We start from the raw sequence: 57,671 nt of genomic DNA, 5'->3' as shown, positions 1-57,671 counted from the left end.
AAAATCGATGGAGGCCAGATCCTCCATGGTATATGTGTTGATCCGCACCAGACCTTCAAAATAATCCAGCAGATTGACGCGCAGTTCTTCTGCGTATTTCCGCTGATTGGCTACCACCGCGATCTGTTTCATCACGACCTCCCTTACCGTGCGTCCCGATGCCTGCCGCGCGCTCTCGACTCGCAGAAGGCCATGATCATCAAGGCGACCGAAGCCGCAAGGCAGATCCCTCCCACCAGCACCCAGGCGCTCCGGATGCTTCCATAGATGAGATAATAGCCGAAAGCCGTGGGTCCAAAGGCTTTGCCCACGCCGCGGCTGAATTCATAAAGGGACTGGAAGCGGGCCCTGTGCGTCTCCGGGGAGTGCTCCGCTATGTAGACGCCGGAACCTGTGGAAATGAGGATCTCCCCCGAGGTCCACACCGCCACCAGCGCGATGAAGGCAGGCAGACTTCTGGCCAGGGCATATCCGCCGAAACCCACCATATAGAGCAGCCCCGCCAGCGCGATGCTCAGCAGTTGATTTCTCCGCTTGGTGAGCGAGACGAGAAACGGCGTGGCCACCACGCACACGACACCGTTGGCCGCGGAGATCATGCCGAAGTAGCGGGAACCCAGCTCCTCGCCGAAAATATCTCCTACCTGCAGAGGCAGCAGGAAATCGATCTGAATATAGCAGATGGAAAGCACCGCCAGACAGATCACAAAGCAGGTCAGCAGCGGCGAGCGCAGGACCAGCCGAAACAGCCCCGCCTCCCCGGCCTTCAGCGGCCCTTCAGGCCCCGCGTCCCCGGCTTTCTCCTGCTCTTCCGGCGCCCTTGACACGGCCTGGGTTCCCGGTCCTCCCGGCGCCGAGTCGTGGATGAAAAACGCCGCCATCACCGCCGTGGCGCCGAAGCTCACGGCCTGCCCCCAGAAGATCCAGGGCGTGTGATCGTAGAACAGAAATCCCGCGATAAACGGCCCCACGGAAAACCCGATATTCGTGCTGAGGTACATGAGGGAAAAGCACTCGGACCGGTTGGACGGTTCCGACCAGTCTGTGATCATTGCGGCGACGGCCGGCATGGTCATGCTCACGCAAAAGTACACGATGATCACGCAGGGGATCACAGCCAGACTTTCGCACACCAGTCCCCCTGCGATCAGCGTGGCCACGCCCAGCAGGAGGGACCACTGATATACCCGCTTTCTTCCCAGACGGTCCGACAGCCTGCCGCTGAGCAGAGAGCCGCCGATATTGGCCCCGGCGATGAGCAGCATCACCTGGCCGATCTGCAGCTCGCTGAATCCCAGCCTGGACTTCAGCAGCATGGCCAGAAACGGATAGATGAACATGCCCATGCAGGTGATGACGCGGACCACGCAGAGCAGGTAGATCTGCCCCGGCAGTCCGGCGTATTGTTTAATCGCGTTCAATAGGTCTCACCATCTTCTCCGGTATCACCGCCGCGTCGAACTGCTCCTCCGTCAGAAGTCCCAGCTTTACCGCAGCTTCTTTCAGCGTAGTGCCTTCTTTATGCGCCGTTTTCGCCACTTTCGCCGCATTTTCGTAACCGATATGGGGATTCAGCGCCGTCACCAGCATCAGGGATTTTTTCAGATTTTCGTCGATCTTCTCCCTGTCTGGCCGGATCCCGGAAGCGCAGTGCACGTCGAAAGACCGCAGAGCGTCCGCCAGCAGTCCGGCGGATTCCAGGAAAGCGTGGATCAGCACCGGCATGTACACGTTGAGCTGGAAATTTCCCTGGGAGGCCGCGATCCCCACCGTCACGTCGTTTCCCATGACCTGGGCGCAGACCATAGTCAAAGCCTCGCACTGGGTGGGGTTCACTTTTCCCGGCATGATGGAGCTTCCCGGTTCGTTTTCCGGTATCAGGATCTCCCCGATTCCGCAGCGGGGTCCGCTGGCCAGCCAGCGCACATCGTTGGCGATCTTCATCAGGTCCGCCGCCAGCGCCTTCATGGCTCCGTGGGCGTGGACCAGCGCGTCCTTGCTGGTCAGCGCGTGGAACTTATTGGGGGAGGTAACGAAGTCCAGCCCCGTCAGCCGGCAGATCTCAGCCGCCGCCGCGGCTGCAAAATCCGGGTGAGCATTTAATCCCGTCCCCACGGCAGTCCCCCCCAGAGCCAGCTCCCGAACGCCTGCCAGAGAATCGGCAAGCATGGTCCGGCAGCGCTCCAGCATGTAGGCCCAGGCGCTGATCTCCTGCCCGAGGGTCAGCGGCGTGGCGTCCTGCAGATGCGTCCTCCCCGTCTTTATGACGTCCCGATTCTCCTCCGCCAGTCTCCTGAACGTGTCCTCCAGCTGCCGGACAGCCGGGATCAGTTTCGTCTCCACCGCGGTGAGCGCCGCGATGTGCATGGCCGTGGGAAACGTGTCGTTGGAGCTCTGAGAACGATTCACATGGTCGTTGGGATGCAGAAGTTTTTCGCCCAGTATCTCATTGCCCCGGTTGGCGATGACCTCGTTGGCGTTCATATTGGACTGCGTTCCGCTTCCCGTCTGGTAGATCACCAGCGGGAACTGATCGTCCAGTCTGCCCGCGGTGATCTCGTCGCAGGCCGCCGCGATGGCCGCCGCCCGTTTCCCGTCGATCATCCCAAGTTTTTCATTGGCCAGCGCCGCCGCTTTCTTCAGCACTCCGAAAGCGTGAACGATCTCCAGCGGCATTTTCTGCGTTCCGATCCTGAAGTTCTCAAAACTTCTCTGCGTCTGCGCGCCCCAGTACTTATCCGCCGGAACTTTCACTTCCCCCATGGTATCGTGTTCGATTCTGTATTCCATCTCGTCCTCCCTATTTCCGGTTCAGACCCAGCCGCACCGCCTCAGCCGCCACGGCCGCCGCCACAGATTCCACAACGGCGGGATTGAACGCGTCGGGCAGCACGTAGTCCGCCGTCAGCTCGTCGTCTTTGATCACAGAAGCGATCGCTCTGGCAGCCGCTTCCTTCATGGAATCCGTGATCGCGCGGGAACGCACGGAGAGCACGCCTTTGAATATCCCCGGGAACGCCAGCACGTTGTTTACCTGATTGGGGAAATCGCTGCGGCCCGTTCCCACCACCGCCGCTCCGGCCTCTCTGGCCAGATCAGGCATGATCTCCGGCGTGGGATTGGACATGGCGAAGAAGATGGGATCCTCCGCCATGGAGCGGACCATGTCCTGAGATACGATACCCGGCTTGCTGACGCCGATAAAGACGTCCGCCCCCTTCATGGCGTCGGCCAGGCTGCCGGCCAGTTTTCCTTTATTGGTGATCTGCGCCATCTCCTGCTGCGCCTCGTTGATGTACGGCGCGCCGTCGTAGACCGTGCCCTTGCTGCCGCACAGAATGATGTCCCCGAAGCCCATCTGCAGAAACAGCCGAGCGATGGAGATGCCCGCGGCACCCGCGCCGCTGATGACGATCTTCAGTTCTCCCATCTTCTTGCCCGTCAGCTTCACCGCGTTCAGCAGACCGGCCGAGGTTATGATGGCCGTGCCGTGCTGATCGTCGTGAAACACCGGAATATCGCAGCGCTTGATCAGTTCTCTTTCGATCTCAAAACAGCGCGGCGCGGAAATATCCTCCAGATTGATGCCGCCGAAGCTCTTGGATATATTCACCACAGTGTCGATGATGACGTTCGGGTCCTTGGAGTCGATGCAGATGGGAAAGGCGTCGATCCCCGCAAAGCGTTTGAACAGCGCGCACTTTCCTTCCATGACTGGCATGCCCGCAGAGGGCCCGATGTCGCCCAGTCCCAGGACCGCCGTCCCGTCGGTGATGACCGCCACCAGGTTCCCTTTTCTTGTATAATCATAGGCCAGGCTCTCATCCTTTGCGATCTCCAGACAGGGCTCCGCCACTCCCGGCGTATAAGCCACCGCCAATTCTTCTCTCGTATTGATGGGGGCCCGGGTAATAATTTCGATCTTGCCCTCCCACTCCAAATGTTTCCTGAGTGCCTCTGTCTTCTCCGCCATGTTTCTCTTCCTCCGTTTCCGTGTGGTTCCATGCCATCCTCCGCCGCCGCAAGTCCGGTTTTTCCCCCTTCGGACCTTTCTGCAGCTGAATTTTTCCGGCTTCCGTCATTTACAGCTTATATCTTACCATAATCAGCAGCGCGCTGCGCTTTTTTTTCACGGAAATATCGTCTGCGGATATTTCCGTATAGATCAAAAAGTCCGCCTTATAAACGCGGGCCCCGCAGCCCCGGCGCATATGGGTCTTCCAACTAAAACAAGACAGGCGGCAGGGGCTCTCCCCCGCCGCCCCATCTCAGGCCAGCCGGATCTTCGGCGCCTACAGCGCTTCGATCCACTCCTCTCCGACCCGGATCTGACGTCTCACCTCGTCAGGCGCCGTGCCTCCGAAAGATGTCCGGCCGTTGACGCAGCCTTCCATGGTCAGATCCGGCATGGAAGCTCTGGAAAGTCTGCCGTCCACCTCTTTCAGTTCTTCGTCCGTCAGATCTGCAAAATCTTTATTTCCGTGCTCGCAGGCCTTTACCATTTTCCCTACGATCTCGTGCGCTTCTCTGAAGGGGATCCCCATGGTAACGAAATGCTCCGCAATATCCGTGGCGTTCAGGAATCCTCTGGTCAGCGTCTGGGCGATGCGGTCCATGCGGAATTCCGTCTTTTCAAGCATTTTGGCAAAGATGCGCACGGAAGCCTTCCACGTGTCGATGGCGTCGAACAGTCCTTCCTTATCTTCCTGGAAATCCTTGTTGTAAGCCAGCGGGGTTCCTTTCATCACCGTGAGGATCTGGAACAGATGGCCGTAGACCCGGCCCACCTTGCCCCGGAGCAGTTCCGCCATATCCGGATTCTTCTTCTGAGGCATGATGGAGCTGCCCGTACAGAAGCTGTCGTCGATATCAATGTATCCGAATTCCTGAGAATTCCACCACACGAATTCCTCTGCAAAACGGCTGATGTGCATCATGGAAATGGAGGCGGCGCTGAGGAATTCGATAATGTAATCTCTGTCGCTGACGCTGTCCATGGCGTTCTCCGTGGGAGCTTTGAATCCCAGCAGTTCCGCCGTTCTGTGACGGTTGGTGGGCAGCGTGGTCCCCGCCAGCGCGCAGGCGCCCAGCGGGCAGTAATCCATTCTCTCATACGTGTCCTGCAGCCGCTCGATATCCCGCTTGAACATCTGGAAATAAGCCATCAGGTGGAATCCGATGGTGACGGGCTGCGCGTGCTGCATGTGGGTAAAACCGGAAACGATACTGTCCGCATATTTTTCCGCCTTCTCCAACAGCACTTTCTCCATGTAGGTCAGCACGTCGACGATCTGCAGGATCTCATCTTTCACATACAGTCTGGTATCCACGGCCACCTGATCGTTTCTGCTTCTCGCCGTGTGCAGCTTCTTTCCGGTCTCGCCCAGCTCGCCGATGAGCGTACCTTCCACCGCCATGTGGATATCCTCGTTTTTCACTGTAAACTCCAGCTCGCCCCTCTCGATCTGCCCCCTGATCTTCTCCAGACCGGCGATGATCCTGTCCTTCTCTTCGTCGCTGACGATACCCTGCTCCGCCAGCATGGTCACATGAGCGATGCTGCCCCGGATGTCGCAGGCGTAAAGCCTGGTGTCAAATCCGATGGACGCGTTGAACTTTTCAACGATCTCATCCATGCCTTTTTCAAAACGTCCGCTCCACAGATTAGCCATAATTTTTTCCTCCTGAATCACTTTTCCTTTTACGCTTATATATTATTATTTTTAGACTAGTATAACCTTCCATTGTCAGGGATACGCGCGCCCTAACGGCCCGCATGACTCGGCGCGGCGCGCCCCGGGGCCCTTTATCCCGGTAACCACCGGTTCGTTAAAGGACCAGGCCCCCGCACAGGCCCGCCTCGTCACAAACCCGCTTCGTCACAGTCCCGCCCCATCCCCGCCTGGAGCCGGCTTCGGCTCCCCTTTATTTCTCTTATTCCTCGATCTTCGTGACGAACCGGCACCTGCCGTCGCCTCTGGTCAGGATCTCCGGCTGCCACACCACGATATTTTCATTGTAGGCCGTCCAGAATGCGTTGTGCACTTCCTCGCAGTACATGACGCCGTACCGCAGCATGCCCTTGTCACGCCAGCGCTGGAAATGATTGCAGGTCTCCACATTGCAGATATCCTGCACCGGCGTAAAGACTTCCTTATCCTCGTGGTAGCCTTCCACCGAAGGAATATCGTAATAATCCATGAGGTTGAACAGATTCCGTTCCAGCCCCTCTTCCTCATGCATCATCCGCAGCCTCCTGCCCCGAAACATCCCGAAATCCCTGATGCCGCGGCGCACGATCTGTTCTCCCTCCGCGCCGGCTTTTTCCATGACTTCAGCCGCGATGAATCCGTACATGGTGTCGTAGAGATCTTTGACCGCCGCGGCGTACTCCTTTCCCCGATCCAGGCTCCGCCCGGAAAACGCGCCGCCGCTGGCCCCGGGTCCCTCTATGAGAAGGCGGATCTGACCCTCTGCCAGACTGATCTGCGCGCCGGTGATTCTGATCTCAGCAGAAAAGGCCGCCGCCAGCGCCGGAAAAACGGTGCGGATATACAGCTCTATGCATTCATCCTTCCCGTATTTTTTCATATTCTCCAGCCTTGGCGAATCCTCCACCACCAGCTGAAAGCGGCCCTGTTCCTCCTCTTCCCGCAGCCGGTACACGCCCCGGATGATGAAATCAAAGCAGCGCACCAGTTCCGGGACCGTCTTCTCCAGCCCGTTTTTCTCAAATAAAGCCACCAGCTCTTTTCCCCGGTCACGCCCGAAGGCGGTCAGGGCGGCGGCGAGCCAGGTCCGGCCCTCCTCCCCGCAGGTCAGCCACACTCGTCTGGACAGCGCGGCGTAAAACATGTCGAAGAACAGCTCGGTTATCTCTTCCCGGCTCTTTCCCTCATAAAATTTCTCTTTCAGCTTATCATCCATATGCAGGTACCTTTCCGTCCTCCCCATTCCGTTCATTGAATCGTTAAGACGCCAATATAATAAAGCAATTATCGTGCCAGATATTCCTCGTCCGCGGGATCTTTTCTCGTCTCACGGCCATGAACGCTCTGTTTCAACGGTTCTCTTCCATCCGCTCCACTCTGCAGACCCGGTTTCCTCCCGCAGAGGGCTCCTGTTCCCACTGCGCTCCGCCCATACCCGTCAAAATTAAAAGGATTAATTGGTTAATATTCAACCAATTAATCCTTTTATCCTTTCCAACAGTTCTTGACCTTCCGGGGTGATCCTGCTGCCGCCTCTCCCTCTTGCAGACCGGATGAATCCCCATTGATCCAGCTTGTGAAGGGCGCCGCGGATCTCCGCCTCGCTGTAAAAAAGTCCCCTCTCTTCCGCCGCCTTTTCCACGGAATTCCTCCCCGCCCGTTTTCTGAGACGATAGGCCTGATCCAGCATCTCCAAAACGAAACCGTAGAGCTCGATATTTTCCCCCTCGCGCAGCAGAAATCGCTCCGGCAGTTCCGTCCGGACCGCCCCCGCCGCCCGTATCCCGGAAACTCCTGGCGCCTGGAGAGCCCCTGCGGCCCCCGCCGCTTCCGGGACCCATTTGACCGGCGGCGCCGCTGCTCCCGGCGCTTCCGTCTCTCCAAACGATTTCCACGCTTTCGGCGCGGCGGTCCTTTCAGCGGCCGCCTCCCCTCCGTTCCTTCCCCCGGACGTCTCAGCGGCCCAGCGCCGGATCAGCTCCGGCAGATCTTCCGCCCCGATGCGGTTTTTCTCCAGACTGACCATGTACTCCACGGCGTTTCGCAGCTCCCGCACATTTCCCCTCCAGGGATATGCGCGCAGCACTTCCCGCGCCTCATCCGAAAAGGACAGGCGGCAGCCCAGGCATTCCATAAACCAGTCCGTCAGCTCTTCCACGTCCTCACGCCGCTCCCGCAGAGGCGGCACCCGGACGGGCAGCACGCTGAGACGGTAATACAGGTCTTCCCTGAACGTTCCCGCTTCCGTCATGGCGTAGAGATCCCTGTTGGTAGCAGCAATGATCCGCACGTCCACATCCACCGCCTTGTGTGAACCGATCTTTATCACTTTTCGTTCTTCAATGACCCGCAACAGTTTGGACTGCAGCACCAGCGGCAGCTCGGCGATCTCGTCCAGAAAGATGGTTCCCCGATGGGCCAGTTCAAAATAACCCGTCTTGCCTCCTTTTTTCGCTCCCGTGAACGCCCCCTCCTCGTAGCCGAACATCTCGCTTTCCAGAAGGTTTTCCGGTATCGCGGCGCAGTTGACCGCCACGAAATTATATTTGGCCCGCCTGGATCCATTGTGGATGCTCTGGGCAAAGACCTCCTTTCCGGTACCGCTCTCCCCCGTGATCAGCACGGAAGAATCAGATTTTGCCATTCGTCTGGCCGCGGTGACCGTCTCCCCCAGGGCCGCGCTGCTTCCCTTGATATCGGCGAAACGGTACCGCGCCTGATGCTTCTCCCCGCTGATCCTAGCGCGGATCCCATGCTGCTTGTCCTCCATCTCATCAAAGCTGTCCACCGTGACCACGAACCCGCTCCGCATCCCGCCCGCATCCGCCTCCGTGGCGGTGACCACCAGCGTCTGGCCGGCGGCCCTCACCACCTGTTCTCTGTCGCAGTGCTCCTTTGTGAGATAGACTCCCGGCAGCACGTCCGAGATATCGAATCCCTGAAGTTCATCCACGCGGGCCCTCAGCAGCGCCGCCGCCTTGCCGTTGCACAGCACGATGCCCCCCGCCGGATCTGTGATGAAGATCCCCTGCTTCATCACGCGGATCAGACCGTCGATCCGTCCCGCCAGATTCAGATTCTCTCCCAGGATCCCCTCGATGCCTTCATTTCTGAAATACAGACTTTTCCGGCTGCGGAATACTTCCGATCCGCGGAACGCTTCCCCCACTCCCAGCCGGTCGGCGATGCCGATCACACAGTTCAGATCCACAGACCGCTGGCCGATGTTGATGACCCGCGGGATATCCTTTGGCACAAACTGCATCTCGTCCGCCGTGATCGCCAGACCTACGCTGCGGTCATACTCTCCCTCTCCGAAATAAGGGATCAGCTCCAACCCGCGAAACCCTACGCTGTACAGATTCGTGATCACCTGTATGCAGGTCCTGTAATCCAGATTGACAAGCAGCGCCCGGGTACCTGCGGGCAGCTCCCACAGCTTCTCCACGTTTTCTCTGGTCAGCGTCAGGTTCAGGATCACCATCTCGGAACTCTCCTTCACCTTGCTTTTCACACTCTGAAACAGCGTGTAGGCGGAAACCGCCACATATTCTTCCTCGAAACACTCCAGTTCTTCCGCCTCGCTGACGGAATAGGCCCGCAGCTCCGCATAAGCGCCCAGAAAACCCGCCAGGTTTTCCATGAGATACCGCGCGTATTTTTTCTCCCCCGCCACAACAGCGATCCGCTTCATGGGTCATCCTCCCGCCCAAGTTCTTTTCGTCTCCCGTCTCCCGCCGGCGTGCATCCCTGCCAGCTGGAGGTAATGACAGTATCATACCACAAACGGCGGCTTTGCGAAACCTCGCTTTCGCCTTCCGGCAGCGGCTTTTCTCTGACCATCGAAAACCTTCATGGCAGCCGGATGCGTGACTGCCCTCCCCGGGACCTGCGTCCGGCGCGCGACTCCCCCCGCGATCCCGGCTGCCGCCCTCAACACGCCTAAAACAAAAAGATACAGAACCTAAAAAAGCTGCGGTCTTCCTCTTTCTCGATGAAAGACAGGAAAAACCGCAGCTTAACCGCTATCTGAACCGGGCCTGCGCGCCGGTCTGTACTTTCCGGGCCGCAGATCCGCATATTCACCCCGCAGGCCCGCATATTCACTCCGCGGGTCCGGCATGTCCCGCCGTTCATACACCGCGGCGGCTCAGCGGGCGGGGCCTGATCCAAGACCGGCCCTGTACGGCTTTGGTCCGCCGGCCTTTACCAGTGAAACTCCTTTGTCTCCTGAATGAACGCTTTTGCCGCGGCGATCTGGCGATCCACTTCCTCCGGCGCCGTGCCGCCGTAACTCTTTCTGTTCTCGATGCAGGCCTGCACGCTGAACCGGGACAGGTCTTCGATCTTCACCGGGAATTCCAATTCGTCCAGATCTTCTGCCGTCAGATCCTCGAAGACCTTGCCGTTCTTCTCGCAGTATTTCACCATATTTCCCACGATCTCATGCGCGTCGCGGAAGGGGATATCGCAGCAGACCAGATATTCCGCCACGTCTGTGGCCGTGATGAATCCTTTTTTCAGCTGTTCCGTCAATACGTCTTCTCTGAATTTCAGATTTTCCAGCATGCGGGCGAAAATATGCACGGTCCGGTCCAGCGTATGGATGCTGTCGAAAAGCGCTTCTTTATCTTCCTGATAATCTTTGTTCAGCGTCAGGAATGTGCCTTTCAGCAGGGTCATCAGCGTGGTCAGATTGCCGATGGCTCTGGCTCCCTTGCCCCGCACCAGCTCCGCGATGTCAGGGTTTTTCTTCTGAGGCATGATGGAACTGCCCGTGCAGAAACTGTCGTCAATGTCGATAAAACTGAATTCCTGTGAATTGAAGACCACGATCTCCTCTGCAAATCCAGAGAGATGGCTCATGCACAGCGCGGCGCCAAACAGGTATTCCGCTATAAAGTCCCGGTCGCCCACCGAATCCAGTGCGTTTTCCGTGGGAGCCGCAAACCCCAGCAGACGGGTGGTCTCCATGCGGTCGGTGGGCAGGGTGGTCCCCGCCAGCGCGCAGGCTCCCAGCGGGTTCAGATTCAGTCTGTCGTAGGAGGACAGAAACCGCTGAACGTCCCGCTTCAGGCCCTGGAAATGCGCCATGTAGTAAAATCCCACCGTGATGGGCTGCGCGTGCTGCAGATGGGTAAATCCCGGCATGATCACGTTCTTTTCCCCCTCGGCCTTTTTCACCAGTACCTCCAGCAGATCGGTGAGATACTCCACAGTGCGCCGGGTAGCGTCTTTGAGAAACAGCTTTTCGTCCACCACGTTCTGATCGTTTCTGCTCCTGGCTGTGTGGAGCTTTTTTCCCACGTCGCCGATCTCCGCGATGAGATTTTTCTCCACGGTCATCATAATATCCTCGTCCAGAATATCGAACTGGATCTCGCCCCGCTCCAGCTTGCCGCAGACGGTCTGAAGCCCTCTGACGATCTCGTCCTTTTCCTCCGGCCGGATGATCCCCTGCTTCGCCAGCATGGTCACATGAGCGATGCTGGCCTGAATGCTGTGTCTGTATAAAATATTGTCAAAACTGATAGACTCGTTGTAATCGGCCGTATAGTGGTCCATCTGTTTGTCGAACCGGCCTCCCCAAAGATTTTGTTTCATGTTCTGCACCCCCATATTCAGCTGCCGCCGTTTCAATCGTTCTCCGAAATCACGTCATATATCAGATCAGACCGCCCCGTTCCGGCGCGTCCTGCAGTATTCCTCCATTTCGCTTCCCGTGGCGAACCACACATCGCCCGCCGCCTGGATATGATCCAGCAGTTCTTCAAAGATGCCGATGCGCCCGGGATTTCCGATGGTCTGCGGATCCACCTGCAGCACGTAGCAAAGGCCGTATTCGTGATAACCGTCGAATTCATCCTTCCAGTTCTGCAGTACCCCGGTATAATTGGCGATCCGCCCCTGTCCCGCCGGGAAAGCCGGCGCATAGTTGAAGGCAAAATAGGGCAGGTCGTACATGGCCCAGTGGATAGGGATCTCCAGCAGCGTTCCGTCTCCGCCCAGATCTTTGTAATAGGGCCGATCGTCGTCGCTCAGGTTGCTGGAATACGTCAGGCCGGCAGCTCTGGCCGCCCGCAGGGTGTCCAGGGTCAGCTCCCCCTCCGGCGACCGGAATCCCCGGGGTTCGACGCCGCAGCAGCTTCTGATGGCGTCCACGCTCTTTTTCATCGCTTCGCTCTGTTCCGTGGGGGTGAGCAGAGCCATATTTTCGTGGGCATACCCCAGCGCCGCGATCTCGTGTCCCTGCTCTTTTACCAGAGCCAGCTTCTCCGGATACATCTCCGCCACCCGGCCCGGTGTAAAGAACGTGGCTTTCAGGCCTCTGGCCGCCAGCGCGTCCAGCACCCGCTCCAGACCTCTGTGCATGCCGTACTGGCCCATGGAAAGGGTCTTGGGCATATTGATGCTCTTCGGCTCCAGCTGAAGCCAAAACAACTCTGCGTTGAGATTTACCGTGATCATGGCCGCGCATTTTTTCTCCTGGGGCCACACTGTTTTTTCTCTGTACATTTCCGTATCCTCCCCTCAATAATTCTTCCGAAACCACTGCGCCACGTGCTCGCCGGTGGTCACCCAGACGTCCTCGCGGGAGGTGATATTTTTCAGCAGATGGTCCAGAATGCGGATGCGTCCCGGACTTCCGATCACTTGCGGATGGAACATGAAGGAGATACATAGCCCGAAGCGGTGACAGCCCTCAAACTCGCGCATAAAATTATCCTGCACATTTCTGTAGCAGGAGATCCTGTCCTGCCCGGCCGGCTCCGCCGGGTACATATTGTAAGCCATCTCCACGTAGTCGTCCAGCTCCCATTTGGTGGGGATCTCGATGAAATCCGTGGCCCTTCCGTCGATGACCGTGCGATAGGGCCGGTCGTCGCCTCTCATGGAACTGGAATAGGAAAATCCATGGTCGCAGAGCAGCCTGGGCGTCTCCGGGCTCCAGTCGCCGGACGGCGTGCGGAATGCAGTAGCCCTTTTGCCCAGAAGTTTTTCAAAGATATCCTGGGTCTTGTCGATGATCTCGATCTGTTCTTCCACGGTCTTCGTCACAAAACGCTCGTGGGCATAACCGTGATGTCCCACCTCGTGGCCCGCGGCCGCGATCTTTTTCACCACCTCCGGGTACCGTTCCGCAGTCAGTCCCGGCACGAAGAAGGTGGCTGTCACGCCGTACTCCTCCAACTTATCGAGGATCATATCCACAGCCCGCTTGGGGCCGTATTGTCCCACAGACAGGGACTTGATGTATTTCTCTCCGTTGGGCATGCCCCTGTTTCCGTTTTCCCAGGTGGTATCGCCGTCCAGATCAAAAGTAAACATGGCCGCGCTTTTATATCCGTTGGGCCATTTCAGCTCGTTCATTTCATTCGCCTCCAGTCAGGTCTGCGGCGGCCGGCCCGCTCCCCTCCCGGGAATACCTGCCGGCCGCCGTTTGTTTCACTATCTTGATCAGCCTAATTTTTCGATCCTGTCTCTCTCTTCCGCGGTCCACACATCGCTTTCCAGCCCGATATCGGAAGCCACAAACCGCCTTCCGTCGCTGTGTTCATACTGCTTCAGCGCCTTGAAAGCGTATTTCGCTCCCACCAGGATGATCGGCGCGTTGGCGAACACCAGCGCGATGTTGATCAGGTCCGTTATATACCAGATCCCGTCCAGCTCCAGGCCCGCCAGTACAAACAGGGTGCCGATGGGAACGAAGATGAAGACGCCGATAATACGGACCGCATTCACAAAGGTCTTTCCCTTGGAGATCCGGGTGCCCGCGATCACCGCGAAGGAGACCAGGCCCAGTATGGATGTAAAAGCAAACAGCGCGTAGCAGATACAGACGATGACCGCCAGCGTATTGTCCAGCGCCGTGCCCGGAATGAGCTCCTTCAGCGATTCCAGGAACAGATCGATCTTGGACGCCTGCAGCACATCCCAGTTAGCCGTGCTTGCGTTCCACAGCTTGGCGGCGCCTACCACGAATCCGGACAGCGTACAGATGATGATGGTGTCCAGAAAAACGCCCAGGGACTGAATGAAGCCCTGCTCGCAGGGATGATCCGCATCGGATACCGCAGCGGACATGGTGATCGTACCCTGGCCTGCCTCGTTGGACAGCAGCCCTCTCTTGATCCCCTGAGACAACGCTACGCCAAAGGCCCCGCCGAAAACGGCTTCCGGCTTGAACGCGCCCGCGAAAACAGAAATGATGAAGCCCGGGAACTGCGCGATGTTGATGAGCAGTACGCCGATGATGATAACGCCGTAGATGACGGCCATGACCGGTACCATGCGGTCCGTCACCGCCGTAACGCGCTTGATCCCTCCGAAGATGGACAGCGCCACGCCCACGATGAGCACGATGGCCAGCACGTAATATAGGGTGGACTGACGATCCGCCGGCGCTCCTGTCATGGTGGTGATCATAGTGCCGGTGGCGGTGAATACGTGGAAGGTCTGAGGCAGCAGGCTCAGCATGGCGTATACGGTGAAGGCGATGCTCAGAGCTGCTCCTACCCATTTTCTCTCGCCCATCAGCTTCTGGCCGTAGTAAGGCAGGCCGCCCACATATTCGTCTCCGTCTCTCTCTTTAAAAAGCTGGGACAGCGTGGATTCAATAAAGGAACTGGCCATGCCGAACAGCGCTGAGAGCCACATCCAGAACAGCGCTCCCGGTCCTCCGATGGAGATCGCGCCGGTGACGCCCACGATGTTTCCGGGGCCCACCCGCATAGCCGTGCTGAGCATGAAGGCGGCCAGCGGACTGACGCCCACGTCGCCCCTCTTTTTCTTTACGAGAACCTGCACACCTCTCTTGAAGAAGCGGAACTGTACGCCTCTGGTCCGGAAGGTAAAATAGACGCCCATTCCCATGAGAAGCAAAATAGCGAAGGGGAACTGACCCAAAATCGGAATGTTTGCATACCATTCAAAGTTTTGGGGGAACACCCAGAGCATATCGCTGACCGGCGCAATGTAGACAAAGATGCCGTCGACCCGCTCTAAAATTTGTGCCAATAATTCCATGATGATTCCTCACTTTCTTTCCGTGATCCTGTGGCCTGGATGATTGCAGATCGGTACCCTGCGGCGGCGGATTGCAGACCGCTTTCCTTCCGCCCGCATAATTATATAAAGCAAATACCGTGCCAAGGGCATTTCCGCCTTTTTTCGACATTTCCGCCCTGTTTTCATCCTTTCCGAAAAGAAAAAACGGCTTTATGGGGTTTTCATCGACCCACAAAGCCGCTTAGTTGTCTGTTAATTCTGTGAATGCGCAAGGCGTTTCCGCTTTGCAGAAGGGCCCGTTGGGAAACAAACGCCTGCGACGGATCCCTCGCACAGCTACCCCAGAAATCTCCGGATACCCCGGAGAAGCTCTTCGCCCTCCGCCGTGATCACGCTGCCGCTGCGGCCGCTTCCCGTGCGCACCAGACCGTATTCACCCAGGCGGGCCAGCCCTCTTCTGATCTCCGCTTCCGAGTAAAATACGCCCGTCTCCTCCGCCCGCCGCAGCAGATGCAATCTGCCCGGCCGCTGGCGTCTCCCCTTGGCCGCCAAAAGCTCCTCCAGCAAAAACCGGTACAATTCCAGACTCTTGCCCTCCCTGAGCAGAAATCTGCGCGTCAGCTCCCCTACCGATTCCTTTTCCTCCTCCGGAACCATCTGCGGAACTGTCCCCGCCGCGGCCGCCGCGGCGTCCCCCGCTCCTTTTTCCTGTGTCTGCGGGCCGTACGGCACTCCATGGGAGCTGGATACCGGCCGGTCTGAAATGCCGTCCGGATCCCCCTGCGCGGTCATTCCTTCGAAACGGGGCAGATCTTCCGGTGCGATCTCGACCTTTTCCAGGCTGCTCAGGTATTCCACCACGTTGCGCAGCTCCCGGATGTTTCCCCTCCAGTGATAGCGCTGCAGCGCTTCCCTTGCTTCGGGGGTGAACGTCATGGGACAGCCCTGCTGTTTCATAAAGTGCACCAGCAGTTCCTGCAGGTCGCCCTTCCTCTCCCGCAGCGGCGGGATCCTCAGCGGCAGCACGTTCAGACGGTAATAGAGATCCTCCCGGAACGTCCCCTCTTCCACCATTTTGTACAGGTTCCTGTTCGTCGCCGCGATAATGCGCACATCCACGCTGACTACTTTCTGGGAGCCGATCTTGATGATCTCCCGCTCCTCGATGACCCGCAGCAGTTTGGACTGCAGAAGCAGCGGAAGTTCAGCGATCTCATCTAAAAAGATCGTCCCTCTGTGCGCCAGCTCAAAGTAACCGATCTTCCCGCCTTTTCTGGCCCCGGTAAAGGATCCTTCCTCATAACCGAACATTTCGCTTTCCAGCAGATTTTCCGGTATGGCGGCGCAGTTGACCGCCACGAAATTGTAGCGCGCTCTGGCGGACTCATTGTGGATGCTCTGGGCAAAGACTTCCTTTCCCGTACCGCTCTCGCCCACGATCAGGATGGACGCGTCGGAGCGCGCCATGCGTCTGGCCGCAACGACGGCTTCCCGCAGCGCTCCGCTGCTCCCCCTGATGTCTTCAAAATGATAGCGGGCTACATGTTCCACCTTGCTGAGCTTGCTCCGCATGCCGTGCTGTTTTTCCTCGATCTCTTCAAAGTCGTCCAGCGTCACGATGTAGCCGTGGATCACGCCGTCGGTCTCGATGGCCGTCACTGCTGCGATGAGGTTTTCACCGTCCACGCAGATCAGCTCCTCCTTCTGCTCCATCAGCCACACATCGCTGCCCCGCCGCCTTCCCCTTCGAAGCTCCGGCAGGATCTCTCCGATATTGAAGCCTGTCAGCAGGCTGGAACGCCCCTGCAGCAATTTCTGAGCCTTTTCGTTGCATGTGTGGATATTCCCCACCACATCCGTCAGTACGATCCCCTGCTTCATCAATTTCAGCAGCGTATTGACCCGCTGCATCAGACTCTCGTTTTCGCCCAGCACCCGCTCGATGCCGTAATTGGAAAATATACCGGACTTTTTTGCCAGGATCCCTTCGTTGGCGGCGAAGACCTCCTGAACGCCCAGCGCCTCGGCGATGTGGTACAGACCGTTGAAATCCACTACGCTCTCACCGATGTCGATGACCCTCTGGACTCCCGGCGGCACCAGTCTCGCCTCGTTTGGCGTTATGGCAAGCCCGATGCCCCTGTCGTACTCCCGCTGCCCATAGTAAGGCACCAGTTCCAGATAGCTGAATCCCGCTCCGTAGAGATTGGTGATGGTCTGCACGCAGGCGCGGTAGTCGAAGTTCACCAGCAGCGCTCTCGTGCCCTTCGGCAGTTCATACAGTGGCCGGATCCCTTTCTTGTTCAGCGTCAGGCTCACGACGATCAGCTCAGAACCGCTGCGCATTTTTCGCTTGATGGCTTCAAAAATCGTAAAGGTGGTAATGACGACAAAATCCTCCCGGATAAAGTCCATGGCTCCGATCTCCTCCAGCGAGTAATACCGGAAGTCCGCATAACGGGACAGGTATTCCGACAGATTGCCGCAGAGAATTTCCGCGTATTCCATTTCCATTGCCACTACGGCGATCGTCTTCTTCATTCCCCATCCTCAACAATGCGCGCCGCTCTGGCAAACAGCGCCTCCATCTCCTCTGTCTTTCCTTCCAGAAACAGGTAGCCCGCCAGCGCCTCGAAGGCCGTAGCCCACTTGTATTCCACCGGGTCCGCATTTTTAGGCTTGGTAGCGCTCCTGTGATTTCTCGCCCGCTTCACCAGAGCCTGCTGTTCCGGCGGCAGTTCGTCAAAGACCGCTTTTATGATCTTTGCCTGCGCGCCGGCCCGCACGTAGCGCACCGCAGAGTGGTGCAGCCGGTCCGCGCGCACCTGGCCCGTATCGATGACCCTCTTTCTCACATAGACCTCATAGACGGAGTCTCCCAGATAGGCCAGCACCGTCGTATTCATCATCAGGGAGTTTGGCTTTTTCGTGGTGGATCCGCCGGTCATGGCCGGCCCGCCTGTCATGGCTACACCGCCGGTCACGGCCGGCCCGCCTGTCATAGCTGCGCCGCCGGTCATGGCCGGCCCGCCTGTCGTGGTTGTCCCGCTTGTCATTGCCGCACCACTGGTCATGGCTGCACCATCCGTCATGGCCGGCCCGCCTGTCCCCGATGCCGGCTGCCCGCCGCCTTCCTGTTGGCAACTTATTTCTTTTTTCATCTCTCGCTCCAATTCCAAAGCTTGTCTCTCCATCCTTCCGCCCCCGCCCCGCAGACGTTTCACTTGTCTTTTTTCCAGAGACGACAGGCAGAAGCAACTCTCCGCACCGAAGTGTATCCACGCATGGCAGCAGGTCTCCGGCGCGGCAGCGTTTCCACGCCCGAAAGCAGACCTCCGCCTGAAAGAAGTCTCCGGCGCGGCAGCATTCCCACGACCGGCAGCAGTGTCCCGCGCGGCAGCATTCCTACGCCCGAAAACAGGCCGCCGACCGGCAGCAGTCTCACCTAGAAGCGGTCGCTGTAGTTCAGCATACTCCGCAGCTTGCCGCCCTGCACCTTCGGCGGACCCGGGTGGTAAAACAAAATGGAGGCGCGGAAATCCTCTTCTCCGGTAGTCACTACGGCGTAGGACCCTTCGCCGCCTCCGCGGGGCCGCGTCAGGCTGCCTGGATTCAGCAGATAGATCCCTCCCGCATCCATAAAGCATGGCGCGTGGGTATGGCCAAACAGCGCCGCCCGGCATCCCAGTTCCTCCGCCCGGTAGAGCAGGTTCTGTGTGCCGAACTTTACATTTTCCATATGGCCGTGGGTCAGCAGCAGCTTTCCGTACTCCGTCTCCATGATCTCATATTCGTCGTCGGAATAAGCCCCGTCCATATTGCCCTTCACGGCGATGACCTGGGCGCCCAGCCGCGCCCGCAGCGCTCTGGCATCGCTGATGAGATCGCCCAGATGAACGATGCAGTCCACGGGTCCCTGTTCCTGCACCTGGCGGTACACTTCCATGGCCGGCTGCACCAGACCGTGGGTGTCGCTTAAAACCAAAATACGCAATGTGTCTCCTCCCTGTCTTTTCGTATAAATCGCGCCCATATCCTTGCAGCATAAAAAAGTTTCCTTCGGAACCTTGTTTGCGCTTATTGTTTCGTCAATATCCTTTCGCGATGTTTCCTTCGCAATGCAGATCGATCGTTGATCGAAAACATCAGAGGATCCATTTTTTCTTTTTGCCCTCTATTTACACCCCAAATAGAAAAAAACAGCGGATATAGCAGGCATTTCAATCGTTTATCTTGTCGATTTATGTCGCTTTTTTCTTTTTGAACGCAATTAGTAGTAAATAAGAAAAAATATCTTCCATATTTTTATAAAAAAGAACGTTCATTCCATTTCTTTTTCGTTTTTGAGCTCTTTTTCGCTGCAAAAAGAAAAAGTCCAGGAAACGATCCACATTTTTTCCTTTTGGGCCATCCGCAGCCGCTGGGTCTCCGCGGTCGCTGGGTCTCCACAGTCGCTGAGTCTCCCCGGTCGCTAGGCCGTCCGCGGCCTCCGGGCCATCCGCAGTAGCTGGGCCGTCCGCGGCCATTACCCCACCCATATTTCTGCTTTCAGGAGCTGTCCGGCCGCGCATCAGAATAGTTACTGGCATTGGTCCCCGTGCCGCCGTGCCTCCGTGGGCCGCCGTGCCGCCGTGTTTTTCAGTGTTTTTTGATACTGGAGTCATGAAGCTTCACAATATCATCTTCACAGAAATGAGGTTCCTTCGGAAATATGATTCGCGCTGAGGGCTCACGCGGAAATATGATTCGCGCTGAGGACTCACGCTTACTTTCCCCATATTTGCTGCATAATGCGCCGAGGACTCACGCTTACCTTCGCCACATTTCCAGCATAATAAAAAAGTTTCCTTTGGAAACATATTCGCCCTGCGGGCTCACTTTCACAAGGTGAATTTTTTTGAAACACACGGAAATATATGCGGACGATATTTCCTATGTTATTAAAAAGCGGGACGGCCCGTGACCGTCCTGCCGTTTTCATCAGTTCTTTGCCGGAAATCCCGGATCTGTGTAGTCGTCGGTGTCGGGAGGCAGCCCCTTATCCCGCAGGAATTTCTCCGCCATGTACTTTACAAAGTGGTAGAACACCGCGAAGGTGGGTACCCCCAGCACCATGCCGGGAAAGCCGAACAGTCCGCCGAACAGGAGGATAGCAAAGATGACCCAGAAGCTGGAGAGTCCCGTGGAATCTCCCAGGATCTTCGGTCCGATAATGTTCCCGTCCACCTGCTGCAGGATCAGAATAAACAAAATGAAATAGAGACACTGCATGGGACTGACCAGCAGGATCAGCACCGCCGACGGGATCGCCCCGATAAACGGGCCGAAGAAGGGAATGATATTCGTCACGCCCACGATCACGCTGATCAGCATGACATAGGGCATCCCCATGAGCCGCAGACACACAAAGCAGATAATGCCGATGATGAGCGAATCCAGCAGCTTTCCGTTGATGAAACCGCTGAACACCTTGTCCACAAACCGCACGGCTCGAAGGATCTTGCGGGCATAGCTGCCGGGAAGAAATGCAAAGCACAGTTTTCTGGACTGGGCGCAGAATTTTTCCTTGCTGTTGAGCACATAGACGCAGACGATGAGCCCCACCACCACGTCCAGCAGCGCCGTGAAAAAGCCGATGACCCCCAGAGAAACGTTGGTCACGATGGATGAGATCTGCGGGATCATTTCCGTCTCCGCCCAGGTCCCCAGCTTAGTCGTGATCTCCGTCACCACATTCATTACGGGTTTTTCCCACTCCGGATGGTCCTCGAACAGCCGGGAAAGCCACTCGCTGAAATGCTTCAGATTGTCCGGCATGCTGTCCACGATGCTGTAGATGGTGGTCAGCAGCTGGGGAAGGATCAGTTCCACAAGTGTAAAGATGACGATCAGCAGTAAAGCCAGCGTCATGACCGTGCTCACCGCCCGGGCAAACTTTTTGACGCCGGGCGGCACAGGCCCCGCCCCTTCCGGCACACTGACAAAACGCCTCTCAATGCGATTGTACACCGGGCGCAGAATATAACAGAGCACCAGCCCGTAAATGATCGGAGCGGCGATGCCCAGTATCATCCTGACGGTCTGAAACACCAGATCGAGCTTCAGCAGCAGGAAGAAAAACAAAATAGCGGCGCAGATCACACAGAGCGCCGTTATTCCCCAGTTGACGTACTTCGAATCCCATTTACCTTTCAGCATCTCATCCTCTTTTATTTATCAGCCATAACGCAGAAGCCGCTCAGACGGCGGTTCCGTGTGACCGGAACCGCCCCTTCCTGCCGCGGCGCTCCTTTTATTCCCGGATGATCTGTACGCCCTGGGGGGTATCTTTCAGCGTGATCCCCTTCGCCGCAAGCAGATCCCTGATCTCGTCCGCTCTTGCAAAATTTTTGGCCTTGCGGGCTTCCTGGCGCTCGTCGACCAGCTTCCGGATCTCGTCGTCCAGCTCTCCTGCGGAATCATCATTCCTCAGCAGCCCCAGAACGGCGGTCAGTTCGTCCAGCAGTCCCAGGCATTTCTCAGCAAACTCTTTCGAGCCTCCGTCCTTCGTGTCCGTGTTGATATCGCGGATCAGCTCAAACACTGCGCTGATCGCGTCGGCCGTATTCAGATCGTCCTCCATGCACTCGATGAATTTATCCCGGTATTTGCCCAATTCCGCAAACGCCGCCGTCTCACGTTCCGTCATTCCCTCGCTGCCTGTGCTGATCAGGTGCTCCAGATGCAGCTTGGCGTTGCGCATGCGGGCAAGACCGTTCTTCGCCTGCTCCATCAGCTCCCGGCTGAAATTGATTGGGCTTCTGTAATGCCCGGAGAGCAGGAAAAAGCGCATGACCTCGCCGTCATAGTTCTGCAGAATGTCCCGTACGGTAAAGAAATTGCCTTTGGACTTCGACATTTTCTCATTGTCGATGGTGATGTACCCGTTGTGCATCCAGTAATTTGCAAAGGGTTTTCCCGAATGGGCCTCTGTCTGTGCGATCTCGTTTTCATGATGAGGGAATGTGAGATCCTGCCCTCCCGCGTGAATGTCTATGGTCTCCCCCAGATACTTGGTGGACATCACGGAGCACTCGATGTGCCAGCCCGGCCGGCCCATGCCCCAGGGGGATTCCCATGCGATCTCATCATCTGTCTTTCTGGCTTTCCACAGCGCAAAATCCAGCGGGTCCTGTTTCTTTTCACCCACTTCGATCCTGGCTCCCGATTCCAGATCCTCGATATTCTGCCCGGAAAGTTTGCCGTACTCCGCAAATTTTCTGGTGCTGTAGTACACATCGCCCTCCGCCTCATAGGCGTAGCCCTTGTCGATGAGGTCCTGCACAAACGCGATGATCTCATTCATATTCTCCGTCACCCTGGGGTGCACGGTGGCCTTCTTTACGTTGAGCGCCTGCGCGTCCCTGAAGTATTCTTCGATGTACTTCTCGCTGATCTCTCCGGCGGAGACGCCTTCCTCCCGGGCCTTATTGATGATCTTGTCGTCCACGTCGGTAAAATTCTGAACGAATTTCACGTTCTTTCCGCGGTACTCCAGATATTTTCTCAGCGTGTCGAACACCACGAAAGGTCTGGCATTTCCGATATGGAAAAAGTTATACACCGTGGGTCCGCACACGTAGATCCTGATCTCATTTTCATCGATCGGCACAAAGTCTTCTTTTTTCCGCGTCAATGTATTGTAAATCTTCATAATCACACGCTCCTTTTCTCCAGCTCTCTTATTTTATTTTCCATCATTACGATCCGGCGGCGCAGACATTCCAGTTCCACGGCCACTGGATCCGGCAGGTCCACCTGATTCAGATCCTGTTCCGCCTGCTTCTTTCCGCCCCGCTTCACGATGGCGCCCGGTATGCCGACCACCGTACAGTTGGGAGGAACTTCTTTGAGCACCACGGAACCCGCTCCGATCTTGGAGTTGTCACCCACCTTGAATGGCCCCAGCACCTTCGCTCCGGAACTGATGACCACATTGTTCCCGATGGTCGGATGCCTCTTCCCTGTATCTTTACCCGTTCCGCCGAGAGTTACACCCTGATAGATCGTGACGTCGTCGCCGATCTCAGTGGTTTCTCCTACGACCACAGCCATGCCGTGGTCGATAAAACATCGTCTGCCGATGGCCGCGCCCGGGTGGATCTCGATGCCGGTGAGAAAACGCACCAGCTGAGACAGCATGCGCCCCAGGAGCTTCATATGATGGCGGTGCAGCCAGTTTGCCGGCCGGTGCAGGATCAGAGCCCAGATCCCCGGGTAGCACAAAAGGACCTCAAAGCCGTTTCTGGCTGCAGGGTCCCGGTTGAGCACCGCCTTTATATCTTCATTTACTTCTCTAAAAAACGCCATATCAGCCTCCGCATATGGATATGGATCCCCCTGTTTTTCTCCCCTTCGTCCGCCGCGCAGCGCCCGCCGAAAGTCCCTGAAAAACAAGCAGAGCGAGTATTCGTCGAATACTCGCTCTAAATTATATACCATTTTCTATTCTTTATAAAGTTTTTTCTGGATTTTAGAGATAATTCAGCGGGTTCACATTGGTTCCATTTACAAGCACCTCGAAATGGAGGATGTAGCCTGTAGCGTTGCCTGTATTGCCCACTGTTCCGATCTGCTCGCCCTTCTGGACCTTCTGTCCCACAGACACGCCGATGGAATTGCAGTGCGCGTACTTTGTGGTCAGCCCGTTTCCATGGCTGATGACGATCAGCTTACCATAGCTTCCGTTGCTGCTCACCTTCGTGACTGTGCCGCTGTCAGCCGCGTAGATCGGCGCGCCCTTGGAGGAACGAAGGTCCACTCCCACATGGCGTCTTCCGCCTCTGCTGGCTCCGTACATACCGCCGTTCTGAGAAGGAACGATCGACGACAGAGGATTTCCCAGCACGCCGGACCCTCTGGCGCTGGCTGTCAGAACAACCGACTTGGTCCCGCGGTAAGCCACCTGCGCTACCGGCTCGGAGATCACGGTCTCGTTGAGCACGGTACTGGCAACCACTTTGCCGTTTTCCTTCACCACCTGAGAGACCACTTCTTTCTGGCCGTTCACACCGGCCGTCTTGACTTCCGTCTTCCCTCTGGTCAGCGTACTTTTGTCTTCATAGATCGTTTCAAAGGGGATCGCTTCCTTGGCCGTCAGTTTTTCTGTCATCGTCACGGTGAGATAGGGCTTAACTGCCACCAGATTCAGTACCTGGCCGATCTTCAGCTTATCCGGCTCGAAATCCGGATTTGCCGCTACCAGCTCAGCGGGCTTCATACCGTTGGCAAAGGCGATATCCCACAGCGTGTCTCCCTCGACGACCGTGTAGGTCTGCGGCTCCTCGGAACCGGTCAGGATGAAAGTCACAGCCTGCTCCGACGGCATGATCTCTCCCACGCCCACCGTGCAGGGTTCCACTTCCACGTCTTCTTTATAACCGAAGCTGATGATCTCAGAGCCCTCTGACTTGTAGCTGTCCGCCACATCGGCCAGTATCTGATCCGCCGCTTCCTGCGTGGCCGCGGCAACGATCCTCTCTCCGTTGACGGTCACAGCCCAGGCGTCCAGCTGACACACGTCGGCTTCCAGTACGGCTTCCTGGATCTCTTCCTCGTCCAGAAGGTTCAGCTTTTTCTCTCTGGTGGCCGTGCAGGCGATGACATCTTCGCCTATCACCACGTTGCTGACGCCCTCGGATGCCAGCAGCTCCAGCTTCAGATCAGCTACCGCCTGATCCACGATCTCGGGAGCTTCCACGTACCCTACGGGCACGCCGTTGATCTCCAGCGAAAACGCGTTGGGCTGAGTCGCCACGTGGACGGTAAACGCGATCATACCTACGGCCAGAAGCGCCCCTCCCGCCGCGAAGATCCGTCTCGTGTTCATGCGGTCCCAGGCGTCCACGCCGCGGGCAAAGGTCTCCGCGTAGCCCAGTTCGGCCCAGATGGCCTTTTCTCTTTCCAAAAATGTGTGGATTGCGTTTCTTAAGTTTGCTTTCTGACCGAACAGCTTCTCGTCGTTCATCACATTGACGCCCATTGCGGGAAGCTTGTCCTTTATCCTATTAAATGCTTTTGAAATTTCATCTTTGTTAAAATTCGCTTTCAAGTTCATTTTTCCTCTCCTGGTACATGTTGCAACTTATTCTGTTTCATCCCACCTTTCTTCGGAGCCGACACGCTCCTTTTTTTATCTTAATCTCCTTAAATCCCGTTTCATAAGCACACTGTCACATGTTGCTCCGCAGCATTTTCGCCGTTTTCACGGCGCATCCCAGGCCGCGGAATCCTTCTCTCTCATGTGATCTTATGCACCCGACAGTACAAATGTTACAGTATTATTACAAAAAAGTCAAGTCAACCGGGGGTTTTTGCCTGAAACTTCACAGAGTCATCACATAGCCCCGACACACACAAACGTTGAAATTCCAACATTTTTAATCCAAGTTTTGTCTCCGATTCTAAATTTTCAGAATTGGATCGTCCATCCAGCAATTTCTTATATATGTTAAATAAATTATAATCAGCCATATGCCCCTGTTAAGGCGAAATTGTACCGTCAGGCAGAACGCTGCGGCAAGGGGGCAGGGCTTCTGAACGCAATGGGCTTCGGCGGCACACCAGCGGGCCAGGAACCGCGGAACGCCCTCTAAAACAGCTTGCCTTCGCCCAAACAACGAAATGCGCCTGGATCCCAGGCGCATTTCACCACAAACTCATTGGCTGACAATTAAAGATAAAGCTGGATACTGTCTCTTACTCTACTTCCTCGATGGTGACTCTCACCATTTTCTGCTCTTCCTTCGGCTTGTCCCGCATGTCCCTTCTGACATTTACGATCTTCTGAGCTGTCTCCAGTCCCTCGATGAGCTTTCCAAAGGCCGCGTACTGACCGTCCAGATGGGGAGCGTCCTCCACCATGACGAAGAACTGAGAACCGGCGGAATTAGGATCCATGGCCCTGGCCATGGAGAGCACGCCCGCCGTGTGCTTCAGATCATTTTTAAATCCGTTGGCCGCAAACTCGCCTTCGATCGTATGGCCCGGTCCGCCCATTCCCGTTCCTGTGGGATCGCCGCCCTGGATCATGAATCCGGGGATGACTCTGTGGAAGATGGTTCCGTCGTAGAATCCTTCCTTCACCAGTTTTTCAAAATTCTCCACGGTCTTGGGCGCGATCTCGGGATAAAGCTCCGCTTTCATCATATCGCCGTTTTCCATCTCGATCGTAACTATTTTTCTCATGTTTTTCTCCTTTTATCATGCGTCTTTTCTCTACGCTTGTTCCGGTCTCCGCTCCCGGACCCGAAAAGCGTCGTACATTCCGCCCTGTGCAGAGTTTTCCAGCACAGCCGGCAGTTCGGTCCTCAAAAATTCGGGATAGACGTGCGGAAGGGCTGCGATGGCCTCCGCGCTGAGAAACCGCACTTCCCGCAGTACCTGATGCGCTGCGTCGAACTCGGGATCCCGCCCCAGTTCCGGCTCCCCTCCCGCCGCGCGGGCAAAAAAGAAGTTGACAAAGCGTTGCCCTCTCGTCTCCGAGACCTCCTCCACATGCCACAGCATGGGACCGACCTCCACGCTGAGGCCCGTCTCCTCCAGGACCTCACGTGCGGCCGCCTCCCTGGCGTTTTCGCCCTCCTCGATCCCGCCTCCAGGCAGCATCCAGATATCGCGGTCCTCGTGGTGCTGCTTCACCATGAGCACTCTGTTCTCTTCATCGACAGCGATCACTCGCACTCCGCCAAACCACATACGATCCACCTCCCTGCACGGTCATGGAAATCACGGCTGTCAAAGCCTCCGCGGCCCGCGAAGGCTCCGCCGTCCCCGGCCTTTAACCGTGACGGTGCGTATTTACCATCACCACGGCCTCTTCCACCGCCGTGGTCGCGTTCATATCCACAGACTGACTCTCGCTGCGCAGCTTGAATTCCACCACCCGGTCCCCGGCCTTCTTGCCCACAGTGATGCGGATGGGGATGCCCAGCAGGTCCGCGTCGTTGAACTTGACGCCGGGACGCTCTTTTCTGTCGTCCAGCAGCACCTCTACTCCCGCCGCCTGCAGTTCTCCGTAGATCTCCTCAGCCAGATCTTTCTGCCCCTCGTCGTTTCCGTTGACCAGCGTGATGATCACGTGGTAGGGAGCCACAGAGATGGGCCAGATAATTCCTTTGTCGTCGTGATGCTGTTCCACTACAGCGGCCAGCGTACGGCTCACGCCCACGCCGTAGCAGCCCATCACCAATACCTGATCCTGCATGTTTTCATCTTTGTAATACGCGCCCATGGCCTGGCTGTACTTCGTGCCCAGCTTGAACACCTGGCCCACTTCGATGCCCCTCGCCATCTTCACCGGCGCGCCGCATACCGGACAGGGATCCCCTTCCTTGATCAGCTTGAGATCCAGCACCAGATCGCCTTTATAATCCCGGCCGTAGTTCACATTGATCATGTGATGATCTTCTTTGCAGGCGCCGGCGCACATGTTCTTCGCCTCCACCAGCTCCGAGTCTACCACCATCTTGCAGTCGTGCAGACCCACAGGCCCGGTAAAGCCGCCCACGCAGCCCGTCTGCTCGTGCATGGCTGTCTCGTCGGCAAATTCGATCTGATGCTCCGCCAAGCCCAGCGCGTTTATCAGCTTCGTCATATTCAGTTCGCGGTCTCCGCGCACGAAAGCCGCCACATAATCGTAATCCTGATCGCTTACGGCGAACAGCAGAGCCTTGATGGTCTTTTTCTTGTCCAGCTTCAGGAAGTTGGCCACATCCTCGATCGTCTTGGTCCCCGGCGTGTATACCGTCTCCAGCGGCAGCTCCGCTTCCGCCGGCGCCTTCTCATCCACACAGGCCGCCCGCTCCGTGGTGGCCGCCATGTCGCACTGGGAACAGTAAGCGATCTCGCTCTCTCCCACCTCGGACAGAGCGCAGAACTCATGGGAATTATTTCCTCCCATCGCTCCCGTGTCCGCCTCCACCGCCCGGAAGGTCAGGCCGCAGCGTTCAAATATTTTCGTATAGGCGTCGTACATGTCCTGGTAGCTCTTGTCCAGACCTTCCCAGTCCCGATCGAAGGAATAAGCGTCCTTCATGATGAATTCGCGGCTTCTCATGAGCCCGAAACGGGGCCGCTTTTCGTCGCGGTACTTCGTCTGGATCTGGTAGAGGTTGAGGGGCAGCTGACGGTAAGAGTCCACCTCATTCCTCACGATGTCCGTAAAGATCTCCTCGTGAGTGGGACCCAGGCAGAAATCTCTGGCGTTGCGGTCCTGCAGCCGGAACATCTCCGGTCCGAACACGGACCATCTGCCCGACTCCTGCCAGAGCTCCGCCGGCTGAATGGCCGACATCAGGATCTCCTGACCGCCTTTGGCGTCCATCTCTTCTCTGACGATCTGCTCGATCTTGCGAAGACTGCGGTATCCCATGGGCATAAAGCCGTATACTCCGGACACCAGCTTGCGGATCATCCCCGCCCGCAGCAGCAGAATATGACTGGGTATCTCCGCCTCGGCGGGTACCTCCCGAAGAGTTTTCATGTGCATTTTTGAAAGTCTCATAGCGCTAACACTCCTTTATCTGTGACAGGCGGCTTCCCGCCTGCTGATTCTCTTTTAAGACCAGTCTTTTGCGACCGGCGCTGTATGTTCTGTTAACGGTCCCCGCCGGCCTGCCGGTCTGAATACAGCGCGGCAGACGGCACGACAGTGGCCGCTGCCTGCGCAGCGATCCCCTCGCCCTGTCCGCAGAACCCCAGACCTTCCGTGGTGGTGGCCTTTACGCTGACCTGTTCCGGACTGACCGCCAGCGCGCCGGCGATCTTTTCTCTCATGGACGGGATAAACGGCGCTATCTTCGGCTGCTGCGCGATCACAACAGCGTCGATATTGCCTGCACCGTACCCTTTCCCGCGCAGAAGTTCCCCCACGCGTTTCAGCAGCTCCAGACTGGATATGCCCCGGTAAGCCTGGTCGGTGTCCGGAAAATGCTGTCCGATATCTCCCAGCGCTGCAGCGCCCAGAAGCGCGTCCATGACCGCGTGGATCAAAACATCCGCGTCGGAATGGCCCAGAAGGCCCTTTTCCCACGGGATCTCCACGCCGCCCAATATGAGCTTTCTACCCTCCTGAAGGCGGTGAACGTCAAAACCCGTCCCCACCCGCAGAGTCAGCGTCTCTTTCACAGCAATTTCCTCCGCTCTTTCTGTCTTCTCCGGTCCGGCGGCGCGTTTCATGCCTCTGGCGATAGCCGCGCCGGTCTCCATATCCCCGGCCGTGGTGATCTTTATATTTTCGTACTCACCCTTTACAAGATACACTGTTTTGCCCAGTCTTTCAACCAAAACACTGTCATCCGTGCCATAAAATTTTTCTTCAAAAGCCCGTTCCAGCGCCTCTCTCAGGATGGGGACGGAAAAAGCCTGGGGCGTCTGCACTGCATACAGCTTTCCGCGGTCGGGAGTGCCGGTAAAATAAGAATCCTCCGGGCCGCCGCTTTCTCCTTCAGAGACGTGTTCCGCTGTCTTTATGGTATCCTTCACAGGAACGGCGGCCACCGCCGCGCCACGGCAAAAGGCGGCCTCCACTGAATCGGATATGATCCGGCGGCTGACGAAAGGACGCGCTCCGTCGTGGACCAGCACCAGCGCCGTGTCCTCCGGCAACGCAAGCAGCCCCCTGTATACGGAATCCTGCCTCTGCTCTCCGCCTTCAACGATGCGGTTCACCTTGCGAAATCCATAGGGGGCTATCATTTCCCGCCGGCAGAGATCCAGACTGTCCGCCCTGGTCACCACTGTGATCTCATCGATCCAGGGGTGATCTTCAAAGGCGGCCAAAGCCATGGAGAGCACCGGCATACCGTCGATTTTTCTGAACTGTTTTGAAATGCCGCCGCCCATCCGTGAACCGGATCCGGCGGCGGCAATAATAACGCCGATCTTTTTATTTTGATACATAAACAGCAACCTTTTTCTACAGATACGCGCCCTCAGGCGCCGTCCCGCCGTACCGACCGGAAAAGCTCCCTATCGTTTCGGCTTTGCGAAGATCATGCGGCCGGCTGAGGTCTGCAGCACGCTGGTCACGGTCACGTCGATAGTCTTTCCGATAAAGCGTTTGCCGTCTTCCACCACGATCATCGTTCCGTCGTCCAGATAGGCCACCGCCTGATTGTTCTCCTTGCCTTCCTTCACCAGGAAGAGCTGCATCTCCTCGCCGGGCAGGACCACCGGTTTCAGCGTGTTGGCCAGTTCGTTGATGTTCAGTACCTCCACGCCTTTGATCATGGCCACCTTGTTCAGGTTAAAATCGTTGGTCACGACTTTGCCGTTCATGATCTGCGCCAGTTTCAGCAGTTTTACATCCACTTCCGGGATCTCCTCCAGCGCTTTTTCAGCGTCGGTGTTGTAGATCTCTATCCCGTAATCTGTCTGGATCCGGTTCAGGATATCCAGTCCTCTGCGCCCGCGGTTTCTCTTAAGGCTGTCCGAGGAATCGGCGATATGCCGCAGTTCCACCAGAACGAATTCGGGGATCACGATATCGCCCTCGATAAAGCCGGTCTTCATGATATCCGCAATGCGTCCGTCGATGATGACGCTGGTATCCAGGATCTTCGGCGTGGCTCCTTTGGCTTTTCCCTTGGCCGGCTTTTCCCGCCGGGCCAGAAGCCACTGAGACTGCACGTCCCGTCCCTTCTTCTGCATGATCGTCATGCCCAGATAGGCGCAGAACAGATAGATCAGGATCGACAGGATCGTATCCAGATAATAGGTATGCACAAATGGGATGCTCAGGCCGTAGATGATCTGGCTTACAAAAAAAGCCACGATCAGTCCGGCGATCATGCCCAGTCCGCCGGACAAGATCTCGTTGGCCGGCACCTTCTGCAGATCGGACTCAATGTTTTTTGCAACTTCCACACCATGTCTGCGGATCAGCGGCGTGATTTTATAAAATATAAGTCCAAAAATAAGCGAGAGTACAACATTGATGATATTTTCCTGTACGCTCGTCAGAACGATCTCGTCTCCCAGATAAGAGAACAGTTTCGCCGATTGAAGAAAAGACGCCACTCCATATCCGAACAATAACCCGCACAGTGCGAAAACCGCGCGGAAAAGTTTCATAAACATTGGTATTCTTCACCTCCTTTCTAAAGTTATTTAAAAGTTTTATATCGGCTGAAAATTGTCTTCAGATCCGAAAAATCTTCAGCCGAAAAAAACTTCCTTCACTGCTGCGGCAACCCACCCGCAGCCCGGTCTGTCCCGGAATATATCAATGACTGGGAACCATAAAGGCCTCAGTCATTTGATCGTTGCCGGTATATCCTTTAAACAGCCGCGCTTATCATATCGCTGGCCGTCTCCTGGTCTACGTTTTTCACCATGATGATTTCGCTGATGAGTATCTGTCTGGCGTTGGCCAGCATCTTCTTCTCTCCCGTGGACAGCTTCTTTTCTCTGTCCACCCGCATGAGGTTCCTCACCACCTCGGCTACGTTTTCAATTTCTCCGGTCTTCAGTTTATCCATATTCTCCCGGAACCGCCGGTTCCAGTTGTTCGGCATGACGGAGGATCCTTCTTCCATCATGTCCAGCACCTGCGTCAGGTGCTCCTCCGATACTACAGACCGTATGCCTATCTGTCCGGAATTGTCTGTGGGGATCATCACTTCCATGTCTCCGCAGGGTATCTTCAGAACGTAATAGCGTCTGGTCTCGCCCAGTATCTTCCTGTCCTCAATTTTTTCGATTACGCCGGCACCATGCATCGGGTAAACGATCCTATCGCCTATTGTAAACATTCTCATTCCCCCAGTCTATTTCCATTATAGAACAGGGGACGAGTCTCTGTCAAGAAAACAATTTTTTAGTCTACCATAAAGCAAAAATTCTGTCAACACAAATATTTTATAAAAAAATCACTCAGTGTTCACACATACAAAGGATTCTAATGTATAATCAAGCTAAACGGTAAAAACCTATAAATTTGTCGGCATAAAACGCGGCCGGGCCGTAATTCTTACCAAAATACATCGGCTTGCCGGTCAATTATTTCAATCAGAGACAAAATCAGATTTAAATTTTCGAAAGGAGACCTGCTATGGCCAGACTTTTAATAGTGGATGATGAAGCGAAGATCCGCGAGGTCATCAAAGAATACGCCGAGTTCAACGGCTACGAAGTGATGGAAGCCGCCGACGGCATGGAGGCGGTATCCCTGTGCCGGCTGCATTCCTTTGATCTCATCATCATGGATATTATGATGCCCAGGCTGGACGGTTTTTCCGCCTGCAAGGAGATCAAAAAAATAAAAGACATCCCCGTCATCATGCTCTCTGCCAGAGGCGAGGAGTACGACAAACTCTTCGGCTTTGAGCTGGGGGTGGACGATTACGTAGTCAAACCATTCTCCCCCAAAGAGCTCATGGCCCGGATCAACGCTGTGCTGGCCCGCGCCAGAGTTCCGGAATCCAGCGAGTCTCAGGACCAGCTGGTCTTCGAGGGTCTCGTCATCAACATTCCCGCCCGCACCGTCACCATCGACGGAGAGCGCGTGGATCTGACCCCGAAAGAGTACGAACTGCTCTTCTATCTGGTCCAGAACAGAAACCTGGCGCTGTCCCGGGACAAGCTCCTGCGCGACATCTGGGGCTATGATTTCTTCGGAGACGACCGCACCATTGACACCCACATCAAGAACCTGCGGAACAATCTGGGCAAATACCGGGACCATATCGTAACCCTTCGGGGAGTAGGCTACAAATTTGAAGCTTAGACAAGCGCTGGACAACTGCAGGACAAAAATAAGAAATTTTGACACAAACAGTCTGCGTTTTAAATTGTGGGCTTATTTTTTCCTGTTTGCCGTCTGTCTGATGGCCGCCCTCTGGCTGCTCCAGACCATCTTTCTCCAGCCCTATTACCAAAACATGAAAAAAAAGGAGATCCTGCGCATCGCCCATGCTCTCAGCACCGATTACAGTCAGAGCGAGGATTTTGATCTGGACGACCTGATCATCGAGATCTCAACGACAGCCTACAAAAACGATATGTGGATCTTTTTTCAGATAAGCGACGGCAGTTCCTCTTTTCTGATCACCCCCGACATGGGCTCCAGCTCGGCTTTCAAAAAATTCCCAGAAGCCATGGATTTCATGGGCATCGTGGCTCAGATGGTCACGGAGAGCCCCTCCGGTTCCATACCGATCATCACAAAAAACGACCGTATGAACTACGGCCTGAATATCGAGAGCGAATACCGCCCCAACGCGGTGCTGTGCATTTCCACGCCCCTGACGCCGGTGGAGTCTACTATTAATATACTGGCCAGCCAGCTCATCATCGTGACGGCGGCCTCCCTGTTCCTGGCCTGCGTGCTGTCCCTGTGGATCTCCGGCCGGGTGACGCGGCCTATTTTTGCCATCACCAGAAAGGCCGGCAAACTTGCCGTGGGCGAGTACAGCGTCACCTTCGACGGCGGTCATTACTCCGAGATCCAGGACCTGGCCAGCACTCTGACCTACACGGCGGCGGAACTGGCCAAAGCCGACGACCTGCAGAAGGATCTGATCGCCAACGTGTCCCACGATCTGCGCACGCCGCTGACCATGGTAAAATCCTACGCCGAGATGATCCGGGATCTCTCCGGCGACAACCCTCAGAAGCGAAACGCCCACCTGCAGGTGATCATCGACGAGGCCGACCGGCTGAACCTTCTTGTCAACGATCTGCTTCTTCTGTCCAAAATGCAGTCGGGAGTGGAGACCATGCAGGTCTCCCGCTTCGATCTGAAGGAAAGCGTCTCCTCCCTTCTGAACACCTATGCGATCCTGGAAGAGCAGGACGGTTACCGCTTCCGTCTCCTGTGTCAGGAGGAAACCGTCATGGTGGAGGGCGACGAAAACCGGCTCAAGCAGGTGATCTCCAATCTGCTCAACAATGCAGTCCGCTACGGCGAGGACGGGCGCGACATCACCGTGACTCTGGAGCCCCTCCGTCCCGGTTCCGGACTCTGGAGCCCCTCCGTCCCGGTTCCGGACCGGCGGCAGCGGCGGCGGGGCCCGGCGCCGGCGCAAAAGGGGGATCTCCTTCAGCTGTGCGCGTCAGCGTCTCCGACAAGGGACCCGGCATCCCCTCCGAGGAGCTGGAGCACATCTGGGACCGCTACTATAAAGTCAGCCGCACGGGCACCCGCGCCGTGTCCGGGGGATCCGGGCTGGGTCTGTCCATCGTGAAGGAGATCCTCACGCTGCACCACGCCAGATTCGGCGTAGAGAGCGTCGTCGGCCAGGGCAGTACCTTCTGGTTTGAACTTCCGATGTAACGTACAGAAATATCAACGGACCATATTTCCTATGCTATCAAAAAGGACCTTGCTGCCGAAGATTCGGCAGCAGGGTCCTTTTTGATACGGCGGCCCGATCAGTTCGGGCAAAAAACTCACTCCTGCGGCGGCCGGTCCTCTTTCCCCAGCAGTTTTACGACAGCGTTCTTCGCCGCCTCGCAGGGTCTGTAGCACAGCTCCATAAACCCGTCGTAAACTCTGGCTACCGGCGGGCTTGAGAACACGATCACGCACAGGGACGCGAAGCCGAACAGGCAGGCGTAATAGACGGGCTGGTTCAGGTCCGGCAGTCCATGCACCTTCACCACGTATCGCACGAAAAGGTGAAAAATATAGACAGGCATGGTGGTCCTGCCCACATAAGTCAGGTAATTGTCTGTCTTGGGCAGCACGGCAAACAGAAACGCCATCCAGCCGCAGGCCAGAAAAATGATCAGCACGCGAAGCAGAATGTCTGTGTACCAGGCCATCCCCAGCTCCGACGCCGGACCTTTGAGCAGGTAGAATCCTACCGGTGCCTTTACCCCAAAGGCCAGCCAGCAGGAGACCGCTGTCAGGGCCGTTCCCAGCAGCGCGCACTGCCATTTTTTCATCCGCTGTATCTTTTCCACCTGTTCTGTGGTGCAGTAATACCCCAGCATGAAAAACGGGAAATAGGAAACGGTCCGCCCCAGCGCCAGAAAATCGCTGAAATACGGGATCTGCCCCGCAAATATGTAGACGGCAAAACTGATGGCCAGTATGTGCGGTATCTTCACCAGATCCTTCAGAAAGAACCGGTAGAAAAACACGGAAAACAGGAACCACAGGGCGAAAGGCGGCAGCAGAAAGTTCAGATGCGCCTTACCGAAATACGCGTACCGAAACAGGTAAAAGATCGGCGTAAACACCAGATATGGCAGCATAAACGTCTTGAACGCCGACTGTCTGGCCCGGTCCGGCTTCTTAGAGAAAAATCCGGACAGAAAAACGAAAGCCTGCATGACAAATACATTGATCGTAATGTACACCACCCCTGACAGCGATGCGCTGGCAAAGTGGCCGCCCACTCTGGTAAAATGCGAGATGGGGATGCTCCATATGAGCAGCCCCCGCAGTGTATCGTAGAGAAAACTTCTCTGTTTGGTCATTCTCATTAACTCCTTCTGCAGCTTCTTCTGTCTGCGCGCCGCGTCCTGGGATCCCGGCAGGATCCGCCCTGAGACGGCACAGCAAAACTTCCGGCTGTATTATATACAATGCCGGAAGTTTTTTCTAGTGTTTCGGACGCTTTTCAGTATAATTTTTTGTCATTAATGCCTGAATGCCGAAATTTCAGGCGTTCCTGCCCGGCCTACTCCGCGAACATAGGCGTGGACAGATAGCGTTCTCCCGTATCAGGCAGCAGCGCCACAATGAGTTTTCCTTTGTTCTCAGGTCTCCTGGCCAGCTCAGCGGCCGCCCAGACCGCCGCCCCGGCGGAAATACCCACCAGCAGGCCCTCAGTGCGCGCGATCTCTCTGCCTGTCTCATAGGCGTCGTCATTTTCCACCAAAATGATCTCATCGTAGACGTTCGTGTCCAGCGTATCCGGCACAAAACCCGCGCCGATGCCCTGAATGCCGTGAGGACCTGCCTGTCCTCCGGAGAGAACAGGGCTTGCCGCTGGCTCCACCGCCACGATCTTCACCTGGGGATTTTTCTCCTTCAGATAAGATCCGACGCCGGACAGCGTTCCGCCGGTGCCCACGCCCGCCACAAAGATATCGACCTTTCCGTCCGTGTCCTCCCAGATCTCCGGACCGGTGGACGCTCTGTGCGCCGCAGGGTTGGCCGGATTGACGAACTGTCCCGGAATGACGGCGCCGGGGATCTCCGCGGCCAGTTCCTCCGCCCTGGCTATGGCGCCGTTCATTCCCTTGGCCCCGTCGGTAAGAACGATCTCCGCACCGTAAGCCTTCAGCAGATTCCGCCGTTCCACACTCATGGTCTCCGGCATGGTCAGGATGACCCTGTACCCTCTGGACGCGGCCACCGCCGCCAGACCGATCCCCGTATTTCCACTGGTCGGCTCGACGATGACGGAGCCTTTCGAGAGCAGCCCCCTGGCCTCCGCGTCCTCGATCATGGCCTTTCCGATGCGGTCCTTGGCGCTCCCCGCCGGATTGAAATACTCCAGCTTTGCGGCGATGGACGCCTGCAGACCGTGATTCTCCTCATAATTGGACAGTTCCATCAGCGGTGTTTTGCCGATCAGCTCCGGCAGATTCTTATATATTTTCATGTGTCTCTTCCTTTCCGCAGCACCGGGCCGCCGCGCCGGAGACTTCGCCCGCAGGCGGGTCCGGCGCTCTGTTTCATTCCAAAACTCAAAACATATTAAACATACTAGATTTATATGTTTTATTATACCCAATTTCTTTCCCAAGTCAACACTTTTCCCTCCGCCGTCCCGTTTTAAATTTTCCCATCCCTGCCTCCAGCGGGGTGCGGCAGGGGAGCGGGAGCAGAGATGCACCCAGATCGGCGTCTTCCGTGCATCGCGCATTGTGGCGGCAGGGGGCGCGAAAGCAGAGATGCGCCGGCGGGGCGGAGCCGGAGTTTTTTCCGTCCCATACCGTTGACAAACGGAATCGGCGATGATACAATACAGAAAAAAATCCGGGGGAGCTCGCAGGCGGGCTGAGAGGAAGTAATCAAACTTCGACCCTTTAACCTGATGTGGGTAATGCCAACGTAGGAAGAAGATTGTCGCTTGTCTTTTACGGAAAATGCCAACATCGGCCTTTTCCGTTTTTTTATGCGCTGGAAAGGCCGGGCGCTTCAGGAACAGATCGGGTTTCACCGGAGGAAAGAGGAATGACAAATGAAGTACGCAACACAGATGGAAGCCGCCCGCAAAGGCATCCTCACAGAAGAAATGCGGGCCGTAGCGCAAAAAGAAAAACTTTCCGAAAGCGAGCTGATGAACTATATGGCCGAAGGGAAAGTGATCATCCCAGCAAACCGGCTCCACAGCGCCCTCTCCCCCAGCGGTCTCGGCTCCATGCTCAAAACCAAGATCAACGTCAATCTGGGCACCTCCCGGGATCTCACCGATCTTGAAATGGAATACGAAAAGGTCCGGCGGGCCGTGGAACTGGGCGCGGAAGCCATTATGGACCTCAGTTCCTACGGGGACACCCGCGTCTTCCGCAGATACCTGACCGGCAACTGCCCCGCCATCATCGGCACGGTTCCCATCTACGACGCCGTGGTGTATTATCACAAGCCGCTGGCGCAGATCACCACGGAGGAGTGGATCCACATCGTCCGCATGCACGCGGAGGACGGCGTGGATTTTATGACGATCCACTGCGGCATCAACCGCGAAAACGCGGCCAGATTCAAATCTGCCAAACGCCTGACCAACATCGTCTCCCGGGGCGGTTCCATTATTTTCGCCTGGATGGAAATGACGGGCAAAGAAAATCCCTTCTTTGAATGCTACGATCAGATCCTGGATATCTGCCGGGAATACGACGTTACCCTCAGCCTGGGGGACGGCTGCCGTCCCGGGTGTCTGGCCGACGCTACCGACGCCTCCCAGATCGCGGAGCTGATCACGCTGGGCGAGCTCACCAAACGGGCCTGGGAAAAGGACGTCCAGATCATGGTGGAAGGACCGGGCCACATGCCGCTGAACCAGATCGCGGCCAACATGGAGATCCAGAAGACGCTGTGCCACGGCGCTCCCTTCTACGTGCTGGGCCCCATCGTCACCGACGTGGCTCCGGGCTACGACCACATCACCTCCGCCATCGGCGGCGCGGCTGCAGCCGCCGCCGGAGCGGCCTTTCTCTGTTATGTAACGCCCGCCGAGCATCTCCGTCTTCCCGACGTGGACGACGTGAAGGAAGGCATCATCGCCGCCAGGATCGCCGCTCACGCGGCGGATATCGCCAAGGGCGTGCCCCAGGCTGCGGAATGGGACAGACAGATGAGTCTGGCCAGAAAGTCTCTTGACTGGGAGTCCATGTTCCGTCTGGCCATGGATCCGGAAAAAGCGAGAGCCTACCGGGCTTCCTCCGTGCCGGAGAAAGACGACACCTGCTCCATGTGCGGCAATTTCTGCGCTGTGCGCAATATGAACCGCATTCTGGACGGAGAGATCGTCTCCATATTCGACGAATAAAAATTCAGATCTAGAAAACAGAGATCAAAAATACACGATACATTCAAAGGACCATCAGATAACAGCAGGAGTAAAAAACATGTTGAAAGATAAATTGGAAAACGTCAGAAAAAGCTGTCCCCTTGTGCACAATATCACCAACTACGTCACGGTCAACGACTGCGCCAACACGCTGCTGGCCTGCGGCGGCTCTCCCATTATGGCCGACGACGTCAGCGAGGCGGCGGATATCACCTCGATCTGCGGCGGTCTCAACATCAATATCGGCACGCTGAATCAGCGCACCATCCCATCCATGTTCGCCGCCGGCAAAAAAGCCAACGAGTGCGGCCATCCCGTGGTTCTGGACCCCGTGGGCGCCGGCGCCTCCGATCTGCGCACCAGGACCGCCCGGGAACTGATGTCCCAGATCCGCTTCACGGCCATCCGCGGCAATATGTCCGAGATCAAAGCGCTGGCTCTGGGATCCGGCGATACCAAGGGCGTGGATGCAGATGTGGCGGACGCCGTCACCGAGGAGACGCTGGACGCCGCCGTGGATTTTGTGAAAAAATTTGCCGCCGCTGCAGGGGCCGTCATCGCCGTCACCGGGGCCATCGACATCGTAGCCTCCGCCGATAAAGCCTACGTGATCCGCGGCGGACACCCCATGATGAGCAGGATCACGGGCACAGGCTGTATGCTTTCCGCCATGACGGCGGCCTATCTGACCGCAAACCCGGACTGTCCTCTGGAAGCGGCGGCGGCCGCGGTCTGCGCCATGGGTCTCTGCGGCCAACGCGCCCACGCCCGGCTCACTGAAAGGGACGGGAACGCCACTTACCGCAACTATATTATCGACGAGATCTGCCAGCTGAGCGGCAGCGTGCTGGAACGGGAGGCCGTCTATGAAGTGCGATAGAAGTTCCCTGCTGCTTTACGCCGTTACGGACCGGGCCTGGACCACAGGCGGAAGAACGCTGCTCCAGCAGGTGGAAGAAGCGCTGCGGGGCGGCGTGACCTGCGTACAGCTGCGGGAGAAGGATCTCCCGGCGGAAGATTTTCTGGCGGAGGCTCGATCTGTGAAAGCGCTGTGCCGAAAGTACGGCGTCCCCTTTATCGTCAACGACAACGTCGACGTGGCCCTGCGGTGCGGGGCCGACGGGGTCCACGTGGGCCAGCATGATATGGGGGCCGCGGACGTCCGCGGGCTCACCGGCGCCGGAATGATCCTGGGCGTGTCCGTCCAGACCGTCGAGCAGGCCGTTCTGGCACAGCGAAACGGCGCCGACTATCTGGGAGTGGGCACCATGTTTCCCACCTCCACCAAAGCTGACGCGCTGGCCGTATCCACGGACACACTGAAGGCCATCTGCAGCTCCGTCTCCATCCCCGTGTGCGCCATCGGCGGCATCTGTGCGGAGAATATGGACCGTCTCTCCGGCTGCGGCGCGGACGGCGTGGCGCTTGTCTCAGCTATCTTCAGCGCGGAGGACATCGAGGGGGAGTGCCGGCGGCTTCGGCAGCTGGCGGAAGCCATCGCGGGCGGATCCGCGCCGTTTTGCACGCCGCCGGACCAGCGCGGAGGACAGAAGACTGCCCGGCAGGGAGGCTGAAAAATGAAAACAGTTCTTACCATCGCCGGTTCCGACCCCAGCGGAGGGGCCGGCATCCAGGCAGATATCAAGACCATCACCGTGCACGGCATGTACGCCATGAGCGCGGTGACCGCGCTCACCGCTCAGAACACCGCCGGCGTGTCAGGCATATGTGAGACGCCGGCGGATTTCCTGGCCGCACAGCTGGACAGCGTATTTGCGGATATTTTCCCCGACGCCGTGAAGATCGGCATGCTGGGCTCTGCCGCAGCCGTGTCTGTCACTGCGGAAAAGCTGGAACAGTACCGGCCCGTCAATATCGTCATCGATCCGGTGATGATCTCCACCAGCGGAAACCGTCTTCTCTCCGACGAGGCCCTCTCTGAAGCGGTCTCCCGGCTGTTTCACCTGGCGGATCTCCTCACGCCCAACATACCGGAGACGGAATCCCTCTGCGGCTTTCCCATCTCCGGAGAAGACGATATGGCCGCGGCTGCGGCCTGCCTGTGCAAACGTTTTGGCTGCGCCGTGCTGGTCAAAGGCGGCCATCTGAGCGGCGACGCGGCAGATCTGCTCATGGACCGGGGCCGCATCACCTGGTATCGCTCAGCCCGCATCGCCAATCCCAACACGCACGGTACCGGCTGCACGCTTTCCTCCGCCATCGCCTGCGGCCTGGCGGCCGGACTGGGCAGGGAGGAGAGCGTAAAGCGTGCGAAATCCTATCTGTCCGGCGCTATCGCCGACGGACTGGACCTGGGAAAAGGCGCCGGACCGCTGAATCACATGTACGCTCTGCAGCCCTTTCTTTCCCGTTTGACTATTTGAGTTCCCTCCATTACAATAGTAACTGTCCTGAACACATGCCGAAAGCGGCGGTCCGCCCTGCTTCCGGCATGTATTCTGCGCCGTTATTTCGGCCAGACCGGGCACACTAAGCGAAAAAGAAGGACAGCATTATGAAATTATCCGCAAAGGCCCGCTACGCGCTGGCGGCTCTCGCCTATATGGCCCGGCTGCAGCCAAAGGGCCCCGACGCCCCCGGCTGCGAGGCCGTGACCCTGGTCCGCATCTCAGAGCGGCTGGGCATCTCGAAGATCTATCTCGAACAAACCTTTTCCCTGCTCCGGAGAGCCGGTCTGGTCACATCCGTCAAAGGCTCCCAGGGCGGTTATTATCTCGCCCGTCAGCCCGAAAAGATGTCGGCTATGGATATCCTCTCCGCCATCGACCGCTCTCTCTTTGAGGAAACGGAACATACGGTACAAGCCTCTTCTCCGGATCTGGACCGGGCCATGAAAAAAGCGGTGTTCACCCCGCTGGACGATGCGGTACGCGGCGCTCTCTCCTCCGTCTCTCTTGCAGATCTGGTCAGACAGGCGGAACAGGAACAGGCGGAGAGCGGTTACATGTTCTTTATATAAATAGGAAGGGATACGCCATGACTCTCAGCATAGGCAAAGTCGCAAAGCTCTTCGGCATCTCGACGGAAACTCTGCGGTATTATGAACAGGCGGGCTTTCTCTCCCCGAAAAAAAACAGAGAAAACGGCTACCGCGAATACGATTTCGAAGATCTGTTTCTTCTCACCGATCTTCTGTTTTACCGCGACATCGGTATCCCCATCAAAGACATTCAGTCCATCTTCGGCGGTATGGAAGTAGACGAAGTGTCTGACCTGATCAGCGAAAAAAAGCAGGAGATCCACGCCAAGATCGAACGTCTCACCGACTCTCTGACCAAACTGGAAAACTGGGAGCAGATGCATCGGGAGTCTATCGAGTATCTGGGCCGCTTCGACATTCGCCCCATGCCTGTGGCGCTGCGGCGCAAGACCTCCTATGACGACTATGCGAAGATGCTCGCCACCTTCCGCAGAGACGCCCGGACAGAGCAGGATCTGGCGTTCTTTCTGACCTTTTCTTTCTTCTGTGATTTTTCCGAGGGAGAAGACCCTGAGCTCCACCGCTACATCTCTCTGGATAAAAGCGTGGCCAAGAATCTGCCCTTTGAATTTGTCAGCACCGGTCTGGTGGAGGAATCCGCGCCCCGCTGTCTGTTCACCGTCGTCCGCTACAAGCATGACGCCCGTCAGATGCTGACCCCTCTGCTGGAATACGCCCGGGAACAGCGCCTGCCTCTGACCGGACAGATCTACGGCCGCCAGAGCATCGTCTACTACGGGGCCGAGCCGGCTCAGGAATATTACCGGATCTACGCCCTGCTGTCCGCAGAAGAATAATTTCTCAACTATTTCACAAATATTTGAAAAACCTCTTGACCTTATAGTTACTATAGGGTTTATGCTAAAGGAGTAGAAACTTAAGGGAGCATCCGGATGCGCCTCACCCGTTTCTTTCACATATGATCCTGATAGAGGCATATGTCCAAAGCACAGGAGGTATTTTATTATGGAAACTGTATTTACACAACGACAAACCTATCCGCAATTTCTGCGGTTTATCTTCCCGTCGATCATGAGTATGATCGCCATCTCGTTCTACACCACCATCGACGGATTTTTCGTATCCCGTTTTGTTGGGCCGGAGGCGCTGGCTTCCATCAATATCATCGTGCCCTTCACCTGCGTGGTGTACGGTATCGCCCTCATGCTGTCCTCGGGCGCAGGGGCTTATGTGTCCATGAAGATGGGCGAGAGAAAAAAAGAGGAAGCAGACAGCCTGTTCACCTTTACAGTGGCGGCGCTCACGGTGATCGCTCTGATCCTGACCGTGATCAGTCTCGTCTTCCTGCAGCCCATTCTGCGTATGCTGGGCTCCACAGACGTGCTCATGCCCTATACCATACCCTACGGATTTGTGACGGTCCTGATGACGCTGCCCATGATGCTGAAACTGTTTTTCGAATATTTTGCCCGCGTGGACGGCAATCCTAATCTGGCCTTTGTCATGTCCACAGCCGGACTGATCCTGAATATCGTTCTGGACTTCCTGTTCATCGTTCCGATGAAGATGGGAATTCTGGGAGCTGCCCTGGGGACCTTTGCGTCCATCGCCATCTCCGGCGCCATGGGGCTTTGGTATTTCATGTCCCGGCGTTCGGTGCTGAGATTTACAAAACCGAAGGCGGATTTCGTATACCTGGGCAAGTCCTGCATCAACGGGAGTTCCCAGCTGCTGACGGAGCTGTCCACCGGCGTGGTCACGTTTCTGTTCAATATCATGATCCTGAAATACGAAGGAGAGCTGGGCGTGGCGGCCGTGTCCATCATCATGTTCCTCTACTACTTCTTTATCGCCGTATACATGGGGCTTTCCGCGGGAGCGGCCCCGATCATCAGCTACAGCTACGGCGCGAAGAATACCTGGAGGAGCCGTCTGGTACTGCGCCATTCCTACATCAGCCTTCTGTGGATGTCGCTGCTGATCTTCGCGGTCTCCTTCGCCGCCGGCCCGCTGCTGATCCGCATTTTCTCCACAGACGCCACGGTCATTCAGATCGCGGAGGCCGGAAACCGGCTGTTCTCACTGTGCTACCTGTTCGCGGGAGTCAACGTGTTTATGGCGGCCCTGTTCACGGCAGTGGGAAACGGCACGATCGCGGCCATCATTTCCACGCTGCGGTGTCTCGTCTTCTCTGCCGCTGCCATGCTGCTTCTGCCCATGGCCATCGGCGAGCCCGGCACCTGGCTGGCGATTCCCGTGGCTGAATTTCTGACCCTGTTCTTCGCCGTCTTCTTCTATCTGAGATATAAGAGCGGCATACTGCCCGAGGACGGCGAACCGGCCTGCAGCGCCAACAGCGGGGATATAGTAAAAAAGTTTCCTTTGGAAACATAATTCGCCCTGCGGGCTTACTTTCACAAGGTAAACTTTTTTGAAACATGGGGAAATATCAGCCGCCGCATCAGAGTAATCTTAAAAAAAGGAGGGCGGCCTGGAAGTCATTTCACGACTTCCGGGCCGCCCTCTTCGTCTCTCTTTAAAAAGCCGGAACTACCATTCGTCCGCCGGCTTCACCGACGATCATTCACAACAGTTATCCCCCGCCAGCTCCAGCAGTTCCTCCGCCCGATCTATGATAAAATCAGGCTTTTCCTCCCCGCACAGCGCCCTGGCTTCTCCGCAGGCAGCGCTCCAGCTCACCAGCGCCGTCTTCGCGCCCGCGCGGTTGCCGCAGACGATATCGTACACCGTGTCCCCCACCATCAGCGCTTCTTCCGGCTGGATCCCCAGACGGCGGATAGCTAACAGCGCGGGATCCGGGTCCGGTTTGTGCTTTTCCGTGTCGTCGCAGGTGACGATGGTATCAAAGCAGTCTGCCAGTCCGTATTTGTCCACTCCCTGCATGGTGGTGCGAAGCAGACGCGACGTTACGATAGCCGTCTTTACACCGCGTTTCTTCAGCTGGCGGACGGTCTCCTGCATCCCCGGAAACAGTTCGATCAGCTTTTCATAGCAGTCCACCTGATAGCTGCGGTAAATGTCCACGCATTTTTCCACATCCTCATCGGGAAAAAAGCGTTCCATAGTGTCGTGCAGGATCTCCCCGAAAGTGCAGTACAGCTCCGCCTCCGGCTTCTCAACGCCCTTCACTGTCCGAAAGGTGTGCTGCCAGGATTCTATGATGATATTGTTGGTATCCATCAGCGTTCCATCGTAGTCAAATAAAACTGCTTTTATGTTCTTCATCTTTACCTCTTTAAGTTCCAGTTGTTCTGTCCGTTCCGCCCGGATCCACCGCCGGCGTTCCGACGGTCTCCCGCCGGGCCGGAGCAGACCGGTCACAGCTTCATGGTCAGCGAGACCTTCTGCTTCTCGTAGTCGACGCTGAGGATCCTGACCTTTACCGTGTCGCCCACTCCCACCACGTCCATGGGATGCTTGACGTATTTATTGCTGATCTGAGAAATATGGACCAGCCCGTCGTTCTTGACGCCGATGTCCACGAATGCTCCGAAGTCCACCACATTGCGCACGGTCCCCGTCATCTCCATGCCCTCTTTCAGGTCCTCGATGGAAAGCACGTCGCTGCGGAATACCACCGGCGGCATGCCTTCACGGGGGTCTCTGGCCGGCTTCTTGATCTCCTGCACGATGTCGGACAGGGTGGGGACGCCGATCCCGATATCTCCGGCCATCTGCTCAATGCTCTTTTTCAGCCGCTGACGGCTGTCCTTCTTCTCCGGTTTCTTTTCCTTCAGCACGGCCAGCGCCGCCAGACCAGTGAGTCCCTGACCTCTGGAAGTATCCTGTTTCTTCGCGTTCTTCGCCCCCGCGCCCTTTTCCTGCGCCGGATATCTTTCCAGAATGCGCTCGTCGATCTGCTTGGCTCCGCCGCCTGTGATCTCCGCCTTGTCGATGCCCAGCTTCTCCAGCATCTGCTCCGCGGCGGCGTAGGACTCAGGATGCACGGAAGTGGCGTCCAGAGGATTTGTGCCGTCGGATATCCGCAGAAATCCGGCGCACTGGTTGAAGGTCTTTTCTCCCAGCTTGGCCACCTTGAGCAGCTCTCTGCGGTTGGTAAAACGCCCGTGCTCTTCCCGGTATGCCACGATGTTTTTGGCGATGCCGGCGTTGATCCCCGCGATGTAGGAAAGCAGCGACGGCGAGGCGGTGTTGAGATCCACTCCCACGCGGTTTACACAGTCCTCCACCACGTTGGTCAGCGCTCCGGAGAGCAGCCCCTGATTGATATCGTGCTGGTATTGGCCCACGCCGATGTGGCGGGGCTCGATCTTTACAAACTCAGCAAGCGGATCCTGAAGACGCCTGCCGATGGACATGGCGCCTCTGGTGGTCACGTCAAGATCAGGGTATTCCTCCGTAGCTACCTTGGAGGCGGAATACACCGAGGCCCCTGCCTCGCTGACGATGGTATAGTGCAGATCGTCGGTCACGCCCTGTTCCGCCAGTTCCCGGATAAGTTCCGCCACGAAACTCTCCGTTTCTCTGGAAGCGGTGCCGTTTCCGATGACGATGACGTTGGCCTTAAACTTCCTGATCATGGCGGTCAGCGTTTTTTTCGCTCCCGCGATATCCTTTTTCGGTTCTGTGGGGTAGATCGTTCCGTAAGCCAGCAGTTTTCCCGTATCATCCAGCATGGCCACCTTGCAGCCTGTCCGAAAACCCGGGTCGATGGACAGCACTCTGGCCCCCTTCACCGGCGGCGTCATGAGCAGCTTTTCCGTATTCTTGGCAAATACCTTCACCGCTTCCGTCTCCGCCCGTTCTGTGAGCTGACTGCGCATCTCACGCTCCACGGACGGGGCCATGAGCCTCTTGTACGCGTCCTCGACGGTCTCCCGCAAAAGCTCGGTGAAAATGCTCTTCTCGTTTTTGACCACCTGCTCCGTCAGCCAGCCGTGGATGCTCTCCACCGGCGTCTTGACCTTGACTTTCAGCTTCTTTTCTTTCTCGCCCCGGTTGATGGCCAGGACTCTGTGGTTGGGAATGGAAGCCAGAGGCTCGGAGCGGTCGTAGTACATATCGTACACCGTGCTCTCCTGCGGGTCCACAGCCTCAGTTTCGATCATGCCCTTTTCAAAGGTGGCGTTCCGCAGCCAGCCGTTATAATCGGGATCGTCGGCAATGATCTCCGCCACGATATCCATGGCGCCCTGCAGCGCCTCCCCGGCGTCCGCCACGCCTTTTTCCGCGTCTATGTAAGGCGCTGCCGCTTCCTCGGCTGTTCCGGCCGTCAGCTCCTGCCGCAGCATGAGGTCCGCCAGCGGCGCCAGCCCCTTCTCCCTGGCCTTGGACGCCCGCGTAGACTTCTTCTGTTTGAAGGGCTTATACAGATCCTCAACTCTCTGCAGGACCTCCGCCTTGCGGATCTCCGCCTCCAGTTCCTCCGTCATCTTCCCCTGTTCCTCGATCAGACGGATGACCTCTTCTTTGCGCTCGTCCAGATTGCGCAGGTACGTGAGCCTCTCGTCCAGATCGCGGAGCACCACGTCCGTCAGACCTCCGGTCATTTCTTTTCTGTACCGGGCGATAAAAGGGATGGTGTTGCCCTCGTCTATCAAAGCGATGGTTGCCTCCACCTGGGACACCTTCAGATGAAATTCCTGCGCCAGTTTTTCTGCGATCATTGTCATACGTACGTTCTCCTTTTCCTGAAACCTTTCGTGCGTTTACGTCCCGGTATCTTTCAGCCGCGGCGGCCGCGCCGCCACGCCCCGGCCGCCCTTTGTCCGGCGGACCGGCGGCTCACTTTTCAGTTCTGCAGACCGCGCCGTCACGCAGCCCCGCCTTCTCCCGTCTGCTGCCGCGGACTGTTGAATACGTGTATTTTTCCACTGTCGTTCAAATTTTTGATCACGATCGCCATGAACGGCATAATGACGATCCCCAGCGCCCCAAAGAGCTTGACGCCCACGAACAGGCACAGCAGCATGACCAGCGGCGGCAGACCCACCTGGTTTCCCACGATCTTGGGTTCGATGATGTTGCGCACGACAGTGACGAACAGATAGACGCAGACCAGCCCCGCCGCCATGCCCATATCTCCCGTAATAAATTCGATGATGATCCATGGTATGACCACGCCGCCTGTGCCCAGCACCGGCAGAATATCCACCAGCGCGATGACCGCCGCCTTGCTCAGCGCTCCGTCAACGCCCAAAATGCTGAATCCTATGTAAAGCTCCACAAAAGTGATGAACATGATCGTGGCATAGGAACAGATCATTTTGAACACTGTGCCTACCACATAGTCTTTAATATCGAATATGATGCTCTGCTTTTTCTCGTCGAACTGCGCCACGATAAATGTGGTGATGCGGTAATAATCCATAGCAAAGAAAAACGACGAGATAATAGAAAACAGCACCGACACAAAAAAGACCGGCACTGAAGATGCGGCCCCCGAGAGGACGCCCACCGTCCCCCTGGAAAAGCCCGTTATAAGCTGCGCCATCTGCCCGATGGCGTCGACGGCCAGGTTCTGGAGCTGATCGATCCACACCGGGTCCAGCAGGGAGAGCTGCTTTTCCGCCTCTCCCACCAGGGCCAGCAGCGCCGGCTCCAGCGTCTGATCGTAAAACTCCGGCAGCTGGAGGATCCACTCCTTAATATTCGCCGCCAGCATGAAAACGGCGTAGGCGATCCCCACGCCGATGGTGGCGTAAAACAAAAGCACGGTGACGGCCGCCACCGGCTTTCTCTTAATGTGTGTCGCGGCCGCTATCCCGTTGATGACCGGCTTCAGCACGAAAGCCACGCCGAAGCCCACCACAAACGGCATGAGCCAGAACAGGGCGTAGCGAAACACAATATACACGATCGCGGCGACTGTCGCGCAGTACGCCGCGTTGATCAAAAAGCGTTTTCTCTTCTCAATATCCATTTTTCTTTCTCGCATCAAGACTGGCGTTGATGAAATAGTCCAGATCGCCGTCCATGACCGCCTGTACGTTCCCCACCTCTGCACCGGTGCGGTGATCCTTCACCATGGTGTAAGGATGGAAGACGTAGGAGCGGATCTGGTTCCCCCAGGTGATCTGTCCAAAGTCGCCCTTCAACTCATCGATCTTATCTTTATGCTCCTGCTTTGCCAGCTCGTAGAGTTTGGCCGCCAGCATGCGCATGGCGTACTCCTTGTTTTGATGCTGGGAGCGTTCATTCTGACAGGACACGACGATGTTGGTGGGAAGATGGGTGATCCGGATCGCCGAATCCGTCTTGTTGACGTGCTGTCCGCCGGCCCCGCTGGAACGGTAGGTATCGATCCGCAGGTCCTCCGGATTGATCTCCACTTCCACGGCGTCGTCCAGTTCCGGCGTCACATCCAGCGACGCGAAGGACGTGTGCCGCTTTTTTGCCGTATCGAAGGGAGAGATGCGCACCAGCCGGTGAACTCCTTTTTCCGTCTTCAGATAACCGTAGGCGTTTTCTCCCTCCACCAGCAGCGTGGCGCTCTTGATCCCGCCTTCCGTATCCCTCTGGAAGTCCAGGATCCTTACGCGGTAGCCCTTTTTCTCTGCCCATCTGGTGTACATGCGCAGCAGCATTTCCGCCCAGTCCTGTGCATCCAGTCCGCCGGAGCCGGGATGGATGGAAACGATAGCGTTGTTCCCGTCGTATTCCTCGTTCAAAAGCGTGATCAGACGAAGGGCCTCCGCCTCCTCCTTAAACGCCTCAAAACTCTTTTTAATGTCCCCAGCCGCCGCTGCGTCGTCCTCCTCCTCGGCCATATCTATGAGAAGTTCGATATCGGACAGCTCCTGCTGCAGACTGCGGAAGTGTTCCAGCTTGTTTTCCAGGCCCTTTTTTTCCTTGAGCAGCTTCTGCGCCTGCTCCACGTTGTCCCAGAAGCCTTCCACTTCCACTTTTACGTTCATGTCCTCAAGTTTATTCTCAATACCGGCGACGTCAAAGAGACTCTCCGAGTTTCGCAAGCATCTCCGCCGCCGCGGGAAGTTCAAATTTTACCTGGTCCAGTTCTACCATATCGATCGGGCCTCCTTTTTGCTTTCCGTATTGAAATCTGCTTATTTATAAACCAGCTTTAAAAACCAGCCGGCGATAGGCTAATCTTCCAGATGCGCGCCGCAGCACTTTTTATATTTCTTGCCGCTGCCGCAGGGACAGGGATCGTTTCTGCCCACGGTCGGTTCCTTGTGAACGGGCATCTGCTTGCCCTGACGCTCCGGCACCTTGGTCTCCTTCGGCAGGGGCCGGCCCTCTTCGTCCGTCATAGTGCCGTCCGCTTCCTGCTTCACGCCCTGACCCTGGCCGATGACCTGCTTTCTCTCCGTAGTAGTCTGAATGGTGACGTTAAAGCAGAACTTGATCGTATCGTCCTTGATGGCCTTGATCATCAGTTCAAACATATCGAAGCCTTCGTTTGCGTAGGCTCTGGCCGGATCCTCCTGACCCAGAGCCCGCAGGCCGATGCCGGACTTGAGCTGATCCATGGCGTCGATGTGATCCATCCACTTGGTATCCACCACTCTCAGCAGGATCATGCGCTCCAGCTCCCGCATTCTCTCTTCGCCGATCTCCTGCTCCTTCTCCTCGTACAGCTTTTCAAAGCGCTCCATCGTATCCTCGATCAGCGTATCCTTCGTCAGATCGTGCAGGCTGTCTTCGCCATATTTTACGCCTTCAAAGCGGCCGCAGTACCGCTGCATTTTCTGATTGTAATCCTCCAGGTCCCATTCTTCGGCAAACTTGGAGGTGTGAGAGCAGTAATCAGCATTTTCCTCCACGATCTCCCGCACCATGGAAAGGACGTGATCCCGGAGGTTTTCCCCGTACAGCACCCTGCGGCGCTCGCCGTAGATCACTTCTCTCTGCTTGTTCATGACGTCGTCGTACTGCAGAACGTATTTACGAATGGAGAAGTTTCTGCCTTCCACCTTCTTCTGCGCGCTCTCGATCGAACGGGTCAGCATGCCCGCCTCGATGGGTTCGTCCTCCGCCACGCCCAGCTTGCCCACCAGGCCCTGAATGCGTTCGCCGCCGAAGAGACGCATGAGTTCGTCTTCCAGCGAGATAAAGAACTGCGTGGAACCGGGGTCGCCCTGACGTCCGGCACGGCCCCGCAGCTGATTATCGATACGCCTGGACTCGTGCCGCTCCGTACCGATAATGTGCAGTCCCCCTGCTTCTCTCACCTTCTCCTGCTCTTCCGCCCGTTCTTCTTTGAACCTGGCCAGCAGTTCGCCGAACTTGGCCCGCGCCTCGATCAGATCCGGCTCATCCAGAGGAATAAAGCTGGAGGCGTAGGAGATGGCCGTATCGCTGTAGCCCATCTTCTTCATTTCCTTACGCGCTTCGAACTCCGGGTTGCCGCCCAGAATAATATCCGTACCACGGCCCGCCATGTTGGTGGCGATGGTGACGGTGTTCAGACGGCCCGCCTCGGCGATGATCTCCGCCTCGCGCTCATGCTGCTTGGCGTTCAGCACATTGTGTTTGATGCCTTTCTTCTTCAGCAGTTCGCTGATGGCCTCGGATTTTTCGATGGAGATCGTGCCCACCAGAATCGGCTGGCCCGTGGCGTGGCGCTCCTCGATCTGATTGACGATAGCCAGGAACTTACCGTGCTCCGTACCGTAGACCGAATCGTCCATATCGATCCTGGCGATGGGCTTGTTGGTGGGAATGACAACCACATCCATGTTGTAGATATCTCTGAATTCCTGTTCCTCCGTCTTGGCCGTACCGGTCATACCGGCCAGCTTCTGATACATACGGAAGTAATTCTGCAGGGTGATGGTGGCCAACGTCTTGGATTCCTGACGCACTTCGATGCCTTCCTTGGCCTCGATGGCCTGATGCAGCCCGTCGCTGTACCGGCGTCCAAACATCAGACGGCCGGTGAATTCGTCTACGATGACGATCTCGCCGTCCTTTTCGATATAATCCACATCTCGCTTCATCAGGTTGTGCGCCTTCAGCGCGATGTGCACGTGATGGTTGATCTCCATATTTTCCGGATCGGAGAAGTTTTCAATGCCGAAGAACTTCTCGCACTTGGCCACGCCTTCCTCGGTGATGGACACGGTTTTGTCCTTCTCGTCCATAGTAAAATCCTCGTCCAGCCTGAAGGTCCGCACGAAGTCGTTGGCGATCCGGTAAAGATCGGTGGATTTCTCCCCCTGACCGGAAATGATCAGCGGCGTTCTGGCCTCGTCCACCAGGATGGAGTCCACCTCGTCCACGATGGCAAAGTTCAGTTCGCGCTGCATCAGCGCTTCCCTGTAGATGACCATATTGTCCCGCAGATAATCGAAACCGAACTCATTGTTGGTTCCGTATGTGATATCCGCCTGATAGGCCGCCTTTCTGGCCTCGGTGGTGATCCCGTGGACCACGCAGCCCACAGTCAGGCCCAGGAAGGTGTAGAGCTTGCCCATCCACTCCATGTCCCGCTTGGCCAGATAATCGTTGACCGTGACCACGTGGACGCCTTTTCCCTCCAACGCGTTCAGATAGACCGGCAGCGTGGCCACCAGAGTCTTTCCTTCACCGGTCTTCATCTCGGCGATCCGGCCCTGATGCAGGACCACGCCGCCGATGAGCTGGACCCGGAAATGTTTCATTCCCAGGCTCCGATACGCCGCTTCCCGGCATACCGCGAAGGCTTCCGGCAGGATATCGTCCAGCGTCTCGCCGTCCTTCAGGCGTTCCCTGAATTTGACGGTCATCCCCCGCAGCTCCTCATCGGAGAGCGCCTGCATCTGTTCGTCCAGCACCTCGATCTTATCGACGATCTTCTCTACTTTCTTTACTTCCTTGGCGTTCAGATCGCCAAAGATCTTTTCCATTAGTCCCATGGTAAATTGTCCCTTCTTTCTATTGCTCCCGCCGGCGTCTTGCACACTCCGCGAAAAACGCCGCCGGCAGTGCCGCGGCGCCGGCCGGCGCCGCGGATCTCTTTTCTGCCGCTCCGCTGCGGGTCTTCTTCTCTACTGTTCTGTTTCTACTGTTCTGTTTTCTTTTTCCGGCCTGTTTTCCTTTGCCGGTCCGGCCGCCGAAGGCATGGCCCCCGGCAGACTTATCCTCTGATATATACTGAGACATTATATTATACCATGTCATTCCTTGAAAAGCAAAAAGGGCTTTCGCCCTTTTTGTAAAGATTTCGTGTTATTTCGACGGTTTATTTGTGATGGGGCCGCAACCCCTCAATTCAGAAAGCAAAACGTATCGATGATACGCTGCGACGTCCCGTCTTGCAGAGTCAGAGCGACCGCCGCTCTTGCCGCCAGATAATGGTCCGCTGACGCGCCCTGATTTCCAGCAGCCACCTTATTCCGTCCAGTCAGTTTTTGTGGTACAATTGTAGGGACGCCCGCCCGGATGAAGACCGGGCGGAAATATTAGTGAGCGGCGGAGGGAGGGAAGCAGGCTGTGAAACTTAAGAAACAGCGGGAACCAGGCGCGGATCGACTGAAAAAAACAGTACCTGGACCGACCGAAAAATCAGTACCTGGACCGACCGAAAAATTAGACGCTGCAGCTGATACAGGCCCAGAGACAGCAGCAGCAACTGAAGAATTCGCCGGACCCGAATCAGGATTTCGTGAAAGTCCGGTCTCTGGATCAGCCCTGGTATCCGATAAAAAAAATACCTGCAAAACGCCCTTTGCCCGTCGGCTGAAAGGCTGGCTTTTTACACACCGCAGGCAGTTTGTAATGGCTGGCGCATTTTTTGTGCTCTCCCTTCTGCTGATCTTTCTTGGCCGTCACGTGGACGGCTTTGGGCCGGCCTACAACCGCTATGTCTACCCGCTGCTTCCCGGCACGCTGGGACGGATCCTGTCCCCTCTGCCCTTTTCCCTGTTTGAAGCGCTGATCTGTCTGGCCATACTCCTGACCGGAGGATTTTTGCTGTTCGCCGTCTTTGCCCTGTGGCGGCGCGGCGGACGCCGGATCCTTCTGCGTATAACTGGCCGGGCGGTTCCCGTCGTCCTGTGCGTAATCTCCGCAATGTTTCTGACCCAGACGCTGACCTGTTTTCTAAACTACGGACGGATGGATTTTTCAGAGGAGATCGGCCTGGCCGTCTATCCCGCATCCGACGAGGAGCTCAAAGAGCTGTGCGGCCTTCTCATCGACGATCTGTACGCGGTCATCGAAGAGTCGGGATACGAACGGGGCTCCGCCGGACAGCTGGCGCAAAGCGAATCGGCGCAGGACGCCCCAGGATCGGATGAGTCTTCCGCTTCTCTGCGCGACAAAATGATCCATCCCAAAACAGGCGGCGCTACCTCCGCACAGAGCGGATCGAACGCCGTCTCGGCCGGTTCGCTTTCGACCGGTTCCGCTCTGGCCGGTTCACTTTCGACCGACTCCGCTCTGGCCAACTCCGTCTCGGCCGGTTCAGTTTCGTCCGGCTCCGCTCTGGCCGGTTCAATCTCAGCCAACTCCCTTCCGGCCGGGGCCCCCCTGCATTTCAGTCAGGATGGAACGCTTCTGCTGGACAACATCGACGTCCGGCGGGAAGCCAGAGCCGCCATGGAAAAGTTGGGCGCCACCTATCCATCCCTGTCCGGATTTTATCCCAATCCCAAGCCCATCTTCTTTTCCCGCGCCATGTCTACCGTAAGCCTGACCGGGATATTCTCCCCCTACACCACGGAGGCGAATTACAACCGGGATGTAACGCCTTACGTCATCCCATATACGATCTGCCACGAATTGGCTCACGTGAAAGGTTTCATCAAGGAAAACGAGGCCGGATTCATCTCCTATCTGGCTTGCCTGGGCGCTGACAGTCCTCAGCTGCGGTACAGCGGCGCGCTGAACGCGCTGTCCTACAGTCTGAACGCTCTGTACCAAAACGTAACGCCCGAGGAATATCAGGCCGTTCTGCGCACGGTACCCGCCCAGGCGCTGGCGGATCTGCAGGCTAACCAGACTTACTGGCAGCAGTTCCGCAAAGGCGTCCGCGGCGCCATCTCTCAGACGGCCAGAGCCGCCAACGACAGCTATCTGCGCGCCAACGCCCAGAGCGACGGGGCCAAAAGCTACGGCCGCATGGTGGATCTCCTGCTGGCCTACTATAAGATCGGCGCGGAGGGGATCTGATCTTCTTTCCCCGCATACCACAAAAGCGGCTTCGCCCTTCTTCCAGAAAACCGGTGATCACTGTGTTCACCCTAGGCTGGAAGCAGCCGCAAGGGTTGGACTGACGGCGCGAACGCCCAGCGCCGGCCCTGGGCTGACAGGCGTGGTCTTGGACTGACAGGCGTTAGCCGACGGACGTGGCAGCGGCGTTGTTAACTGATGGTGGACGTGGGCCGGCGCGGCGTTAGTACTGGACTGTTGAACGTGAGCGGACGGCATGGGTTACGGCCGGCGGCCGGGCGCAGGTTTTGGACGTGAATAACCGTCCGCCAGGCGGTCAACGGTGCGAAATATGCGAATACGCAAAAAATATTTAATTATCACCGAATACGAGCTGAAATATAGGCGAAAAAAGATAAAAAAATGCGTTATCGCCTATTTTGCTTCAAAACATTACCATTTTAACGGGTTTTCGAAGGTATTTTGGGTGAAACGGGAGATTTTTTTGCGTTTTCGCATATCTGCCGTCTCTGCACACCAGCCCCGGGAAGCCCCGACCAGCCCCGGGAAGCTTGACACTGGCGGAAAGAAGCAAACCGCGCGCTGATGCGCCAATGCATCAAGGCAATTCACCCCCGGCACCCCGTTTTTGCGGATATTTTGTGGACATATTGCGGACATTTTATAGGACGAGCCGAAGGCCGGAGAGGAAGGACAGGACAGAAAAGAGAATGAAAAAGAAAAAGGATACGTCACCGGTATTGTCTCCGGCGCGTATCCTTTTTCCGTAATGTATGTGTAGTGTCTGGCCTTACGCCGCCAGAGCGCGCAGATAGGATCCGATCCTTTCAGCGCGTATGTCTCCGCCGACGGAAAGCTGGAGAAGAGTAACGCAATGTTATATGGTTACAGATCATATAGTGATACAGCGATATGGAAAATCGCATACCGCTTATCGCTATACCAAAATGTCATTCTCTCATTTTCCCGTGAAAGCCGGCTTCCTTTTTTCGATGAAGGCGCGCATGCCTTCTTTCTGGTCCGCCGTGGTGAAAAGTCCGCACCATTCTTCCGTTTCAAAGTCGATGCCTTCCTCTGCCGTCGGGCAGGACAGCGCTTTTTTGACGGTTCGTTTTGCGGTCCGAAGAGCTACCGGCGCTCTTTTCGCCAGCTTTTCCGCCCACTTCATCGCTGTTTCCATCAGCTCTGCCTGAGGGACTACCGTATTGACCAGTCCCATGTCCAGCGCCTCCTGAGCGCCGATCTGTTTCCCAAAGAGAATCAGCTCCAGCGCTTTCGCCTCGCCGACCAGACGGGGCAGTCTGACGTTGCCGCCGGCGCCGGGCATAATTCCCAGATTCGTCTCCGGCAGTCCCAGCTTCGCTGAATCCGTCGCGATCCGCAGATCACAGCACAGAGCCAGCTCAAGCCCGCCCCCCAGCGCATAACCGCCCATGGCCGCTATCGTGGGTACTGCCAGCGCAGCAAGCTTATTGTAGGTGGGGCTGAATCCGAAGGCCCTTGCGCCCTGGGGATCGCAGTCCACCATGCCTTTTATATCCGCTCCTGCTGCAAAATGTTCTGTCCCACCCACGATCAATACGCGCAGTGTTTTGCTTTCCGCCAGCTTGTCCAGCAGCGCATCCATCTCGTCCACGATCTCCCGGCTCAGCGCGTTCAGCGCCTCCGGACGGTCGATCTGCATGACGCCTACGCCCTCGTGTTCTTTATATTGAATCATCTTACTTACCTCTCCCTGCGAAACGGAGAGACCGGCCGCCAAGGCCGGCGTCTCTGCTCCGATCTTTCTATAGAATCAGAAGCACTGCCATCCCTATTTTCGACGAAATTCGCCAGAATCCCGTCTCATTTCTATTATCTCTCAATTCTTACTTATCCAGCCCCAAATCCCCGGGCGGCAGTGCTTCAGCTCCTCTGAATCTCATATTTCCGGCATACTTCGCCGGCTGCTTCTGCCCGGCCCGCCGACGCTGTTCCAACACCGCTCCAGCCAGCCGGCGCCGTTTCAGGCGCCTCTGTTCGAGCCGCCAGCAACGCTGTTTTGACGCGGCCCGGCAGCTCAGCGGCCCGGCGGTCCGTCTCCTGACTCCGGTTCTATTCCTTAATGCCGGCGATGTCCTTAGCCAGCTGCTTCTTTCCGTTGATGTTGCCCTGTCTTGCGATCATGATCCGCTGCGCCTGCGGCGATCCCGCTCCATGCATGGACTCTGTACGGTATCCCACCGCCGAGCTCCCCAGACAGATGTTCTCCAGGAACCGCAGTACTCTCATCCTATCTTCCGTCTTCACTCCTTCGCGGGCCACATAGAACTTATTGCACACCTCTCCGATGGTCTCGCCTTTCTTTCCCACCACAACGTCCGACTTGAAGTCCTTCTCCGACGGCATCGTCACCATCAGACCTCCTGCGATGTCCTCCGCCAGTCTCACGATCTCATACGGAAAACGCGTTACGTTCTGCTTGCACACGTTCGCCAGCAGCAGGTCGATCTGGTAGTTCCCCGCCTTCGTCTGGAATCCCTCCGACGAACACGCGATCCCGCAGGCGTACAGCGTCTCGTTTAAGTGCGTCATCTCGATCAGCTTATCCTTCACGTGGGACGCCTTCTCCGCTCCGTTGTACTCCGCCGCCAAAGCCGCCGCTCCGATCACCACGTCGCCGACTCCTACCTTGCATCCTCCGTAGCTCTGTCTGTGGTATCCCGCAAACCGCTCCACCATCATTCCCGCAAACTCATATTCGCCCGCCAGGAACACGTACTCGTTGGGGATGAACACGTTGTCCAGCACCACCAGCGCTTCCTGGCCTCCGAACTGTTTGTTGCCCAGGTCCACGTCCGCTCCCTCTTCCAGCTTCCTGGTGTCGCAGGACTGACGGCCGTAGATCATGTAGATCCCGTCCGCATCCGACGGACAGGCGAAGGATACCGCATAGTCTTTGTCCGCCTCTCCCATGGCGATGGTGGGCATGAACAGATGCCAGTGGGAGTTGATGGAGCCTGTCTGATGGCACTTGGCCCCGCTGACTACGATGCCGTCCTCCCGTCTCTCCACGATGTGCACGAACAGATCCGCGTCCGCCTGCTGGCTGGGGGACTTGCTCCGGTCTCCCTTGGGGTCGGTCATGGCTCCGTCCACTGTCAGATCCTCATCCTGGACCATGGTGAGGAATTTCTTGAAGTTCTCATGGTAGTTGGTGCCGCATTTCTCATCGGTCTCAAAGGTGGTGGAGAAGACGGCGTTGAAGGCGTCCATGCCCACGCATCTCTGGAAGCAGGAAGCGGTCTTCTGTCCCAGCAGTCTCTGCATCTTGACTTTATTCTTCAGGTCTTCGGTGCTCTGGTGGAGATGGCCGAAGCGGTTGATCTTCTTTCCCGTCAG

Annotated in this window: 44 protein-coding genes, 2 pseudogenes and 1 riboswitch (1 of these 47 cut by a window edge); of the genes and pseudogenes, 11 read left to right on the top strand and 35 right to left on the bottom strand. The window is 56.7% G+C overall.

Features of this window, described 5'->3' with window-relative positions; translation table 11 throughout:
* From E0E37_RS02415 to E0E37_RS02295, 26 genes and pseudogenes are all read right to left on the bottom strand, one after another.
* Window positions 1–132, bottom strand: the 5' portion of a protein-coding gene (locus tag E0E37_RS02415) for a sigma-54 interaction domain-containing protein (RefSeq protein ID WP_130861382.1). The gene continues 2,007 nt to the left of window position 1, outside the view; 132 of the gene's 2,139 nt are visible here — the first part of the coding sequence; it begins with the start codon at window positions 130–132; the stop codon falls past the left edge of the window.
* An 11-nt stretch (window positions 133–143) separates the two neighbouring features.
* Window positions 144–1,421, bottom strand: coding sequence for an MFS transporter (locus tag E0E37_RS02410; protein ID WP_130861381.1), 1,278 nt, complete (start codon window positions 1,419–1,421; stop codon window positions 144–146).
* On the bottom strand, window positions 1,408–2,790 hold the full coding sequence (gene fumC / locus E0E37_RS02405; RefSeq protein ID WP_130861380.1) for a class II fumarate hydratase: 1,383 nt from the start codon (window positions 2,788–2,790) through the stop codon (window positions 1,408–1,410). The genes E0E37_RS02410 and fumC overlap by 14 nt, the downstream gene beginning before the upstream one ends.
* A 10-nt stretch (window positions 2,791–2,800) precedes the next feature.
* Window positions 2,801–3,973 (bottom strand): NAD(P)-dependent malic enzyme, encoded by a 1,173-nt coding sequence (locus tag E0E37_RS02400; RefSeq protein ID WP_130861379.1) that lies wholly within the window; start codon window positions 3,971–3,973, stop codon window positions 2,801–2,803.
* Window positions 3,974–4,292: 319 nt separating this feature from the next.
* The gene (argH, locus tag E0E37_RS02395; RefSeq protein WP_130861378.1) at window positions 4,293–5,672 is read right to left on the bottom strand and encodes an argininosuccinate lyase; all 1,380 of its coding nucleotides are present in this window, start codon (window positions 5,670–5,672) and stop codon (window positions 4,293–4,295) included.
* Between the two features lie 262 nt (window positions 5,673–5,934).
* Window positions 5,935–6,927: an L-2-amino-thiazoline-4-carboxylic acid hydrolase gene (locus E0E37_RS02390; protein WP_165445163.1), complete on the bottom strand. Its 993-nt coding sequence runs from the start codon at window positions 6,925–6,927 to the stop codon at window positions 5,935–5,937.
* A 252-nt stretch (window positions 6,928–7,179) separates the two neighbouring features.
* Complete coding sequence (locus E0E37_RS02385) at window positions 7,180–9,405, bottom strand: sigma 54-interacting transcriptional regulator (RefSeq protein ID WP_130861376.1); 2,226 nt, start codon at window positions 9,403–9,405, stop codon at window positions 7,180–7,182.
* A 512-nt stretch (window positions 9,406–9,917) separates the two neighbouring features.
* Window positions 9,918–11,315 carry an argininosuccinate lyase gene (gene argH / locus E0E37_RS02380; protein ID WP_130861375.1) on the bottom strand — a complete coding sequence of 466 codons (1,398 nt, stop codon included), beginning with the start codon at window positions 11,313–11,315 and terminating at the stop codon, window positions 9,918–9,920.
* A 66-nt stretch (window positions 11,316–11,381) separates the two neighbouring features.
* Window positions 11,382–12,227, bottom strand: coding sequence for a polysaccharide deacetylase family protein (locus tag E0E37_RS02375; protein WP_130861374.1), 846 nt, complete (start codon window positions 12,225–12,227; stop codon window positions 11,382–11,384).
* A gap of 15 nt (window positions 12,228–12,242) precedes the next feature.
* Window positions 12,243–13,082 carry a polysaccharide deacetylase family protein gene (locus E0E37_RS02370; RefSeq protein ID WP_130861373.1) on the bottom strand — a complete coding sequence of 280 codons (840 nt, stop codon included), beginning with the start codon at window positions 13,080–13,082 and terminating at the stop codon, window positions 12,243–12,245.
* Between the two features lie 87 nt (window positions 13,083–13,169).
* Window positions 13,170–14,738, bottom strand: a complete 1,569-nt coding sequence (locus E0E37_RS02365; protein WP_246019608.1) for an alanine/glycine:cation symporter family protein — start codon at window positions 14,736–14,738, stop codon at window positions 13,170–13,172.
* A gap of 318 nt (window positions 14,739–15,056) precedes the next feature.
* The gene (locus E0E37_RS02360; protein ID WP_130861372.1) at window positions 15,057–17,261 is read right to left on the bottom strand and encodes a sigma-54 interaction domain-containing protein; all 2,205 of its coding nucleotides are present in this window, start codon (window positions 17,259–17,261) and stop codon (window positions 15,057–15,059) included.
* Window positions 17,258–17,812, bottom strand: a complete 555-nt coding sequence (locus E0E37_RS02355; RefSeq protein ID WP_207302908.1) for a Mini-ribonuclease 3 — start codon at window positions 17,810–17,812, stop codon at window positions 17,258–17,260. Before E0E37_RS02355 ends, E0E37_RS02360 begins: the two co-directional genes overlap by 4 nt.
* A 353-nt stretch (window positions 17,813–18,165) precedes the next feature.
* Window positions 18,166–18,714 (bottom strand): YfcE family phosphodiesterase, encoded by a 549-nt coding sequence (locus E0E37_RS02350; protein ID WP_165445162.1) that lies wholly within the window; start codon window positions 18,712–18,714, stop codon window positions 18,166–18,168.
* Window positions 18,715–18,961: 247 nt separating this feature from the next.
* On the bottom strand, window positions 18,962–19,309 hold the full coding sequence (locus tag E0E37_RS02345; RefSeq protein WP_165445161.1) for a hypothetical protein: 348 nt from the start codon (window positions 19,307–19,309) through the stop codon (window positions 18,962–18,964).
* A 391-nt stretch (window positions 19,310–19,700) separates the two neighbouring features.
* Window positions 19,701–20,918, bottom strand: a complete 1,218-nt coding sequence (locus E0E37_RS02340) for an AI-2E family transporter (RefSeq protein ID WP_130861369.1) — start codon at window positions 20,916–20,918, stop codon at window positions 19,701–19,703.
* Window positions 20,919–21,012: 94 nt separating this feature from the next.
* A complete protein-coding gene (cysS, locus tag E0E37_RS02335; RefSeq protein WP_130861368.1) occupies window positions 21,013–22,413 on the bottom strand; it encodes a cysteine--tRNA ligase in 1,401 nt (466 codons plus the stop codon).
* Between the two features lie 2 nt (window positions 22,414–22,415).
* Entirely contained in the window at window positions 22,416–23,069 is a 654-nt protein-coding gene (cysE, locus tag E0E37_RS02330; protein WP_130861367.1) for a serine O-acetyltransferase, read from the bottom strand.
* Window positions 23,070–23,232: 163 nt separating this feature from the next.
* Window positions 23,233–24,816 (bottom strand): M23 family metallopeptidase, encoded by a 1,584-nt coding sequence (locus tag E0E37_RS02325; RefSeq protein WP_130861366.1) that lies wholly within the window; start codon window positions 24,814–24,816, stop codon window positions 23,233–23,235.
* A gap of 641 nt (window positions 24,817–25,457) precedes the next feature.
* On the bottom strand, window positions 25,458–25,946 hold the full coding sequence (locus tag E0E37_RS02320) for a peptidylprolyl isomerase (RefSeq protein ID WP_130861365.1): 489 nt from the start codon (window positions 25,944–25,946) through the stop codon (window positions 25,458–25,460).
* A 30-nt stretch (window positions 25,947–25,976) separates the two neighbouring features.
* Complete coding sequence (locus E0E37_RS02315) at window positions 25,977–26,456, bottom strand: NUDIX domain-containing protein (protein WP_130861364.1); 480 nt, start codon at window positions 26,454–26,456, stop codon at window positions 25,977–25,979.
* 82 nt (window positions 26,457–26,538) lie between these two features.
* Complete coding sequence (locus E0E37_RS02310) at window positions 26,539–28,263, bottom strand: proline--tRNA ligase (RefSeq protein WP_130861363.1); 1,725 nt, start codon at window positions 28,261–28,263, stop codon at window positions 26,539–26,541.
* 92 nt (window positions 28,264–28,355) lie between these two features.
* Window positions 28,356–28,868, bottom strand: a complete 513-nt coding sequence (gene ispF, locus E0E37_RS19155) for a 2-C-methyl-D-erythritol 2,4-cyclodiphosphate synthase (protein WP_246019611.1) — start codon at window positions 28,866–28,868, stop codon at window positions 28,356–28,358.
* A gap of 90 nt (window positions 28,869–28,958) precedes the next feature.
* Window positions 28,959–29,660, bottom strand: a pseudogene (ispD, locus tag E0E37_RS19150) (2-C-methyl-D-erythritol 4-phosphate cytidylyltransferase); the annotation flags it as partial.
* Window positions 29,661–29,729: 69 nt separating this feature from the next.
* Window positions 29,730–30,839: a PIN/TRAM domain-containing protein gene (locus E0E37_RS02300; protein ID WP_130861361.1), complete on the bottom strand. Its 1,110-nt coding sequence runs from the start codon at window positions 30,837–30,839 to the stop codon at window positions 29,730–29,732.
* 200 nt (window positions 30,840–31,039) lie between these two features.
* Window positions 31,040–31,513 (bottom strand): CarD family transcriptional regulator, encoded by a 474-nt coding sequence (locus E0E37_RS02295; protein ID WP_130861360.1) that lies wholly within the window; start codon window positions 31,511–31,513, stop codon window positions 31,040–31,042.
* A 299-nt stretch (window positions 31,514–31,812) separates the two neighbouring features.
* On the opposite strand from E0E37_RS02295, the gene E0E37_RS02290 reads away from it, so the two are divergent.
* The 3 genes and pseudogenes from E0E37_RS02290 (at window position 31,813) to E0E37_RS19200 (ending at window position 34,035) form a co-directional block, all read left to right on the top strand.
* Window positions 31,813–32,487 carry a response regulator transcription factor gene (locus E0E37_RS02290; protein WP_130861359.1) on the top strand — a complete coding sequence of 225 codons (675 nt, stop codon included), beginning with the start codon at window positions 31,813–31,815 and terminating at the stop codon, window positions 32,485–32,487.
* Between the two features lie 100 nt (window positions 32,488–32,587).
* Window positions 32,588–33,457: pseudogene (locus E0E37_RS19205) on the top strand (histidine kinase dimerization/phospho-acceptor domain-containing protein); the annotation flags it as partial.
* Window positions 33,458–33,576: 119 nt separating this feature from the next.
* On the top strand, window positions 33,577–34,035 hold the full coding sequence (locus E0E37_RS19200) for a sensor histidine kinase (RefSeq protein WP_165445165.1): 459 nt from the start codon (window positions 33,577–33,579) through the stop codon (window positions 34,033–34,035).
* Between the two features lie 116 nt (window positions 34,036–34,151).
* On the opposite strand, the gene E0E37_RS02280 is transcribed toward E0E37_RS19200, so the two are convergent.
* Together E0E37_RS02280 and cysK are read right to left on the bottom strand one after the other, a co-directional pair.
* Window positions 34,152–35,186, bottom strand: coding sequence for an acyltransferase family protein (locus E0E37_RS02280; RefSeq protein ID WP_130861357.1), 1,035 nt, complete (start codon window positions 35,184–35,186; stop codon window positions 34,152–34,154).
* Between the two features lie 203 nt (window positions 35,187–35,389).
* Entirely contained in the window at window positions 35,390–36,319 is a 930-nt protein-coding gene (cysK, locus tag E0E37_RS02275; RefSeq protein ID WP_130861356.1) for a cysteine synthase A, read from the bottom strand.
* Between the two features lie 369 nt (window positions 36,320–36,688).
* A riboswitch (TPP riboswitch) is annotated at window positions 36,689–36,797 on the top strand.
* Between the two features lie 104 nt (window positions 36,798–36,901).
* Between cysK and thiC the strand changes: the two genes are divergently transcribed.
* The 7 genes from thiC to E0E37_RS02240 all read left to right on the top strand — a co-directional run bounded on the left by thiC (window position 36,902) and on the right by E0E37_RS02240 (window position 43,586).
* Complete coding sequence (gene thiC / locus E0E37_RS02270; RefSeq protein ID WP_130861355.1) at window positions 36,902–38,209, top strand: phosphomethylpyrimidine synthase ThiC; 1,308 nt, start codon at window positions 36,902–36,904, stop codon at window positions 38,207–38,209.
* Between the two features lie 79 nt (window positions 38,210–38,288).
* Entirely contained in the window at window positions 38,289–39,110 is an 822-nt protein-coding gene (thiM, locus tag E0E37_RS02265; protein WP_130861354.1) for a hydroxyethylthiazole kinase, read from the top strand.
* Window positions 39,097–39,804: a thiamine phosphate synthase gene (gene thiE, locus E0E37_RS02260; RefSeq protein ID WP_130861353.1), complete on the top strand. Its 708-nt coding sequence runs from the start codon at window positions 39,097–39,099 to the stop codon at window positions 39,802–39,804. The genes thiM and thiE overlap by 14 nt, the downstream gene beginning before the upstream one ends.
* A gap of 3 nt (window positions 39,805–39,807) precedes the next feature.
* Window positions 39,808–40,614: a bifunctional hydroxymethylpyrimidine kinase/phosphomethylpyrimidine kinase gene (gene thiD / locus E0E37_RS02255; RefSeq protein ID WP_130861352.1), complete on the top strand. Its 807-nt coding sequence runs from the start codon at window positions 39,808–39,810 to the stop codon at window positions 40,612–40,614.
* A 131-nt stretch (window positions 40,615–40,745) separates the two neighbouring features.
* Window positions 40,746–41,210 (top strand): RrF2 family transcriptional regulator, encoded by a 465-nt coding sequence (locus tag E0E37_RS02250; protein WP_130861351.1) that lies wholly within the window; start codon window positions 40,746–40,748, stop codon window positions 41,208–41,210.
* A 17-nt stretch (window positions 41,211–41,227) separates the two neighbouring features.
* Window positions 41,228–42,028 carry a MerR family DNA-binding transcriptional regulator gene (locus E0E37_RS02245; RefSeq protein ID WP_130861350.1) on the top strand — a complete coding sequence of 267 codons (801 nt, stop codon included), beginning with the start codon at window positions 41,228–41,230 and terminating at the stop codon, window positions 42,026–42,028.
* A gap of 169 nt (window positions 42,029–42,197) precedes the next feature.
* On the top strand, window positions 42,198–43,586 hold the full coding sequence (locus tag E0E37_RS02240; protein WP_130861349.1) for an MATE family efflux transporter: 1,389 nt from the start codon (window positions 42,198–42,200) through the stop codon (window positions 43,584–43,586).
* A gap of 186 nt (window positions 43,587–43,772) precedes the next feature.
* On the opposite strand, the gene E0E37_RS02235 is transcribed toward E0E37_RS02240, so the two are convergent.
* The 5 genes from E0E37_RS02235 to secA form a co-directional block, all read right to left on the bottom strand.
* Complete coding sequence (locus tag E0E37_RS02235; RefSeq protein WP_130861348.1) at window positions 43,773–44,438, bottom strand: HAD-IA family hydrolase; 666 nt, start codon at window positions 44,436–44,438, stop codon at window positions 43,773–43,775.
* A 92-nt stretch (window positions 44,439–44,530) separates the two neighbouring features.
* The gene (locus tag E0E37_RS02230; protein WP_130861347.1) at window positions 44,531–46,846 is read right to left on the bottom strand and encodes a Tex family protein; all 2,316 of its coding nucleotides are present in this window, start codon (window positions 46,844–46,846) and stop codon (window positions 44,531–44,533) included.
* A 140-nt stretch (window positions 46,847–46,986) separates the two neighbouring features.
* On the bottom strand, window positions 46,987–48,096 hold the full coding sequence (gene ytvI / locus E0E37_RS02225) for a sporulation integral membrane protein YtvI (RefSeq protein WP_130861346.1): 1,110 nt from the start codon (window positions 48,094–48,096) through the stop codon (window positions 46,987–46,989).
* Window positions 48,086–49,199 (bottom strand): peptide chain release factor 2 gene (gene prfB / locus E0E37_RS02220; RefSeq protein ID WP_207302907.1). Its coding sequence is split into 2 segments (ribosomal slippage): window positions 48,086–49,123 and window positions 49,125–49,199, totalling 1,113 coding nucleotides; the frame shifts between segments, so codons are not numbered across the junction. Before prfB ends, ytvI begins: the two co-directional genes overlap by 11 nt.
* An 80-nt stretch (window positions 49,200–49,279) precedes the next feature.
* Window positions 49,280–52,033, bottom strand: coding sequence for a preprotein translocase subunit SecA (gene secA, locus E0E37_RS02215; RefSeq protein ID WP_130861345.1), 2,754 nt, complete (start codon window positions 52,031–52,033; stop codon window positions 49,280–49,282).
* A 916-nt stretch (window positions 52,034–52,949) separates the two neighbouring features.
* On the opposite strand from secA, the gene E0E37_RS02210 reads away from it, so the two are divergent.
* The gene (locus E0E37_RS02210) at window positions 52,950–54,290 is read left to right on the top strand and encodes a DUF3810 domain-containing protein (RefSeq protein ID WP_408608640.1); all 1,341 of its coding nucleotides are present in this window, start codon (window positions 52,950–52,952) and stop codon (window positions 54,288–54,290) included.
* A gap of 958 nt (window positions 54,291–55,248) precedes the next feature.
* Here the strand turns inward: E0E37_RS02210 and E0E37_RS02205 are convergent.
* Window positions 55,249–56,010 (bottom strand): enoyl-CoA hydratase/isomerase family protein, encoded by a 762-nt coding sequence (locus E0E37_RS02205; RefSeq protein WP_130861343.1) that lies wholly within the window; start codon window positions 56,008–56,010, stop codon window positions 55,249–55,251.
* Window positions 56,011–56,384: 374 nt separating this feature from the next.
* The coding region (locus E0E37_RS02200) for a 4-hydroxyphenylacetate 3-hydroxylase family protein (RefSeq protein ID WP_130861410.1) at window positions 56,385–57,671 on the bottom strand (1,287 nt) is incomplete at its 5' end.

Origin of the sequence: Bacilliculturomica massiliensis (assembly GCF_900605495.1) — a bacterium.
In the GTDB taxonomy this organism is placed as follows: Bacteria; Bacillota; Clostridia; order Peptostreptococcales; family Anaerovoracaceae; genus Bacilliculturomica; species Bacilliculturomica massiliensis.
The sequence above is the reverse complement of the archived record's forward strand: the minus strand, read 5'-3'. Positions and strand labels throughout refer to the sequence as shown.

Bases quoted from the DNA above. Each gene is read 5' to 3' on its own strand.
- E0E37_RS02375 (WP_130861374.1), bottom strand. From the start codon at position 12,227: ATGTACAGAGAAAAAACAGTGTGGCCCCAGGAGAAAAAATGCGCGGCC.
- E0E37_RS02365 (WP_246019608.1), bottom strand. From the start codon at position 14,738: ATGGAATTATTGGCACAAATTTTAGAGCGGGTCGACGGCATCTTTGTC.
- E0E37_RS02205 (WP_130861343.1), bottom strand. From the start codon at position 56,010: ATGATTCAATATAAAGAACACGAGGGCGTAGGCGTCATGCAGATCGAC.
- E0E37_RS02245 (WP_130861350.1), top strand. From the start codon at position 41,228: ATGACTCTCAGCATAGGCAAAGTCGCAAAGCTCTTCGGCATCTCGACG.
- cysK (WP_130861356.1), bottom strand. From the start codon at position 36,319: ATGAAAATATATAAGAATCTGCCGGAGCTGATCGGCAAAACACCGCTG.
- fumC (WP_130861380.1), bottom strand. From the start codon at position 2,790: ATGGAATACAGAATCGAACACGATACCATGGGGGAAGTGAAAGTTCCG.
- E0E37_RS02400 (WP_130861379.1), bottom strand. From the start codon at position 3,973: ATGGCGGAGAAGACAGAGGCACTCAGGAAACATTTGGAGTGGGAGGGC.
- E0E37_RS02340 (WP_130861369.1), bottom strand. From the start codon at position 20,918: ATGCTGAAAGGTAAATGGGATTCGAAGTACGTCAACTGGGGAATAACG.
- E0E37_RS02295 (WP_130861360.1), bottom strand. From the start codon at position 31,513: ATGTTTACAATAGGCGATAGGATCGTTTACCCGATGCATGGTGCCGGC.
- E0E37_RS02315 (WP_130861364.1), bottom strand. From the start codon at position 26,456: ATGTGGTTTGGCGGAGTGCGAGTGATCGCTGTCGATGAAGAGAACAGA.
- E0E37_RS02290 (WP_130861359.1), top strand. From the start codon at position 31,813: ATGGCCAGACTTTTAATAGTGGATGATGAAGCGAAGATCCGCGAGGTC.
- thiD (WP_130861352.1), top strand. From the start codon at position 39,808: ATGAAAACAGTTCTTACCATCGCCGGTTCCGACCCCAGCGGAGGGGCC.
- E0E37_RS02390 (WP_165445163.1), bottom strand. From the start codon at position 6,927: ATGGATGATAAGCTGAAAGAGAAATTTTATGAGGGAAAGAGCCGGGAA.
- thiM (WP_130861354.1), top strand. From the start codon at position 38,289: ATGTTGAAAGATAAATTGGAAAACGTCAGAAAAAGCTGTCCCCTTGTG.
- thiE (WP_130861353.1), top strand. From the start codon at position 39,097: ATGAAGTGCGATAGAAGTTCCCTGCTGCTTTACGCCGTTACGGACCGG.
- E0E37_RS02300 (WP_130861361.1), bottom strand. From the start codon at position 30,839: ATGTTTATGAAACTTTTCCGCGCGGTTTTCGCACTGTGCGGGTTATTG.
- argH (WP_130861378.1), bottom strand. From the start codon at position 5,672: ATGGCTAATCTGTGGAGCGGACGTTTTGAAAAAGGCATGGATGAGATC.
- E0E37_RS02230 (WP_130861347.1), bottom strand. From the start codon at position 46,846: ATGACAATGATCGCAGAAAAACTGGCGCAGGAATTTCATCTGAAGGTG.
- E0E37_RS02385 (WP_130861376.1), bottom strand. From the start codon at position 9,405: ATGAAGCGGATCGCTGTTGTGGCGGGGGAGAAAAAATACGCGCGGTAT.
- E0E37_RS02345 (WP_165445161.1), bottom strand. From the start codon at position 19,309: ATGCCAGTAACTATTCTGATGCGCGGCCGGACAGCTCCTGAAAGCAGA.
- ytvI (WP_130861346.1), bottom strand. From the start codon at position 48,096: ATGGATATTGAGAAGAGAAAACGCTTTTTGATCAACGCGGCGTACTGC.
- thiC (WP_130861355.1), top strand. From the start codon at position 36,902: ATGAAGTACGCAACACAGATGGAAGCCGCCCGCAAAGGCATCCTCACA.
- E0E37_RS02325 (WP_130861366.1), bottom strand. From the start codon at position 24,816: ATGAACTTGAAAGCGAATTTTAACAAAGATGAAATTTCAAAAGCATTT.
- secA (WP_130861345.1), bottom strand. From the start codon at position 52,033: ATGGGACTAATGGAAAAGATCTTTGGCGATCTGAACGCCAAGGAAGTA.
- argH (WP_130861375.1), bottom strand. From the start codon at position 11,315: ATGAAACAAAATCTTTGGGGAGGCCGGTTCGACAAACAGATGGACCAC.
- E0E37_RS02370 (WP_130861373.1), bottom strand. From the start codon at position 13,082: ATGAACGAGCTGAAATGGCCCAACGGATATAAAAGCGCGGCCATGTTT.
- E0E37_RS02355 (WP_207302908.1), bottom strand. From the start codon at position 17,812: ATGACGGATGGTGCAGCCATGACCAGTGGTGCGGCAATGACAAGCGGG.
- E0E37_RS02250 (WP_130861351.1), top strand. From the start codon at position 40,746: ATGAAATTATCCGCAAAGGCCCGCTACGCGCTGGCGGCTCTCGCCTAT.
- E0E37_RS02235 (WP_130861348.1), bottom strand. From the start codon at position 44,438: ATGAAGAACATAAAAGCAGTTTTATTTGACTACGATGGAACGCTGATG.
- E0E37_RS02360 (WP_130861372.1), bottom strand. From the start codon at position 17,261: ATGAAGAAGACGATCGCCGTAGTGGCAATGGAAATGGAATACGCGGAA.
- cysE (WP_130861367.1), bottom strand. From the start codon at position 23,069: ATGGCGTTTTTTAGAGAAGTAAATGAAGATATAAAGGCGGTGCTCAAC.
- cysS (WP_130861368.1), bottom strand. From the start codon at position 22,413: ATGAAGATTTACAATACATTGACGCGGAAAAAAGAAGACTTTGTGCCG.
- E0E37_RS02280 (WP_130861357.1), bottom strand. From the start codon at position 35,186: ATGACCAAACAGAGAAGTTTTCTCTACGATACACTGCGGGGGCTGCTC.
- E0E37_RS02310 (WP_130861363.1), bottom strand. From the start codon at position 28,263: ATGAGACTTTCAAAAATGCACATGAAAACTCTTCGGGAGGTACCCGCC.
- E0E37_RS02240 (WP_130861349.1), top strand. From the start codon at position 42,198: ATGGAAACTGTATTTACACAACGACAAACCTATCCGCAATTTCTGCGG.
- E0E37_RS02320 (WP_130861365.1), bottom strand. From the start codon at position 25,946: ATGAGAAAAATAGTTACGATCGAGATGGAAAACGGCGATATGATGAAA.